The 42,266-nt window shown below is 72.2% G+C and carries 41 protein-coding genes; 34 read left to right on the forward strand and 7 right to left on the reverse strand.

Annotated features, from left to right (window positions below; translation table 11 throughout):
* Positions 1-130: 130 nt before the first annotated feature.
* Positions 131-820 carry a TIGR03089 family protein gene (locus MILUP08_RS06115; RefSeq protein WP_007455768.1) on the reverse strand — a complete coding sequence of 230 codons (690 nt, stop codon included), beginning with the start codon at positions 818-820 and terminating at the stop codon, positions 131-133.
* Positions 821-971: 151 nt separating this feature from the next.
* Here MILUP08_RS06115 and MILUP08_RS06120 point away from each other — a divergent pair, with 151 nt between their 5' ends.
* Positions 972-2,117 carry a glycosyltransferase family 4 protein gene (locus tag MILUP08_RS06120; RefSeq protein ID WP_007455770.1) on the forward strand — a complete coding sequence of 382 codons (1,146 nt, stop codon included), beginning with the start codon at positions 972-974 and terminating at the stop codon, positions 2,115-2,117.
* A gap of 64 nt (positions 2,118-2,181) precedes the next feature.
* The gene (locus MILUP08_RS06125) at positions 2,182-3,273 is read left to right on the forward strand and encodes a mannose-1-phosphate guanylyltransferase (protein WP_007455772.1); all 1,092 of its coding nucleotides are present in this window, start codon (positions 2,182-2,184) and stop codon (positions 3,271-3,273) included.
* On the opposite strand, the gene MILUP08_RS06130 is transcribed toward MILUP08_RS06125, so the two are convergent.
* Complete coding sequence (locus MILUP08_RS06130) at positions 3,242-3,796, reverse strand: NUDIX hydrolase (protein ID WP_051065888.1); 555 nt, start codon at positions 3,794-3,796, stop codon at positions 3,242-3,244. The two genes, MILUP08_RS06125 and MILUP08_RS06130, sit on opposite strands and share 32 nt — an antisense overlap.
* 102 nt (positions 3,797-3,898) lie before the next feature.
* Between MILUP08_RS06130 and MILUP08_RS06135 the strand changes: the two genes are divergently transcribed.
* Both MILUP08_RS06135 and MILUP08_RS06140 read left to right on the forward strand, forming a co-directional pair.
* A complete protein-coding gene (locus tag MILUP08_RS06135) occupies positions 3,899-4,945 on the forward strand; it encodes a hypothetical protein (protein ID WP_007455774.1) in 1,047 nt (348 codons plus the stop codon).
* 290 nt (positions 4,946-5,235) lie between these two features.
* A complete protein-coding gene (locus tag MILUP08_RS06140; RefSeq protein WP_007455775.1) occupies positions 5,236-6,234 on the forward strand; it encodes a winged helix-turn-helix domain-containing protein in 999 nt (332 codons plus the stop codon).
* A gap of 134 nt (positions 6,235-6,368) precedes the next feature.
* Here MILUP08_RS06140 and MILUP08_RS06145 read toward each other — a convergent pair whose 3' ends face one another.
* Positions 6,369-7,457 (reverse strand): coenzyme F420-0:L-glutamate ligase, encoded by a 1,089-nt coding sequence (locus MILUP08_RS06145; protein WP_007455776.1) that lies wholly within the window; start codon positions 7,455-7,457, stop codon positions 6,369-6,371.
* A complete protein-coding gene (gene cofD / locus MILUP08_RS06150) occupies positions 7,454-8,401 on the reverse strand; it encodes a 2-phospho-L-lactate transferase (RefSeq protein ID WP_007455777.1) in 948 nt (315 codons plus the stop codon). Before cofD ends, MILUP08_RS06145 begins: the two co-directional genes overlap by 4 nt.
* Positions 8,402-8,499: 98 nt before the next feature.
* Between cofD and MILUP08_RS06155 the strand changes: the two genes are divergently transcribed.
* From MILUP08_RS06155 to MILUP08_RS06180, 6 genes are all read left to right on the forward strand, one after another.
* Positions 8,500-9,525 carry a hypothetical protein gene (locus tag MILUP08_RS06155; RefSeq protein WP_007455778.1) on the forward strand — a complete coding sequence of 342 codons (1,026 nt, stop codon included), beginning with the start codon at positions 8,500-8,502 and terminating at the stop codon, positions 9,523-9,525.
* Between the two features lie 238 nt (positions 9,526-9,763).
* On the forward strand, positions 9,764-12,307 hold the full coding sequence (locus tag MILUP08_RS06160; protein WP_007455779.1) for a bifunctional FO biosynthesis protein CofGH: 2,544 nt from the start codon (positions 9,764-9,766) through the stop codon (positions 12,305-12,307).
* A gap of 163 nt (positions 12,308-12,470) precedes the next feature.
* Positions 12,471-12,749: a hypothetical protein gene (locus tag MILUP08_RS06165; protein WP_007455780.1), complete on the forward strand. Its 279-nt coding sequence runs from the start codon at positions 12,471-12,473 to the stop codon at positions 12,747-12,749.
* Between the two features lie 52 nt (positions 12,750-12,801).
* Positions 12,802-14,196, forward strand: a complete 1,395-nt coding sequence (locus MILUP08_RS06170) for a DUF4331 domain-containing protein (protein ID WP_007455781.1) — start codon at positions 12,802-12,804, stop codon at positions 14,194-14,196.
* A gap of 20 nt (positions 14,197-14,216) precedes the next feature.
* Positions 14,217-14,546, forward strand: coding sequence for a hypothetical protein (locus MILUP08_RS06175; protein ID WP_007455782.1), 330 nt, complete (start codon positions 14,217-14,219; stop codon positions 14,544-14,546).
* A 457-nt stretch (positions 14,547-15,003) separates the two neighbouring features.
* The gene (locus MILUP08_RS06180) at positions 15,004-15,261 is read left to right on the forward strand and encodes a WhiB family transcriptional regulator (protein WP_007455784.1); all 258 of its coding nucleotides are present in this window, start codon (positions 15,004-15,006) and stop codon (positions 15,259-15,261) included.
* A gap of 96 nt (positions 15,262-15,357) precedes the next feature.
* Here MILUP08_RS06180 and MILUP08_RS06185 read toward each other — a convergent pair whose 3' ends face one another.
* Complete coding sequence (locus tag MILUP08_RS06185; RefSeq protein ID WP_007455785.1) at positions 15,358-15,807, reverse strand: metallopeptidase family protein; 450 nt, start codon at positions 15,805-15,807, stop codon at positions 15,358-15,360.
* A 153-nt stretch (positions 15,808-15,960) separates the two neighbouring features.
* On the opposite strand from MILUP08_RS06185, the gene MILUP08_RS06190 reads away from it, so the two are divergent.
* From MILUP08_RS06190 to MILUP08_RS06230, 9 genes are all read left to right on the forward strand, one after another.
* On the forward strand, positions 15,961-16,329 hold the full coding sequence (locus MILUP08_RS06190; RefSeq protein WP_039905477.1) for a DUF3499 domain-containing protein: 369 nt from the start codon (positions 15,961-15,963) through the stop codon (positions 16,327-16,329).
* Positions 16,330-16,653: 324 nt separating this feature from the next.
* Positions 16,654-17,424: a helix-turn-helix domain-containing protein gene (locus tag MILUP08_RS06195; RefSeq protein WP_007455789.1), complete on the forward strand. Its 771-nt coding sequence runs from the start codon at positions 16,654-16,656 to the stop codon at positions 17,422-17,424.
* A complete protein-coding gene (locus tag MILUP08_RS06200) occupies positions 17,415-17,600 on the forward strand; it encodes a DUF397 domain-containing protein (protein WP_007455791.1) in 186 nt (61 codons plus the stop codon). Before MILUP08_RS06195 ends, MILUP08_RS06200 begins: the two co-directional genes overlap by 10 nt.
* A gap of 237 nt (positions 17,601-17,837) precedes the next feature.
* Positions 17,838-19,022, forward strand: a complete 1,185-nt coding sequence (locus MILUP08_RS06205; RefSeq protein WP_007455792.1) for a polyamine ABC transporter substrate-binding protein — start codon at positions 17,838-17,840, stop codon at positions 19,020-19,022.
* Between the two features lie 5 nt (positions 19,023-19,027).
* Complete coding sequence (locus MILUP08_RS06210) at positions 19,028-20,179, forward strand: ABC transporter ATP-binding protein (protein WP_039907366.1); 1,152 nt, start codon at positions 19,028-19,030, stop codon at positions 20,177-20,179.
* Positions 20,176-21,084 carry an ABC transporter permease gene (locus MILUP08_RS06215; protein ID WP_007455796.1) on the forward strand — a complete coding sequence of 303 codons (909 nt, stop codon included), beginning with the start codon at positions 20,176-20,178 and terminating at the stop codon, positions 21,082-21,084. The genes MILUP08_RS06210 and MILUP08_RS06215 overlap by 4 nt, the downstream gene beginning before the upstream one ends.
* Positions 21,085-21,921, forward strand: a complete 837-nt coding sequence (locus MILUP08_RS06220; protein ID WP_007455798.1) for an ABC transporter permease — start codon at positions 21,085-21,087, stop codon at positions 21,919-21,921.
* A 443-nt stretch (positions 21,922-22,364) separates the two neighbouring features.
* Positions 22,365-23,012, forward strand: a complete 648-nt coding sequence (locus MILUP08_RS06225) for a G5 domain-containing protein (RefSeq protein WP_237747035.1) — start codon at positions 22,365-22,367, stop codon at positions 23,010-23,012.
* A 108-nt stretch (positions 23,013-23,120) separates the two neighbouring features.
* Positions 23,121-23,789 (forward strand): RlpA-like double-psi beta-barrel domain-containing protein, encoded by a 669-nt coding sequence (locus MILUP08_RS06230; protein ID WP_007455802.1) that lies wholly within the window; start codon positions 23,121-23,123, stop codon positions 23,787-23,789.
* A gap of 61 nt (positions 23,790-23,850) precedes the next feature.
* On the opposite strand, the gene MILUP08_RS06235 is transcribed toward MILUP08_RS06230, so the two are convergent.
* Positions 23,851-25,092, reverse strand: coding sequence for an SUKH-3 domain-containing protein (locus MILUP08_RS06235; RefSeq protein WP_007455804.1), 1,242 nt, complete (start codon positions 25,090-25,092; stop codon positions 23,851-23,853).
* Positions 25,093-25,170: 78 nt separating this feature from the next.
* On the opposite strand from MILUP08_RS06235, the gene MILUP08_RS06240 reads away from it, so the two are divergent.
* From MILUP08_RS06240 to ahcY, 14 genes are all read left to right on the forward strand, one after another.
* The gene (locus MILUP08_RS06240; RefSeq protein WP_007455806.1) at positions 25,171-25,593 is read left to right on the forward strand and encodes a YbaB/EbfC family nucleoid-associated protein; all 423 of its coding nucleotides are present in this window, start codon (positions 25,171-25,173) and stop codon (positions 25,591-25,593) included.
* Positions 25,590-25,922, forward strand: a complete 333-nt coding sequence (locus MILUP08_RS06245; protein WP_007455808.1) for a hypothetical protein — start codon at positions 25,590-25,592, stop codon at positions 25,920-25,922. The genes MILUP08_RS06240 and MILUP08_RS06245 overlap by 4 nt, the downstream gene beginning before the upstream one ends.
* A gap of 15 nt (positions 25,923-25,937) precedes the next feature.
* Positions 25,938-30,347, forward strand: coding sequence for a toxin glutamine deamidase domain-containing protein (locus MILUP08_RS06250; RefSeq protein ID WP_007455809.1), 4,410 nt, complete (start codon positions 25,938-25,940; stop codon positions 30,345-30,347).
* On the forward strand, positions 30,347-30,793 hold the full coding sequence (locus tag MILUP08_RS06255) for a hypothetical protein (RefSeq protein WP_007455811.1): 447 nt from the start codon (positions 30,347-30,349) through the stop codon (positions 30,791-30,793). The genes MILUP08_RS06250 and MILUP08_RS06255 overlap by 1 nt, the downstream gene beginning before the upstream one ends.
* Before the next feature lie 114 nt (positions 30,794-30,907).
* The gene (locus MILUP08_RS06260) at positions 30,908-31,501 is read left to right on the forward strand and encodes a DinB family protein (protein WP_007455813.1); all 594 of its coding nucleotides are present in this window, start codon (positions 30,908-30,910) and stop codon (positions 31,499-31,501) included.
* On the forward strand, positions 31,501-32,157 hold the full coding sequence (locus MILUP08_RS06265; RefSeq protein ID WP_007455816.1) for a tetratricopeptide repeat protein: 657 nt from the start codon (positions 31,501-31,503) through the stop codon (positions 32,155-32,157). The genes MILUP08_RS06260 and MILUP08_RS06265 overlap by 1 nt, the downstream gene beginning before the upstream one ends.
* 101 nt (positions 32,158-32,258) lie before the next feature.
* Positions 32,259-32,966: a deoxyribonuclease V gene (nfi, locus tag MILUP08_RS06270; RefSeq protein WP_237747036.1), complete on the forward strand. Its 708-nt coding sequence runs from the start codon at positions 32,259-32,261 to the stop codon at positions 32,964-32,966.
* Between the two features lie 190 nt (positions 32,967-33,156).
* Positions 33,157-34,206, forward strand: a complete 1,050-nt coding sequence (locus MILUP08_RS06275) for a hypothetical protein (RefSeq protein ID WP_063827241.1) — start codon at positions 33,157-33,159, stop codon at positions 34,204-34,206.
* A 69-nt stretch (positions 34,207-34,275) separates the two neighbouring features.
* Positions 34,276-35,661: a phosphomannomutase/phosphoglucomutase gene (locus tag MILUP08_RS06280; protein ID WP_007455822.1), complete on the forward strand. Its 1,386-nt coding sequence runs from the start codon at positions 34,276-34,278 to the stop codon at positions 35,659-35,661.
* A 61-nt stretch (positions 35,662-35,722) separates the two neighbouring features.
* Positions 35,723-35,908 (forward strand): Trm112 family protein, encoded by a 186-nt coding sequence (locus tag MILUP08_RS06285; RefSeq protein ID WP_007455824.1) that lies wholly within the window; start codon positions 35,723-35,725, stop codon positions 35,906-35,908.
* Positions 35,905-37,104 (forward strand): SIS domain-containing protein, encoded by a 1,200-nt coding sequence (locus MILUP08_RS06290; RefSeq protein ID WP_007455825.1) that lies wholly within the window; start codon positions 35,905-35,907, stop codon positions 37,102-37,104. The genes MILUP08_RS06285 and MILUP08_RS06290 overlap by 4 nt, the downstream gene beginning before the upstream one ends.
* Before the next feature lie 58 nt (positions 37,105-37,162).
* Entirely contained in the window at positions 37,163-38,170 is a 1,008-nt protein-coding gene (locus MILUP08_RS06295; protein WP_007455827.1) for a cation diffusion facilitator family transporter, read from the forward strand.
* Positions 38,171-38,173: 3 nt separating this feature from the next.
* Positions 38,174-39,337: a mannose-6-phosphate isomerase, class I gene (gene manA / locus MILUP08_RS06300; protein WP_007455829.1), complete on the forward strand. Its 1,164-nt coding sequence runs from the start codon at positions 38,174-38,176 to the stop codon at positions 39,335-39,337.
* 264 nt (positions 39,338-39,601) lie between these two features.
* Entirely contained in the window at positions 39,602-41,101 is a 1,500-nt protein-coding gene (ahcY, locus tag MILUP08_RS06305; RefSeq protein WP_007455830.1) for an adenosylhomocysteinase, read from the forward strand.
* 80 nt (positions 41,102-41,181) lie between these two features.
* Here ahcY and MILUP08_RS35785 read toward each other — a convergent pair whose 3' ends face one another.
* Complete coding sequence (locus MILUP08_RS35785; RefSeq protein WP_007455833.1) at positions 41,182-41,340, reverse strand: hypothetical protein; 159 nt, start codon at positions 41,338-41,340, stop codon at positions 41,182-41,184.
* Between the two features lie 168 nt (positions 41,341-41,508).
* On the opposite strand from MILUP08_RS35785, the gene efeU reads away from it, so the two are divergent.
* A partial coding sequence (efeU, locus tag MILUP08_RS06310; protein WP_039905482.1) for an iron uptake transporter permease EfeU occupies positions 41,509-42,266 on the forward strand: 758 nt, incomplete at its 3' end.

The following is a 42,266-nucleotide window of genomic DNA, read 5'->3' on the forward strand; positions in this document are numbered from 1 at the left end:
GGCCCGCCGCCCTGGCCGGACGCCCCGGCCCGCCACCCGGCCCGGCGACGCGGCCGGACGCCGCTGCCGCGCCGGAGACCGTGGCGGCGTCGGGGTTGGAGTCGGTGGGTGCCCGGGTACTGCGGGCGGATCACGGGAGGGTGCGGGTGGCCTTCTCCGTGGCCTGGCGGCCTGCCAGGCGGGCCGGGTCGAGGTTGGCGCAGAGGACGATCGTGGCCGCCCGGGTGAGCGGCGCCAGCAACCAGTCGACCGGGTCGGGATAACGGTCGGCGTCGACCAGGACCCGGGCCCCCGGCTCGATGCCCAGCTCGGTGGCGCGGGCCTCGGCGCGGGCCAGCAGTTGCGCGTCGGCGGGGCCGGGACCGGACCGTGGGGTGAAGTGGTCGCCGTGCCCGCGCACCTCGACCACGTAGTCGGCGAAGCCGGGCGGAACCTGCCGCAGCGGGGCGGCGAGCGGGGCGAGGCCCAGGGCGTACCGCTCGTCGGCGGACCAGGACTGTGCCTCGTCGAGCCGGTCGGCGGCGGCGAAGAGGACGTCCACCGCGCCCGGTGTGTCGACGACAGTCACCTTGGCCGACCAGCAGCCCAGCAGCACGGCGGCGGTCTGCCAGTGCGGAGGGAGCAGCACGCCGGCCGGTGTGCCCGGCGCGAGGCCGACCTCGTCGACGAGGAGGTTGGCGGTCTTCGACACCCAGTTGGCGAGGGTGGCGCCGGAGAGTTCGGTGCGGTCGCCGGTGGAGTCGTCGTACCAGGTGAGCAGCGGTCGGGTCGGGTCGGACGCGATCGCGTCAGCGAACACCCGGGCAATGTTGTCGGCCATCGGCGCGAACGATACGCCTCCGCCGCCCGTACTCGATGACGATGACAAGTCGGCGTACCGTCGGGTCGCAGTCAGCGTCGGCCCCGTACTCCGGCGTAGGCTTTACCCCGGAGTGTTGTTCCCCACAGACCCACCTTCAAGGAGTCGCCCCGTGACCGCCGGTCGCCCGCCCCGCGTGCTCATCGACGCCACGAGTGTCCCCGCCGACCGTGGTGGCGTCGGTCGATACGTCGACGGTCTGCTCGGTGCCCTCGGCAAGGTGTGCGGGTCGGGGGTGGAATTGGCCGTGGTGAGTCTGCGCACCGACCTGGAGCGTTACACCCGGATGCTGCCCGGCGCGGAGATCATCCCCGCTCCGGCCGCCGTGGCGCACCGCCCGGCCCGGCTCGCCTGGGAGCAGACCGGCCTGCCGCTGCTCGCCCAGCAGGTCGGCGCGCACGTGCTGCATTCGCCCTTCTACACCTGCCCGCTGCGGGCCGGGTGCCCGGTCACGGTCACCGTGCACGACGCGACGTTCTTCACCGAGCCGGAGCACTACGACAAGTCCCGTCGCACGTTCTTCCGCAGCGCCATCAAGACTTCGATGCGTCGCGCCAACCGGGTGATCGTGCCCAGCAAGGCGACCCGTGACGAGCTGATCCGGCTGCTCGACGCCGACCCGACCCGCATCGACGTGGCCTACCACGGTGTCGACCACGACGCCTTCCACGCGCCCAGCGAGGAGGAGAAGGCCCGCGTGCGCGCCCGGCTGGGCCTGGGCAACAGCACGTACGTCGCCTTCCTCGGCGCCAAGGAGCCGCGCAAGAACGTACCCAACCTCATCCGCGGCTGGGCCCGTGCGGTGGCCGACCGGGCCGATCCGCCGGCCCTGGTGATCGCCGGCGGGCAGGGGCACGACGACGACATCGACCGGGCGGTGGCCGAGGTCCCGTCCCACCTGCGGCTGCTGCGCCCCGGCTACCTGCGCTACGGCGACCTGCCCGGCTTCCTCGGCGGCGCTCTGGTGGCCGCCTACCCCTCCTACGGCGAGGGTTTCGGGCTGCCGATCCTGGAGGCGATGGCGTGCGCCGCTCCGGTGCTGACCACCCCTCGGCTTTCGCTGCCGGAGGTGGGCGGCGACGCGGTGGCGTACACGTCGGAGGACGCGGAGCAGATCGGCACCGACCTGGCGGCCCTGCTCGACGACGAGCAGCGTCGGTTGTCGCTGGCGAAGGCCGGCTTCGACCGGGCCAAGGAGTTCACCTGGGAGTCCAGCGCCGAGGTGCACATCGCCGCGTGGAGTCGCGCCCGGTCGTGACCGTTCGTGCCCTCTCGTGGTGACCCGTGCCACTGCGCGGGGATGCGTCGGGCATGATGTGCGGATGCTTTATGCGGTCATCCCGGCAGGTGGCAGCGGCACAAGGTTGTGGCCGTTGTCCCGCGCCGGCCACCCCAAGTTCCTCCACCCGCTGACCGGCACCAGCGCCTCGCTGCTCCAGGCGACCGTGGAACGGCTCGCGCCGCTCACCACGCCGGATCGGACCCTTGTGGTCACCGGCGCCGCGCACGTCGCGGCGGTCGCCCGGCAGTTGACCGGGCTGCCGGAGGAGAACATCCTGGTCGAGCCGTCCCCTCGGGATTCCTGCGCGGCCATCGCGCTGGCCGCGGCGGTGATCGCACAGCGTGACCCGGACGCGGTCATGGGGAGCTTCGCGGCCGACCACCTGATCCGCGACCCCGACAGTTGGGTGCGCACGGTGCAGGAGGCGGTCCGGGGGGCCGAGCACGGCTTGCTGATGACGGTCGGCATCACCCCGACCCGTCCGGAGACCGGCTACGGCTACCTGGAGACCGGCGACGAGACCGAGGGCACGCCGTGGCGCACGGTGGCCGAGTTCAAGGAGAAGCCGGCCGCCGAGGTCGCCGAGGCGTACGTCCGTTCGGGCCGGCACCTGTGGAACGCGAGCATGTTCGTCTGGCGGGTGGACGTGTTCCTCGCCGAGTTGGCCCGCCAGCAGCCGGCGCTGCACGCGGGCGTCACCGCGATCGCCGCCGCCTGGGGCACTCCGGAGCAGGACGACGTGCTCGGCACGGTCTGGCCGACGCTGCCGAAGATCTCCGTGGACTACGCGGTGATGGAGGGCGCGGCCACCGCGGGTCGGGTCGCCACCGTGCCGGGCGACTTCGGCTGGAACGACGTCGGTGACTTCCACACCCTGGGTGACGTGCTGCCGGCCGACGACGCGGGCAACGTGGTGCTCGGCACGGACGCCAAGCCGGGCGTGCTCCTGCGGGACACCGCCAATCTGGTGGTGGTGCCGCAGTCAGGGCGGTTGGTGGCTGTCCTCGGTGTGCGCGACCTGATCGTGGTGGACACTCCGGACGCGGTGCTGGTCTGCCCACGTGACCGGGCTCAGGACGTCAAGGCCCTGGTCGACGAGCTCAAGGAGCGAGGCGAAGAGGGCTACGTCTGAGGGCCGCGAGGGCCGGCGTGACCAGTTGTGCGGTCCCGCCGGCCAGCGGCTCGGGCAGCCGGTCCGGTGGGAACCAGCCCAACTCCTCGGCCTCGTCGCTGATCTGCTCCACCGCGCCGCTCGGGGCGACCACGGCGAACCGGACGTCGTAGTGGCGCGACCCGCCCTGGCAGAGCACCTCGTGCACGTCGATGTCGATCGGCACGGGGTCGATGCGCAGGTCGGCGATGCCGGACTCCTCGGTGGCCTCCCGCAGGGCGGCCCCGACCAGGGTGTGGTCGACCGGCTCGCAGTGCCCGCCGAGCTGCACCCAGCGCGAGAACTTGGCGTGCAGGCAGAGCAGCACCCGGGAACCGGTCGGGTCCAGCACCAGCGCGCTGGCGGTGACGTGGCCGGGACGGTGCTGCCGGCTCATCGCGACCGGCCCGGCGGCGAGCAGCGCGAGGGTCCGGTCCCGCGCGTCGGCCGCCGCCGGGCTGGTCGGCTGCCAGCCCTCCAGCAGCGCGACCGCGTCGGCGTGCAGCGTCGCGTACGACGCGGGATCGGTGGGGTCGACGACGGGTCCGGTGAGCGCGGTGTCAGGCACCCCGTCACTGTACGAGCGCGCCCTCCGTACTCTGGCGCGGTGACCCTGCGACTCGTCGAATTCGTGGTGGCCGGCAACGAGGCCAGCGATCTGCTGCCGGTGCGGTCGTCGGCCCTGCTGCGGTCGTACGGTGCTCGGCGGGGTTTCTGGACGGTGCTGGACGAGGGCCCGGTGGAGCGCTGCCTCGCCCTGCTGCTGGAGTTGGACGACGGTACGTGGACGGCCCGGCACGTCACGGCGGACGCCGGGGTCGAGAACGGCCGGACCGAGGACGGTGAGGCGCTCGCCCACCACGACGGCTGGGTGTACGTCTTCGGCTCCCACTTCGGCTCGAAGGCGGGCCCGTTGCGCCCCCGTCGGGCGTTCGTGGCCCGGTTCCGGGAGGACGACGCGGCGGCCGGCCCGCTGCCGGTGCACGTGGTGCGCAACCGGTTCCGGCTGCACCGGGCGGTGAACGACGCCCTCGCCGCGTCGCCACTGACCCTGCTGCCGGCGGGGGAGCGGGTGCGCGACCGGTTCATCGTGGAGACCCTGGCCCGGGGGACCAGCCGGGCGAAGAGCTGGGTGAGTCGCCTCGCCCCCGACGACCTGCCGTTGAACGTGGAGGCCGCGGCCTTCACCCCGGCCGGCACGGTGCTGCTCGGGTTGCGGTTCCCGGTCACCGAGGCCGGCGAGCCGATCCTGGTGGAGGTGTCCGGCGTGCCGGGCATGTTCGCCGCGGACCCGGTGTGGCCCCGGGCGCTGGGGGCGTACGCGGTGACCGGGGTGACCCCGCCGGGCGAGCTGACCGGCTTCCGGGCGATGGTGCCGACGCCGGACGGCGGGTACGCGGCAGTGATCGGCTCGATCGACGCGCTGGGCAAGGGGTCGGTGCTGCTCGACGACCATCCGGACGGGGGTGCGGTCACGTCCCGGCACGTGCGGTTCCGGCTGCCGGTGGGGCGGACGGACGACTCGTGCCGACTGGTCGGTGAGCTGGCGGCCGACCTGGCGCCGTTCCACCACGTCGAGGGCCTGGCCGAGCTGGACGGGCGGCCGTTCTACGTCACGGACGAGGACCACCGGGTCGCGCTCTGGGTCGGCTGAGCGGGTAGGCGCACCACGGCGATGGGATGACCGGACGGCACCTCTGCGGAGCAAGGGCCGCAGACCCTCGTGGTGCCGCCCGATCACCGGTCCCTCCCCGGTCCCCGGTGCCCCGGCACCGGACGCGTCCATGACGTGTCGGGTGCCGTGCTCGGGCACTGGAAGCATGCCTAACCGGCCCCGAAGGCGTCGAGGTTTTTCAACCCAGGCTTAAAGATGGAGATAACTGCCGCCCGGGTAGAGTCGAACGGTCGCCCGGCATCCCTCTGCCGGCGACACGGGAGCGCTCCATGCTGAAGATCCACTTTTCCGGCGAGGACATCCTTCGGACCCGGGTGGCGCCGGCGGCCGACCCGGTCTGGGAGCTGGTCCTCAGCCTGCACGTGTTGCAGGGCCGCAACCGCGACCCGCTGACCTCGACCTGGCGGCGCACCGTGACCCGCGGACTGCGCCAGGACGCGTCCTCCGAGCAGCTCCGGCTGCTCTTCGCCCTGAATCCGCCGCGCGGCTACTTCCCCGACTTCCTCACCCCGTACGCAAGCGTCGAGGGTTTCGAGGCGGGGCTGGAGGCGGTCCGCAGCACGCCGATCGAGCTGCTCCAGCGGGACCTGACCCTGGTGGCGGCCGACAACCAACTGCCGGCCTCGGCCTCCGCGCTGGCCCGGGGTGACGTGGCGACGCTGCGCCACCTCGCGGATTCGATGGAGCAGTACCGGTCGCTGGCGATCGGCCCGTACTGGAGCCGGATCCAGTCGGCGGTGGCGGCGGACCGCACCCGCCGCGCGCGGGCTCTGCTCGACGGTGGCGTCGAGGGGCTGTTGGCCAGCCTCCGCCCACGGATGCGGTGGGACAGCGGGGTGCTGGAGGTGCGCGACTACCCGCACAGCCGGGAGCTGCACCTGGACGGCCGAGGGCTGCTCCTGGTGCCGTCGTTCTTCTGCGCGGGCACCCCGGTCGCCCTGCTCGACCCGGCGCTGCCGCCGGTACTGGTCTACCCGGTGGACCGGCTGGGCGGGCTCGCCACGACCGACGGCGACGCGCTCGCCGCGTCGAGCGCCGGCCGCGACTCGCTGGCCGCGCTGCTCGGCCGGACCAGGGCGGCGGTGCTGGAGGTCAGCGACGACGGCTGCACCACAGGCGAGGTGGCCCGCCGGCTCAACATCTCACCGGCGGCGGCCAGCCAGCACGCCACCGTGCTGCGCAACGCGGGCCTGCTCGTCAGTCACCGCGACCGCAACACCGTGCTGCACACGCTGACCCCACTGGGCCGGGCCGTGCTGGACGCGTGACCCCTCTCTCCGCTCGTCTCTTCGCGCGTCGATCATGAAGTTGTCGCCCTGACACGCCGAGGTGACGGGCAACAACTTCATGATCGATGCGGAGGGCGGCGACGCTGGGAGAGGCCCGGCGGGTTGGGGTCTGGTTACAGGGCGAGGGCGGCGCTGGCCGGGCTGCCGGCCGGCGGGGGCAGCAGCGTCGACCGGACACCCTCGGCGGCCAGGGCGACGCGCAGCCGGTGCAGGTCGGCGCCGAAGCGGACCAGGTCCATCGGGTCGAGCGGCGCCGGGGCGGTGCCGAGCACCAGCGCGCTGGCGTCGGCCGGCCAGCCCGGCACCTCGGCGACCAGGCCGGCGCGTACCTCCGCCTCGTCGACAAGGGTGAAGACGGTGCCGGGGGTGACCACCTCGGCCACCGCGTCGAGCGCCCGTCGCACCGCGGCCGGGTCGGCCGGCTCGGGGCCGACCGCCTCGGCGAGGGTCGCGGCCTCGGCCAGCCCGGCCGCGCGGGCCTCGGCGGTGCCCAGCGAGAACAGGTCCTGCGCGGCATCGCGGATCAGCGTCCGCGCGCCGTCGGAGTCGTCCGTGCGGGTGGCCGCGAGGTAGCCGCGCACCACGGCCACCGGCACCTGGTCACACTTGCCCTTGATCAACTCGCCGGCGCCGGCCAGCTCGTCCACCACTGCCATCTGGGTCAGTTGCAGCTCGTTGCCGTACGGGTCCACCTCGCCCCGATGGTCGCGGATGGCCGGCATCCCGGCCACCCCGAGCGCGACGTCGGTCAGCCCGTTGCGCCAGGGTCGGCCCATGGTGTCGCTGATGATCACCGCGACGTCCAGGTCGTACCGGTCCCGCAGCGCGGCGCGCAGCTCCCGGGCCGACGCGTCCGGGTCCACAGGCAACAGCACCAGCCGGGTCTTGTCGACGTTCGACGCGTCGATCCCGGCGGAGGCCATCACGAAGCCGTGGTGGGTCTGCACGATCCGGGTCGGCCCCCGGCTGGCCACCACCCGGGCGGTCTCGCCGGCCAGCACCTCCTCGCGGGCGACCAGCCGCTCCGGCCCGTCCGCCGGGACGTCGACCAGCCGTCCCTCCGCCTTGGAGACGATCTTGCTGGTCACCACCAGCACGTCGCCGTCGCGCAGCCAGGGCGCGGCGGTGGCGATCACCGCCGCCAGGTCGTCACCCTCGGTAACATGGCCGATGCCCAGCACCGGCAGGATCTCCAGCCTCACGTCAACTCCACCGCGGCGCGGACCATCGCCGCCGTCGCCGCCTCGTCGGTCATCCGCAACGGCATCGCGCGGACCGTCACCTCCGGCACCAGCGTGCCGGCGTCCTCCTCGGCCACCAGCCAGCCGTCCAGCAGCCCACCGGCCGCCCGACCGCCGTACAGGCGGCCCACCCCGGCCGCGCTGCACTCGACCCCGAGCACGGCGAGACAGCGGTCGGCCATTCCCCGGACCGGGGCGCCGCCGATGATCGGCGAGACACCCACCACCGGCGCCGGGCCGTCGGTCACCGCCTCCCGCATCCCCGGTACGGCAAGCACCGGCGCGATGCTCACCACCGGGTTGCTCGGCGCGATCAGCACCAGGTCGGCCGAGGCGATGGCCTCTTGCACCCCGGGTGCCGGCTTCGCCGTGTCCGCGCCGACGAAGACGAAGCGGTGGGTGGGGATGTCGGCCCGATAGCGCACCCACCACTCCTGGAAGTGGATCGCCCGTTGGCCCTGGTCGTCCTCGACCACGGCGTGGGTCTCCAGCCGGTCGTCGGTCGCCGGCAGCAGGCGTACGCCGGGCTGCCATCGGGTCGACAGCGCCTCGGTGACCGCGCTCAGCGGGTAGCCGCCGTTGAGCATGGTGCTGCGCACCAGGTGGGTGGCGATGTCCTTGTCGCCGAGGCCGAACCAGGTCGGCTCGGCCCCGTACGCGGCCAGCTCCTCCTTGACCGTCCAACTCTCGCCGACCCGGCCCCAACCCCGCTCGGGGTCGGCGCCGCCGCCGAGCGTGTACATGACGCTGTCCAGATCGGGACAGATCTTCAACCCGTGCAGCCACAGGTCGTCGCCGACGTTGACCACGGCGGTCACCTCGGCGCCGACCTCCCGGGCGTACTCCCGGACGCCGAGCAGGAACCGGGCGCCGCCGATGCCGCCGGCCAGAACCACGATGCGCATGTCGACCATCCTCGCGTACGTGACGCCTCCGGTCCGTCGGTGGCCGTAGAGACTAGGCTCACGTGCGCCCTGTCCGTCCATGCCCCGAGGGGGAGCTCGTGACCAGCCCCGCCGAGCCCGCGTCCGCCGACGCGACGCAGGCCCGCCAGCTGACCAAGCCACTGCGCGAACTGGGTGCGCTCGCCCTGCTCGGCGCCAACGCCGTGTTCCTCTTCGTGGGGCTGCTCCGGCTGCTCACCCCGAACGACTACCGCGGTTTCACCGACCGAGCGGGCGACCAGTTCTTCTCGTTCATCGGGGTGGAGGCGGTGGCGCTGCCGCTGCTGGCCGTCCTGCTGGCCACCCACGTCGCGCCGGTCGTGCCGAAGGCGAAGCTGATCACGCAGGTGGCGCTCGGCGAGTACGCATTCAGCGCCGTGCTCGGCACCCTCACCATGCTCGTCTGGACGGTGGGCCGGCTCGCCCAGGCCGAGATCCTCGACGCGTTGCTCGGCATCCTCACCCGCTTTGCCTGGCTGGTGATCTTCGCGGTGGCCGCCTGGGTGGTCTTCACGATCTGGCGGGCGTTCTACTACGTGCCCAAGCCGAAGCCGCAGCCGGGCGTCTACGGCCAGCCGCAGCCGGGCTGGCCGCAGCAGCAGGGTGGTTGGCCGGCCCCGGGCCAGCCCGGCGGTCAGCCGCAGGGCGGATGGCCCGCTCCCGGCCAGCCGGGCGGCTACCCGCAGGCAGGACAGCCGGGCGGTTACCCGCCGGCGCAGTTCCCCGGTCAGTACGGCCAGCCGTCGCCGCCGTTCCAGGCCCCGCAGTCGGCGCCGCCGCACCCGCAGTCCGCGCCGCCGTTCCAGGCCGCCCCGCAGTCCGCGCCGCCGTTCCAGGCCGCTCCGCAGTCGGCGCCGCCGTTCCCGCAGTCCGCGCCGCCGGCCAACCCCGCTCCGCAGTCGGCGCCGCCCGCGGCGCCGTTCGGGCAGCCGCCGTCGGCCGACCCGACCCAGGCGATCCCGCGTCAGTCCGTCGACCCGGGTGCCGCCGACCCCACCCAGGCGATCCCGCGCCCGTCCGCCGACGCCGACGCCGACCGCACCCAGCACATCAATTCCGCCACGCACCCGGAGCAGCCCCGCTGAGTAGTCCAGCGCCTCCGGGCTGGTGATGCTCGGGTCGTCCTTTGCTCTGCTTCAACCGAGGCAACACCTGGTGTCCGGATATCGGACGCGCGGTGGTGCGTGGGTTGAAGCAGAGCAAAGGAGCCGAAGGTGGGGTGCCGGCCCCTGCACCGACGGATCAAGTGATCATGGCGTGCCGTTTCCCACGCTGCGGGCCGGGACTGGTGGGACGGGCTCGCGCTGCGCATAGGCTGAGCGGATGGTTGATCGCACCCACTCCGGTCCGAGCGAGGCGAGCGTGCGGCGGGCACTGGGCCGGGCCGCGACCGGGCGCGCGCTTGACGTCGACGAGGCGACCGCGCTGCTCGCCGCCCGCGGTGCCGCCCTCGACGAGCTGCTCCGGATCGCGGGTGGAGTCCGCGACGCCGGGCTGCGCGACGCCGGGCGGCCGGGAGTGGTCACGTACTCGAAGAAGGTCTTCATTCCGCTGACCCGGCTCTGCCGGGACCGCTGCCACTACTGCACGTTCGCCACCGTGCCGCACCGGCTTCCGGCGCCGTTCCTGGACCGCGACGAGGTGCTCGCCATCGCGCGGGCAGGTGCCGCCCAGGGCTGCAAGGAGGCCCTGTTCACCCTGGGTGACCGGCCGGAGGAGCGCTGGCCGGCGGCCCGGAGCTGGCTCGACGAGCGCGGCTACGACTCCACACTGGACTATCTGCGGGCCTGCGCGGTGGCCGTGCTGGAGGAGACGGGCCTGCTGCCGCACCTCAACCCGGGCGTGCTGTCCTGGTCGGAGCTGCAACGGCTCAAGCCGGTCGCCCCGAGCATGGGAATGATGCTGGAGACCACCGCGACCCGCCTGTGGTCCGAGCCGGGTGGCCCGCACTACGGCTCGCCGGACAAGGAGCCGGCGGTCCGGTTGCGGGTGCTCGACGACGCCGGCCGGGTCGGGGTGCCGTTCACCACAGGCATCCTCATCGGCATCGGGGAGACCCCGGCCGAGCGGGTGGACGCGCTGTTCGCGATCCGCCGCGCCCACCGGGAGTACGGGCACCTCCAGGAGGTGATCGTGCAGAACTTCCGCGCCAAGCCGGACACGGCGATGCGCGGCATGCCCGACGCCGAGCTGCACGACCTGGCCGCCACGGTGGCGGTGGCCCGCCTGCTGCTCGGCCCGAAGGCCCGCATCCAGGCCCCGCCGAACCTCATCGCCGGCGAGTACGACCTGCTGCTGCGCGCCGGCATCGACGACTGGGGCGGCGTCTCCCCGCTCACCCCCGACCACGTCAACCCGGAGCGCCCGTGGCCGCAGATCGAGGAGCTGGCCCGGCACTCCGAGCTGGCCGGGTTCACGCTGCGGGAGCGGCTGACGATCTACCCGGAGTACGTGCGCGCCGGTGACCCGTGGCTCGACCCGCGGCTGCTGCCGCACGTGAGCGCGCTGGCCGATCCGGCGACGGGCATGGCTGTCGAGTCGGCCGTGCCGCAGGGCCACCCGTGGCAGGAGCCGGAGGAGACGTTCGGCGGGCGTACCGACCTGCACGCCACCATCGACACCACCGGCCGCACCGATGACCGGCGGGGTGACTTCGACAGCGTCTACGGGGACTGGGCCGAGGTCGCCGGCAAGGTCACCCCGGAGGCGGCGGCGCGGCGTGCGGGCGTACCCCAGGCGTCGGCCGGGAGCGGCGCGGACCGTGACCTGGCGGCCGGGCTGCGGTTGGCAGCCGACGACCCGGCGGCGCTGCTCGACCCCCGGCACGCCGACGCGGCGCTGGCGCTGTTCGGCGCGGACGGGCCGGCGCTCGACGAGGTGTGCCGCCTCGCCGACGACGTGCGCCGCGACACCGTCGGCGACGACGTCACCTACGTGGTCAACCGCAACATCAACTTCAGCAACGTCTGCTACGTGGGCTGTCGGTTCTGCGCCTTCGCCCAGCGTGAGCGGGACGCCGACGCGTACCGGCTCTCCGTCGACCAGGTCGCCGACCGGGCCGAACAGGCGTGGGCGGCCGGCGCCAGCGAGGTGTGCCTCCAGGGCGGCATCGACCCGAAGATGCCGGTCACCGGGTACGCCGACATCGTGCGCGCCATCAAGGCCCGGGTGCCGGACATGCACGTGCACGCGTTCTCCCCGATGGAGATCGTCACCGCCGCGGCGAAGGCGGGCGTGCCGGTCCGCGAGTGGCTGACGCAACTGCGCGAGGCCGGGCTGGACACCATCCCGGGCACCGCCGCCGAGATCCTCGACGACGACGTGCGCTGGGTGCTCACCAAGGGCAAACTGCCGGCCGCCGCCTGGGTCGACGTGGTCAGCACGGCCCACGAGCTGGGCATCCGGTCCAGCTCCACGATGATGTACGGCCACGTCGACCACCCGGGGCAGTGGCTGGCGCACTTCCGGGTGCTGGCCGGTGTGCAGGACCGTACCGGCGGGTTCACCGAGTTCGTGGCGCTGCCGTTCGTGCACACCAACGCCCCGATCTACCTGGCCGGCATCGCCCGCCCGGGGCCGACGTGGCGGGAGAACCGGGTGGTGCACGCCATGTCCCGGCTGCTGCTGCACGGCCGGATCGACAACATCCAGTGCTCCTGGGTGAAGCTCGGTGACGAGGGCACAGTCGCGATGCTCCAGGGTGGCTGCAACGACCTGGGCGGCACGCTGATGGAGGAGACCATCTCCCGGATGGCCGGCTCGGACAACGGGTCGGCGCGTACCGAGGAGCAGTTGCGGGCCATCGCGACCTCCGCCGGGCGTCCGGCGCGTAAGCGTTCCACTGCGTACGGTCACGCCCCGCGCTGAGGTCGAACCTTTTCCCGCCGCCGGCCGTACCACGCGGTGCCGGCGGCGGTCGCGGCGAGGACCGCCGCCGGTGTCCCCTCAGGGGCCCGGCGGCGTCGGTCGACGGCACCGGACCCGTCCGTCACCGCGGGCGCGTACCGCGCCGCCGCCGGAAAGGTTGCCCATGACCAGTGATCAGCGGAAGCGGCAGTGGCCGCGACTGAGCCGCAGGCAGACGTTGACCGCCGCGGCCAGCGCCACCCTCGGCGTCGCGGCGCTCACCGTGCCGGGTCTGTCGGCCGCGCAGAACGCGCCGGGCGCGGCCGGTCGGGACGACGAACCGATAGTCGTGCACCTGCGCGACGCCGCCTCCGGAACGATGGACGTCTTCGTCGGTGAATCCCGGATCGAGGTACGCGACCGCGGCCTGGCGGACCGGCTGCGGCGCGCCGCCCGGCGCTGACCCCGCACGCTCCGCCCCGCCATCAGTCCCCGCCCAGTGAGGTTGGTCCGCCATGTCTTCCCACCGCGAGGCTCCGGAGATAGCCAAGGATCCGGTCGCCGACAGCTCCGACCTGTACGCGTTCGTCAGCCCCGACAAGCCCGACACGGTCACGTTGATCGCCAACTACGTGCCGTTGCAGCTCCCGTCCGGTGGGCCGAACTTCTTCGAGTTCGGCGACGACGTGCGCTACGAGATCCACATCGACAACGACGGTGACGGCCACCCCGACGTCACCTACCGGTTCGAGTTCACCACCGAGATCACCAACCCGAACAGCTTCCTCTACAACACCGGGCCCATCGACTCGCTCGACAGCAAGAACTGGAACCGCCGGCAGTTCTACAGCCTGACCCGGGTGACCGACGGCCGGGAGCACCGGCTCGCGCACAAGCTGCCCTGCCCGCCGTGCAACGTCGGTCCGCTGTCGACGCCGAAGTACGCCGACCTCGTCCGGCAGGCCACCTACACGCTGTCGACGGGGGAGCGGGTCTTCGCCGGGCAGCGCGCGGACGGCTTCTTCGTCGACCTCGGGGCGATCTTCGACCTCGGCACGTTGCGGCCGTTCCAGCAACTGCACGTGGCCGGCAAGAAGATCTTCAAGGCCGAGGGGGAGCCGGTCAACGCCACCGACCGGATGAACGTGCACAGCCTCGCCGTGCAGGTGCCGCTGAAGCAGGTGCGCCGCCGGGCCAGCCGGTACGGCCCGGCCGACGCGGCGTCGGTGCTCGGGGTGTGGACGTCGGCGTCGCGCCGGCAGGTCCGGGTGCTCGGCGACCGGGTCGCGCAGGACACCTCCACCGGCCCGTTCACCCAGGTCTCCCGGTTGGGCAATCCGCTGTTCAACGAGGTCATCGTGCCGATGTCCAAGAAGGACCTGTGGAACTCGTTGCCACCGTCGGAGGACAAGCGGTTCGCGCAGTTCGTCGAGCGCCCCGAGTTGGCCGCGCTGCTGCCGGCGCTCTACCCGGACGTCTTTCCCAACCTGGACAAGCTCAACAAGTCGAAGAAGGCCCGGGCCGACCTGGTGGCGATCCTGCTCACCGGCGTACCGGCCGGGCTGATCGACGGCTTCACCAACGCCACAGGTGACGTGCAGGCCGACATGCTGCGGCTGAACACGGCGATCCCGCCCACCAGACGGCCGGACCGGTTCGGGGTGCTCGGCGGCGACCTGGCCGGCTTCCCCAACGGCCGGCGGGTCGCCGACGACGTGGTGAGCATCGCGCTGCGGGCGATCGCCGGGGTGACCGTCCCGCTTGTGGACAAGACGTTCCGCCCGGACGCGGCGGCCGGCGCGGTCACCCCCGGGTTGAGCGCCGCCGACGTGACAGCCCCGTTCCTCGCGAACTTCCCCTACCTCGGTACGCCGTACGACGGGTTCAACAACCCGCCGGCGTCGTCCTGACCGTCGGCGGGGAGCAGCGGATGCACGAGCACACGTACGGGCCGTCGGAGACGGGGAGCGTCGTCCTCGAACTGGGTGGCGACACCGGCGCCCTGATCGTCTACACCGGTCGGGATCTGCACGGCCGGGAGATCGAGATCAGCCGCGGCGATGATCGGCGGGTCCACTCGGCGGTACGGGAGCGGCGGGTGCGGGACGGGTCGTTCCACAGTGCGGTCTATCCCGATCTGCCCGCCGGGATCTATACCGTCTGGTGGGACGAGAACACGTCCGCCGGCACGGTTTCTGTCCACGGTGGAGGAATAGCCGAGTTCGCATGGCCCAGCAGCGGTTTCGGGGCCGCCGGCTGACCCCGACGCGCCATTTTGCACTCGCACCCCGTCCACATCGTGGGCGGGGTGCGAGTGCTGTCCATGACTCGGCGGGCGGTCTGCGCCGAGCCGCGTTAACCTGTCCCCCACCAAGATCAGCTTTGCGGAAGGGGGCCGGTGCTTCCCGGGCGGTGGCCCGTCGAGGGGAGCGCCACGGCAGAAAAGTCGGGCAACTCGCCGGAGAGGGCGTTACTCGGCCGGGGTCTGAATCGATAGGGCAGGTTGCGAGGCTGGGACGGTCCTGGTGGCCGACCAGGGGTGTCGGGAGGGCGACTCCATTATCAAGTTTGGCTTGACGGCGCACGCATTACACGCGTGTAATTTGAATGGGGTTGTTCGCACGGAACGCAACAAAAAGGGACCGGACGGACAAGCACGCCTTTCGCGTGGGGGGTTGCAGCGGCGATGACGCCGGTGCGCGACAAGGAGGCATTTGATGGACGGCCAGCTTGAGGTGGCCGACCTGCTCGGAAACGCGCCGGAGTGGCAGGAGCGGGCCTTGTGCTCGCAGACCGACCCCGAGGCGTTCTTTCCCGAGAAGGGCGGCTCGACCCGCGAGGCGAAGCGAATCTGCTCGCGCTGCGAGGTCAAGACCGAATGCCTCGAATACGCTCTCGGCCACGACGAGCGGTTCGGCATCTGGGGTGGGCTCTCCGAGCGGGAGCGGCGCAAGTTGAAGCGGCGGGCCGCCTGAGCGGTGCAGGGTCGGGGCGGTGGGGGCCGCCCGACTCAGCCGTCGTACGGGCGCGGTCGGCGCGATGCTCACGCCAACGCGGTCAGCGCGTGCTGCTCACGCCAACTCGTCGGGGTCGACCCCGAGCAGGTTCGCCACCTGTTCGATGATCACGTCGTGGACCAGGTCGGCGAGGTCCTCGCGGTCCATGGCGCGGAACTCCAGCGGTCGCCGGTACAACACGATGCGCGGCGGCACCTCCTGGCGGCCGGGGCGGCCGGGCAGCAGCCGGGCCAGCGGCACCTCGCCGTCCTCCAGCACGTCGGAGTCGTAGACGTTCAGATCCGGTGGGACGTCCTCGACGGCGAACTCGACACCGGCCAGCTCCTTGGCGAACCGTCGCTCCAGCGTCTCGACGGTGTCCAGCACCAGGTCGTCGAAGACCTCGGCCTTGGTCCGCGCCAACGGCACGGTCGCCGGCACCAGACGCCCGCGCAGGCCACGCCCGTGCCGGTCGCGGTGCGCACGCCGGCCGGGGCCGGGGCGGCGGTGTTCCGGGCTCGTCATGAGGCAAAGGGTAGCCCCCGTGCCGGGCCGGCCAGCGGCACCGGCGCTCCCGTGGCGCGGCGCGACCGGAACCGCGAATTGTGATCACCGCGACGGGCGTGTCGCAACGCGAAGCGATGCGCCGGACCCGGTAATGGAGATACCCTGCCGCACGTGAGGTCACCACGGCGCTGCTCCCGTAACGGCTGCCCCCGGCAAGCGGTCGCCACATTGACCTATGTCTACAACGAGTCGACAGCCGTGGTGGGCCCGTTGGCGGCGTTCGCCGAGCCGCACACGTACGACCTGTGTGAGCAGCACGCCCGCAGCCTCACCGCGCCGCGCGGCTGGGACGTAGTGCGGCACGAGGGCGAGTTCGAGCCGCCCCCGCCCACCACCGACGACCTGGTGGCGCTTGCCGAGGCGGTTCGCGAGGCCGCCCGCCCGGCCCCCCGCCCGCCGGAGCCCGACCAGGGCCACCACGAGAACCCCCACCAGACGGGTCGCCGAGGCCACCTCCGGGTGATCCCCCCGAACCACTGAGTCCGACGTCCGTCCGGCGTTGATCCACTCGGGTTCACGGAAACCGGGGCGTCGGGGCGCGCTTGATACCGCGACTTCAGTGAAGTCGAGTGGATCAAGCACGGATGGGTCCGGCGACGCTGCTGGGACACCTTGGGGGCGGTCAGGGGACCTCCCGGTCTGTTGCCAACACGTCCCACCGCAACACGCCGCCAGTCAGCAGACACGGACACGCAGCGTCGCTAACGTGCGCCGCAGTGTGCATAGAGCGCCGTCGTGGTTCTCCTGGTGGGTGGGGCTCCCGCTCGGCTGCGACGCGATATCCGTGAGCGGCGGGAGGATCCGATGGGTAACGAGGCACTGCGGGTGGCGATGGCCGAGGCGGGCGAGACGGTCGAGTCGCTGGCCGAGAAGGTTCGCGTCGACCCGAAAACGGCGGCACGGTGGCTCGCCTCCGGGCGCATCCCGCATCCGCGTACCCGGATCGCGGTGGCCGAGGTCCTGCGTCGGGACGCCGCCGATCTGTGGCCGGAACCGTTCCGTCGCCGCGATCTGCCGTGGTTCCGACCATGGGCCGAGCTGGAGCAGGACGCCGCGTCGCTTCGGTCCTACCAGCCGCTGCTCGTGCCGGGTCTGCTGCAGACGGAGGGGTACGCTCGCGCGATCCTGGGCACCGGTGGACTGGTGGCACCTGCCGAGGTGGACGAGATCGTGGCGAGCCGCATCGATCGGCAGGCGGTCCTGTGCCGCGACGACCCGCCGCAGCTCGTGGCGGTGATCGACGAGGTGGTGCTGCGCCGGCCGGTCGGCGACCACGCCGTGATGGCCGGCCAACTTGCCCACCTCGCAAGCGTGGCCGAGTGGGAGCACGTGCACGTCCGGGTCATCCCCGCCGAGAGTCCGTGGCACACCGGCCTGGCCGGGCCTTTCGTGCTGGGCCGGCTGCCCGACGGGACGGAATTGGCGTATCTCGACAACCAGCTCCGCGGTCAGGTGGTGACCGATCCCCTCGACGTCGCTAACCTGGGGCGCAGGTGGGAGAGCGTCACCGGTGAGGCGTTACCCCGACGCCGGTCGATCGAGTTGATCAGGGAAGTGGCCACGACATGGACATGACCGACGCCCGTTGGCGCACCGCGACCCGCAGCAGCAACAACGGCGGCGACTGCGTCGAGGTTGCCGACAACCTGCCCGGCCGGGTGCTGGTGCGCGACAGCAAGGACCGCGACGGCGGCACCCTGACCTTCGCGCCGACCGCCTGGGCCTCCTTCGTCGGCGCCGTCCGTCGCTGATCCACTCGGGTTCACGGAAACCGGGGCATCGGGGCGACCCGGACACCCCCATTTCCAGGAAGCCGAGTCGATCAAGCGAGGGTCAGGCCACAGAGCCGACCTCGGCCGGCCGGTTCCTCGTCGTGCGCTCGCCAATGTCAAGATCAGTCGTCCCTGTCACCTGATCCTCCCGACATTCCCGCCGGCGCGCGTCCAGAGCGTCTCGCCCGCCGACGATGACCCCCTCTAGGAGTCGTCATGCGTACTCCCCTCCGGCCTCTCTCCCGGCGTGGACTGCTCACCGGCACTCTCGGATCGGCCGCCCTGCTCGCCGCAGGCGGCGGCCTCGCCGGCTGCGGCACGAAGGGCGCCCAGCAGACCGAGGCCGGCTGCGTCAGCGAAGACCTGTCCGGCGCCGAGAAGAAGCTCGCCTTCTCCAACTGGCCGCAGTACATGGACGTCGACGAGAAGGACGAGTCCAAGCGCCCGAGCCTGGACGAGTTCGTCGCGAGGAGCGGCATCCAGGTCACCTACACCGAGGACATCAACGACAACAACGAGTTCTTCGGCAAGGTGCAGAACCAGTTGGCCGGTTGCCGGAGCATCGACCGGGACATCATCGTGCTGAGCGACTGGATGGCCGCGCGGATGATCCGGCTCGGCTGGGTCCAGGAGCTGGATGCGGCGAAGATCCCGAACGTCCGGGCGAACCTGTTGCCGTCGCTGCTCAACCGCTCCTTCGACGCCGAGAACCGCATCTCGATCCCGTGGCAGTCCGGCCTGGCCGGGTTGGCGTACAACGGCAGCGTCACCGGGGAGCTGCGGACCGTCGACGAACTGCTGACCCGCCCCGACCTCAAGGGCAGGGTGACGGCGCTCAGCGAGATGCGCGACACCATGGGTCTGCTGCTCGGCGCGAACGGGCACGACCCGTCGAACTTCACCGCCGCCCAGTTCGACGACGCGCTCCACAAGCTCAAGAGGGCCGTCGACTCCGGGCAGATCCGCAGGTTCACCGGCAACGACTACGCGCCCGAGCTGGCCAGGGGCGACATCGCCGCGTGCATCGGCTGGTCCGGGGACGTCATCCAGCTCTCCGCTGCGAACGACAAGGTGCGCTTCGTCGCACCGGAATCCGGCGTGATGCTCTACAGCGACGACATGGTGGTCCCGAACAAGGCCACCCACCGGGGCAACGCCGAGGCGCTGATCAACTACTACTACGAGCCGGCGGTCGCCGCGAAACTCGCCGCGTACGTCAACTACATCTGCCCGGTCCAGGGCGCCCAGGCCGAGATGGAGAAGATCGACCCGGAGCTGGCCACCAACCCGCTGATCTTCCCCGACGACGCGCTGCTGGCGAAGTCCACGGTGTTCATGGCCCTGGACGAGAAGCAGGAGAAGGAGTACGAGGGTAAGTTCCAGCAGGTCATCGGGGCGTGACGGGGATGGCGCGCGACACACCCGCAGGCGATCTGCGCCTGGCCGACCTCACCAAGCGGTTCGGCAGCTTCACGGCCGTCGACGACCTCAGCCTGACCATCGGCCAGGGCTCGTTCTTCGCGCTGCTCGGCGCGTCCGGCTGCGGCAAGACCACCACCCTGCGGATGATCGCCGGGCTGGAGGAGCCGACCAGCGGCCAGGTGCTGCTCGGCGACACCGACATCACCCGGCTGCGACCGTACCGGCGACCGGTCAACACCGTCTTCCAGAGCTACGCGCTCTTTCCGCACCTCACCATCTTCGAGAACGTGGCCTTCGGGCTGCGGCGGCGCGGTATCCGCTCGGTCGACGACCAGGTCCGGCGGATGCTGTCGCTGGTGCAGCTCGACGGTCTCGGCCCCCGCCGCCCGGCCCAGCTCTCCGGAGGCCAGCAGCAGCGGGTGGCGCTGGCCCGCGCGCTGATCAACAAGCCGCAGGTGCTGCTGCTCGACGAGCCGCTCGGCGCGCTGGACCTCAAGCTGCGCCGGCAGATGCAGATCGAGCTGAAGCGCATCCAGACCGAGGTCGGCATCACCTTCGTACACGTCACGCACGACCAGGAAGAGGCCATGGCCATGGCCGACACCGTCGCAGTGATGAACGCGGGCCGCATCGAGCAGCAGGGCGCCCCGGCCGACCTCTACGAGTTCCCGGCCACCGCGTTCGTGGCGAACTTCCTCGGCCAGTCCAACCTCCTCGCCGGCGAGGCCGCCGGCGCCAGCGGCGGCGACGTCGCGGTGACGGCACACGGCGCGCGCTTCTCGGTGCCCGCCGGCCGGTCGCGGGCCGACCGGGGTCCGGTCCACCTGGGGGTACGCCCGGAGAAGCTGCATCTGGTCGGCTCCGCCGCCCAGGTCCCCCACGGACACCAACACGTCACAGGTGTCGTCACCGACGCCTCCTACGTGGGGGTCAGCACCCAGTACCTGCTGCGCACCGGCTGGGGCACCGAGCTGTCGGTCTTCGCCGCCAACAGCGGGGCGTCGACGCCTGTGCAGGTCGGCAGCGAGGCGGTGGCGTACTGGGATCCGCGGCACGCGTTCCTGCTGCCCCGCGACGCCGCCGACACCGACTGGACCGCCCCGGTGCTGGACGAGCCGGTGGGTGTGTCGTCGTGACCCTCCCGGCGCCCACGGGGGCGGGGCAGTCGCCGCCCGCGCCACCGGCAGCCCGCTCCGGGCGGTACCGGCTGCTGCCGTACCTCCTGTTGCTGCCCGGCGTGGCCTGGCTGCTGGTGTTCTTCGGTGTGCCGCTGCTGCAACTCGCCGCCGCGAGCCTCTACGACCCGAGCGGCTCGTTCTCCACCGGGTACGCGATGACCTGGGCGGTCGGCAACTATCCGGACGTCGTGCAGGCGTACTGGCCGCAGCTCCTGCGCTCGTTCGGCTACGCCGGGCTGGCCCTGGTGCTGGCGCTGCTGCTGGGCTACCCACTGGCGTACGCCATCGCGCAGAAGGCCGGCCGGTGGAAGAACCTGCTGCTGGTGTGCGTGGTCGCGCCGATGTTCACCAGCTTCCTGGTGCGCACGCTGGCCTGGAAGACCATCCTGTCCGACAACGGCGCGCTCGTCGGCCTGCTGCGCGACGTGCACCTGCTCGCCCCGGACGGTCGGCTGCTGGCCACCCCGTTCGCTGTCGTGCTCGGGCTGACGTACAACTTCCTGCCGTTTCTGGTGCTGCCGCTGTACGCGAGCCTGGAGCGGCTGGACCCCCGGCTGTTGGAGGCGGCAAGCGACCTGTACGCCGGCGGAGCCCAGGCGTTCCGCCTGGTGACCCTGCCGCTGTCCATGCCCGGTCTGGTCGCCGGCACGCTGCTGTTCTTCATCCCGGCCAGCGGCGACTACGTCAACGCCGAACTGCTCGGTACCCCGAACGAATACATGATCGGCAACGTCATCGACTCGGCGTTCCTGGTCCGGCTGGACTACCCGCAGGGCGCCGCGTTGTCGTTCCTGCTGATGGCGGCGATCCTCGCGGTGGTCGTCGGCTACCTGCGCAGGGCCGGCACGGAGGAGGTTCTCTAGATGAGAGTGTCCCGCTGGCTGGTCGACCGCTGGGTGATGATCGTGGCGCTGCTGGTGCTCGGGTACCTGGCACTGCCGATCCTGGTGGTCGCCGGGCTGTCGTTCAACCGCCCGTCGAGCCGCCTGTCGTACGACTTCAACGAGTTCACACTGGACAACTGGCGGCAGCCCTGCGCCACCTCCGACATGTGCGACGCCGTCGTGCGCAGCGTGCAGATCGGCTTCCTCGCCACGGTGGTCGCCACAGTGCTCGGCACCCTGATGGCGTTCGCCCTGGTCCGACACCGCTTCCGTGGCCGGTCCGGCATCAACGTGCTGATCTTCCTGCCGATGGCCACCCCGGAGCTGGTGCTGGGCACGTCGCTGCTGGCCCTGTTCGTCTCGGCCGGGGTGCCGCAGGGCTTCTGGACCATCGTCATCGCGCACGTGATGTTCTGCGTGTCGTTCGTGGTGGTCACCGTCAAGGCGCGGCTCGCCGGGATGGACCGGCGGTTGGAGGAGGCAGCCATGGACCTCTACGCCAACGAGTGGCAGACCTTCCGGCGGATCACCCTGCCGCTGGTGCTGCCCGGCATCGTGGCCGCCGCGCTGCTGGCGTTCTCGTTGAGCTTCGACGACTTCATCGTCACGAACTTCAACGCCGGCACGACAGTCACGTTCCCGATGTACGTCTGGGGCGCCGCCCAGCGGGGCATCCCGCCGCAGGTGAACGTTCTCGGCACCGCGATGTTCGCCATCGCGCTGCTGCTGGTCGGCCTCAGCTCGCTGCGCGGACGACGTGCTCGCCGCACCGCGCTGCTGGCCGGCCCGGCGCGGCAGGCGCGTCGGTCGCCATGACCACCCGGGAGCGCTGAACGGCGTCTGTTGACGGCATCCCGACATCTCCACGCGTAATGCGGCTCGTTGTCGGGCGATCCTCCGGGTCCCGGCGCGATATTGGTCTTATGCGGCGGCTTGTCCCCATGGGAGGCCGCACGATCGGCCCTGACCGTCCCGCCCGAGAAGTCATCCGATCTGCCGGCTCGTCACGCTCCACGCCCGGTCGGCGGTGCTGATCGCGCCTCCTCGATCATCCCCTGCGGAGCGAACGGCGCAGGTGACCGACGTGACGGTGGATATTGCCGCCGGTGTTTGCGACGACACTCATCGCCGTGACGATGCAACCACCGCCCGGGCCTGCGCATCCACCGCCGTACGGCCCCGGACCTCAGCCAGCCGCCGCCCCGAACTGGTTCCGCCGCGCCAGCCCAGGCCGCCGCGTCGCCGTGATCCTCGGCTCGGTGGCGCTCTCCGTGTTGCTGCTCTGCTGTGCCGGCACCGCCATCGTCGGCGCGCTGACCGGCGAGCCGGAACCCAAGCGCACGGGCACCGCGGCCGAACAGCCGCAGCAACCCATCGTGGCGGCGCCCGCCGAGCCGACGCAGGAGGCGCCTGCTCAGGCGCAGTCGCCGGAGGCCTCGCCCTCCGCCACCTCGGCACCCACCTCCTCGGCGCCGACCCCCGCCACTGCCGCGCCTTCGCCCGTGGTACGGGTGACGACGGTGACGGAGCGCGCCGCGATCCGGCACGGCGAGCGCACCGTCAAGGACGCGTCCCTGGCCGAGGGCAAGCGGGTGGTCCGCACCAAGGGTGTCGACGGCGTGCGGACGCTCACCTACCAGGTGACCACCACCGACGGCGTACAGACCGGCAAGAGGCTGGTCAAGTCCACGGTGACGAAGCAGCCGGTGACCGAGGTGGTGGCCGTCGGCACCAAGAAGAAGTCGAACTGCGACCCGAACTACAGTCCCTGCGTCCCGATCGCCAGCGACGTGGACTGCGCGGGCGGGTCCGGCAACGGCCCGGCCTACGTCAGCGGAGTGGTCACGGTCATCGGCGACGACATCTACGACCTGGACCGCGACAACGACGGCTACGGCTGCGACTGAACCCGCGCGGTGCTTCTCGGTCGATCGGTGCCCGTGCTGGCTGAACGGTCGGGCGCTGCCATCCGTACCAGGCGGTGAAGGACACCACCGAGGACGGGAGTGACGGCGATGAGGGTGCAGCGCAGGCACGTGCTGGCGGCGACCGTGGCGGTGCTCGCCGCGGCGGGCGTGGCGGTGGGGACCGGGTTCGGGTTCGCCGACACCGCCCCGGCACGGCAGTCGGTCTGCTCCGGCTCGGTCACGTTCTCGGCCGAGGGCGGGGCGCCGGCGGCGACAAGCGACAGGTTCCCGGTGGGTACGCGGCTGCGGGTGACGAACCTGGACAACAACCGGGTGGCCACGGTGACGGTGACCGGCCCGTCGGGCAGTTGCGTGCTGCTCAACTCCGCCGCCATGGAGTTGGTCCGCGAGCCGGGCAAGAACGTGATCCGCCGCAACGTGGTGGAACGGCTGGACGGCGGCGCCGCGCAGCCCGTCGACCCAGGCATGGTCCGTCCCGGTGCCGCGTCGCCGGGTGCCCCCGGCCCGGCGCCCCGCTCGGCCTGCTCCGGCGCGATCACCTTCTTCGAGGAGGCGGCCGGGCCGGCGGCGACCAGCGGGCAGTTCCCGGTCGGCACGCGGCTACGGGTGACGAACCTGGACAACAACCGGGCCACCACGGTGACGGTGACCGGTCCGTCGGGCAGTTGCGTGCTGCTCAACACCGCGGCGATGGACCAGATCCGCGAGCCGGGCAAGAACCTCGTCCGCCGCAACGTCGTCGAGGTGCTGCGCTGACAGTCGGAGGCCGGGCGGTGGTGGTGGTCGAACACCACCGCCGCCGGCCTTTGCCGTCGCGCTAGTCGGCCTGCCAGGTGCCGTCGTCGCGCACCCGGGCGGGGGCGCGGCCGAGCAGCAATGTGGTGAGCGCGGCGTCGATGGTGTCGCCGAGGAACCACTCGCCGGCCTGGTCGAGGGCGAAGACCCGACCGCGCTCGTCGACGGCGAGGATGCTGTCCTGCTGCTCGGTGCCGATCGGGAAGAGTCGCACGCCGAGCACCGCGCCGAAGTCGGCAAGTGTGTCGGCGGTGTGCGCGATGGTGTGCGGGCGGATGTCGAACCGGGAGATCCACACCTGGGCGCCCGGGCCCCGCCGCGCGCCGACCAGGCTGGGAAACGCGGTAAGCGCCTCCACGGCGGCCGGAAAGGCCTCGTGCCGGTGGGCCCGCCCCGGCACGGCGGTGACATCCCGCACGCCGGCGGCGGCCATGATCTGATCACCGATGTGCGGTCGCCAGCCGGCCGCCACCAGCGCGTTGGCCACCTCGGGCGGGAAACGGCCCGGGTCCGGGTCGGGCTCCGCCGGTGCCAGCCACGTCTCGGTGTACGCCCGCGCAGCTTCCGGCAGAACGCTGGCGCGCACCAGGAAGTCGATGCACGAGTCGCAGGGCCGGTCCGCGACGCCACCGGCCGGGTCACCCGGCTCGCGGATCCGGAAGACCTCGAAGCGTGCCGCCTCCAACAGCGCCCCCGCCTCGGCCCGCCCCATCGGCTCGATGCCCTCGGCGGCCCGGCGGTGGTCGTACTCGTGCAGCACGTCGGAGACCACGATCAACTCGGCGTGACACTCGACGCCGCGGACCAGCTCGCCCGGAGGCCGCTCGTCCAGGTAGCTGCGCACGAGCGGGTGGTGGTTCAGCGCGACGGCGCCCTTCGTGCCCTGGGCCGTCCAGATGCGACCGTCGAGGGTCAGGTGCGCCACCGTGTTCGGCGTCGGCGCCCGACGGATCTCCCGGATCAGCAGGCTCGACGCGTCGACGGTGCGGGGCGCGGTCGGCCCGCTGGGCTGACTGCGCCGGTACAGGTCCGCCACCACCTCGCTCGGCACGCGGGGCCAGGTGGTGACCTTTCCGGTCCGCCTGTCGATGACTGTCGTCGGCAGATCGCCGGGGATCGCCCGCACCCCGCTCGACACGATCGAGGTGACGACGAAGCCGAGGTCGAACTCGTCGACCACCGGGGTGCACTCGTGGCCGAGCCGCTGCGAGTCGCGCCGCGCCCAGGCGGACGCGAGCTGCTCGGCCTGCTGACGGTCGATCACGCATCGAAACTACCGGACTACACGGATCGATGGCGGCCGGTATGGTCTTCCCTACCGACGGTGACGGGAGGAGCGACGGTGAGCGAACGCGCGGACCGGGACGCCAATCGCGAGCTACGGGCCCGATTCGACGACGTGTACGGCCAGTACCAGCAGCTCAGGTCCGGTTTGGACACTCTGCAGGCGCGGCTCGCCCAACTGCGGGTGACCCGACGCTCGCCGGACGGCCACGTCACGGCGACCGTCGGCGCGCAGGGCCAGCTGATCGCGGTCGACCTGGCCCCGACGATCTACCGGGACCGCGACGCCGAGGCGCTGAGTCGGAAGATCACCGAAACCGTCCAGGCCGCCGTGGCGGCTGCCAGCCGGGCCACCCAGGATCTGGTCGCCGAGGCCATGCCGGCCGGGTCCGGTTCGGCGGAGTTCCTGCGTACCGGCGATTTCGGGTCTCTGCTCGGCCGCGCCGACGCCGTGCTCGGCCGCGGCGAGGGGTCGGCATGACCGACGGGCAGCTCTGGCTCGACGCCTCCCGGGCCCGGCGCGGTGGCGCCGACCTGGCCCTGTCCGGCGAGGCGGTGACGGCCCGCCGGGCGGCGGAGGGCGGCGAGATCGAGGCCGCCAGCGGCGCCCGCCCGTGGGGGCGCGACGACATCGGCGCCGCGTTCGAGCGGAGCTACCGCGGCATCGAGCAGACCGTGCTGCGCGCCTGGGCGGGCGTCGGGCAGCGGCTCACCGAGCTGGGCGCCGACGTGGTCAGCGCGGTCGACGCGAGCGTGCAGACCGACCAGAGCAGCGCCGCCCGGCTCGACCGGGCCGCCGACCAGCGCTGACGGCGGCCGATCCGGATGAGCGTGCTGCCCAGCCCGATCCCGCACCCACTTGACTACGCGCCCTGGGACGTCCCCGGGTGGATCTACGAGGCCCTCGACTGGGCGATCGGCGTGCAGTGGCCCGAGGGGAACGAACGGGCCGTCTGGGACGTCGCCGACAGGTGGTACGCGGTCGCCGCCGTCCTTGCCGGCCCACACGCCGACGCCGCCGCGGCCGCCACCGAGGTCCGCAGCGGATACGGCGGCGTCGGAGCCGTCGACGCTGCGTTCGAGGCGGCCTGGCGGGGGATCGCCGAGGGCGACGACGCGCCCCTGCCGGTGCTCCTCGCCGTCACCGCCGACCTGGGTCGCCTGGTCGAGGAGTGCGGCTGCGACATCGAGGGCGCCAAGCTCGAAGTCTGGATCGAGCTGGGCATCCTGGTCGTCGAGCTGCTCTCGGTGGCGGTGGCGGCGGTGCTCACCGCCGGTGCGGCCTCCCCGGCGGCCGGCGCGGCGATCACCGCCACCCGGCTGGTGATCCAACAGATCTTCAAACGCCTGATGGGGCAACTGGCCACCAAGGCTCTCCGGCGCGGCCTCAAGGAGGCCGGCGAACGCGCCGCCAAGGAGATCGCCAAGGGTGGCGTGCGCGGCCTCGCCAAGCGTGCCACCAGGGAAGGGCTGGAGGAGGCCGCCGAGGAGTCCGGGGTCAGCCTGGCCACCCAGGCGTACCAGAACTCGACGGGCCGGGCGCACGGCGTGGACCTGACCGACCTGGGCGCGTCGGCGGTCGGCGGGCTCGCCGGGGGAGCGGTCGCGCCGCTGGCCGGTCTCGGCCGCCACGCGACCGGCCGCGCCGCGCGCATCGGCGAGCACCTCGGTCGGGAGATGACCGGCGAGATGTTCGCCGAGAGCGCCGCCAGCATCGCCACCGGGCAGGGCCTGACGTCGGTGGAGGACGCGGTACGCGCCGCCGCGTCCGGGGCCACCGGATCGGCGACCGGGCAGACCGACCACGCCCTGCAGGCCCGGCTGCACGCGCAGGCCAACGCCCTCGCCGGAGCGTCGTTCAGCGGCCCGTCGCTGCCGAACCCCATCGCGCCTCCGACGGATGCCCCGACCTCGGAGATCGCGTCGGCGTCGTCGGCCGCGTCCCCGTTTGCGGCGTCTTCAGCCTCTCCGTCTCCGTCTGCGGCGTCGGCGATCGCGGGGCCCGCGGTGGCGGATGGTGCCCACCAGGCGGGGGCGGACCCTGTCGGCTCACCGGTGTCGGCAGCACCCGACTCGACGTCGTCGGGCATTGGGCACGGCACGGGTCCGACGGTCGGCGGGGATCCCACGCTCTCGGCCGCCGCCGCTCAGCTCCTCGCTGTCGCGGCGGATCCCACGCTCGCGACCACGGCCCCGGCTGTCGCGGCGGATCCCACGCTCTCGGCGGTCACCACGCCCGTGGCCGGCGCTGTTGACCCGAACGCCGGGCCGGTGGCGGGTGCCGGGCCGGCGGTCGGCGCGTCGCAGGGGGTCGCCCCGGGTGCGCTCGGTCCGGGCACCAACGGCGGGGTCGCCACGCCCCCGTCGACCGGGTCAGCCCCGGCCTTCTCGTCAGCAGCCGCTTTGTCCCCGTCGACCGGCCCGTCGTCGGCTTCGGCGCCCCTGTCGCCAGGTTCGTTGGCGGGGGCGGTTTCCCCGTCGGTGGCGGCGAGCGCCGTGGGGTTGGCGCCGCCGGCCGCGTCCGCCGGTCCCGCCTCGACCGTCGCCCCCGGACCGGCGTCGCCGTTCACACCTTCCGGGCCGGTGCCCAGCACGCCGTCCGAAGCCGCCGGCAGGCCCGGTGGGGTCGTGACCGACACGGGCGGTGGCGCGGTCACCGGCGCGCCGATGGGGCGGCACTCCGCGCCCGAGCGGCACTCCACGGGGGAGGCGCTCGCGCCGGCTCGCGTACCCCGTCAACGGGCCCGTGGCCGGGCCTCGGTCTCTCTCGACGTGGTGGCGTTCGGCGATCCGTCGGCGTTCGCCACCGAGAACGACAGGTACGCCGCCCGGTGGGTGGCCGAGGCGGAGGCCGCCGAGCGGCGGCGCTACCAGGGCCACTACGAGTCGCAACGGGCCGGGTTCGAGACCAATCGCCGGCAGGCCGAGGCCGCTCGCCTGCGGGCCCGCGCCGCTGAGCACGACCGCAGGGCTGTCGAGTACGCCGACTACGCCCGACAGTTGCACCAGACGGGGCACCGGCAGTGGGCCGACGGCTGGCAGCGGGCGGCGAACGACGAGACCCGCGCGTACGCCCAGTGGCGTGACCTGGCCGACGACGTGCTGGCGGGTATCACGGCGCCGGCGGTCGTGGACCTCGCCGACGGCGCGTTCGCGCACGCCAACAGCGACGTGGGCGCGCTCGCGCTCGGCGCGGTGGAGACCACCGGCCCGTCCCGGCTCACCGGCGACGACGTGCCCCCGCCGATCGACGACTCCCGGCCGTACGGGCAGCCGGGCGGGCTCCGTCCACCGCTCGCCCTGCATCAGGTCGACGTCGAACGGCAGATGCCCCGCGACCTCGACGGCGGTGTTGTGCGTACCGCCGATCCCCGCCGGGGCGGCTGGTTCCGGCTGCTGAACGACGGCGGCCCCCAGGCCGACGCCACCCGGGGCATCAACTGCCTGGACTGCACGCTGTCGCTGTTCGAGACCTGGGTGCACGGCCGGCCACGGGTGTCCGCGCCGCGCACCTTCGACGGCTACCTGGACGGCGACACCCGACGCCCGATCCGGGGCGAGGCGGGTGGTCCGGGCCGGGTGGAGGACGTGACCGGCGGCCGCTTCCAGCGCGTCCTCGCCCCGACACCCGGCCAACTGTCACACCCGGCGCAGGCGCGGCAGGCCGCCGACCGGGGGTACGCCAACCTGCACGACCAACTGCTGCTCGGCGGCCACGGCAGCTACGCGTTCCTGATCACCGAATGGGCGGGCGGCGGCTCGCACGCCTGGGTGGCGCTCAACCAGAACGGCACCGTGCTCTACGTCGACCCGCAGACCGGCCTTGTCCGGGACCGGCCGCTCTACCCCGACGTGGTGGGCATCGACGCGCTCGTGCTGAGCGGGGACGGCCGGCCCATGCCGCTCGGCGGGCTGCCCCGAGGGCGGTTCAGCGAACGTCCCGACCTGGCCTACCACCCTCCGGCGCACGACGACGGCGGTCACGGCGACCCGTACATCAACCGCATGTACCTGCTGCTCGACGGCCCGGGCGCGTCGGACGGTCCCGGCGGGCGTCCATCCGGTCCGGTTGGTGACGAATCGACGGGACACCGCGACCCGGCCCGGGTGCTCGCGCTGGCCGACGGCCTGGACGAGGTCTTCTCGGCAGGGGTGAGCCCGGGCGAGTTCGCGAGAGCCGCGGACCCACCGACCCTCCGGCGGCTGGTTCCCAGCCTCGACGACGGGGCCGCGCGGGACGTGTCGCGACTCTTCGCCGACGCCCGTGTCCGCGACATGCTGGACACTGCCCTGCGAGAGCCGCCTCCGAGCGAGCCGAATCTGGCCGTGCACCTGGCCCAGCAATTGGCACAGGCGCCGGATCTGGCGCGGATCATCCTGGGCACCCCCGAACTGGCGGCGTCACTGACGGCCCGCCCGCTGACGCTGCATCACCTGGCGAGCCGCCAACAGGCGATCGACGCGCTCGCCGATGTGCTCGAGGACATCACCCAGCAGGAGACCGCAGGGCCAGAGGCGACCGATCGGCGGGCGCCTCAGCCACAGCCGACGCCCCTGACCGACGAGCAGCGCCGGATCAGCGCGAGCATCCAGTTACCGGACGATCCGCCGAGCCAGCCAGGGTTCGACAATCAGCAACGCGGCAATGCGTCTTACCGCAAGCGCTACCTTGACGACCTCTACTCCGCGGCTGCTGTCGCTCAGCTGGAGCTGAATCAGCTGGCGACGTCCCTTGCTCAGGTTGGTGACCGTCGTGTCGGTGAGCCTGGCTGGCGCCCTCAGCCCAAGGATCGCCGCCGAGCCGAGGACAAGGTCAACAAGTACGGCGGTGACGCCTCCCGACTGATCGACTTGGCTGCCGCCAAGATCGAATTTCGACGCCTCGACGACCTCTACGACGCGCTCCAGCGGATGCGTGACCGTCCCGATGTCATGATCATCCGTTGTCAGGATCGGTTCATGTCTCCCGAGGACAGCGGCTACCGGGACGTACAACTCGTACTGCGGACCGAGAACGGGCATCTCGCCGAGTTTCGCCTGCACCTGGCGGCGCTCGACACCGTGGCGGTCTGGGAGCATGCGCTGTATGAGGTGCGGCGTGATGTGGATGCCCTGGCCCGAGCCGAGGGCCGAGCAATGAACAATCGCGAGAGCGCGATTACCGACGGCATTCTCCGGCGTGAGCAACAGTTGTTCTGGGAGGCGCTGCAGTCGACCTACGAGGGGAACGCCTGATGGTGCAGATGCCCGGTCTGGTGCTCCCGTCTTACTACCTCTATTACTCATCCCCGGTGAAGATCGTGGAGACGTCCGACGGCGGCGCCAGAGTCTGGCGGGTTTCCATCGATACCGGCGGGTGGCAGGAGGAGAACGACCTCTTCACCGAGATCGTCTTCGACATCGGAGGTGAGGTCTTCCGACAAAGTCCCGAGGACTTCGTGCAGGAGGTTGAGCGTTTCCGCGCTCACTACCTGCAAGGCGAAGGCCCCGTCTTCGCCCTCTACGAGACCGTGCAGGCGCTCAGGGACGCGGCAGAAGCTCAGGGGCGATCCTTGTCTCCGAAGGAGCAGGCTCTCATCCGGGGGATCCGCAAGCGGACCTTCGTCATGTTCGAGGAACAGTTGCGGGCGGCCGGTGATCCGGGCGCCGATCCCGAGGTGGCGGCGGGCGACGCGGCGTGACCCAGGCACGGGCGCCGAGGCGCGAGCCGGACTGTCGGACCTCTCGCGACTTTCCGTGTCAGGCCGGCGCGCGTCCGGTTGCCGAGGTGGGTGGGCATCGACGAGAGTCGTCGCATGGCTGACGTACCTGCCGCGCCGACGACCTCCGACAGTGAGCCCACGCGGGCCTTCGGATGGTCGGACCTGTTCGTGCATCCGGACGACGATCCGCGCTCGGACGGCAACTTCGCCGAGGAGCGGAGCGTGCTCGTCGAGTACCTGCGCGACCAGCGCCTCACGTTCGAGCTCAAGTGTGACGGCCTGAACGCCGAGCAGTTGGCCCGCCGGGCGGTGCCGCCGTCGACGATGTCGCTGCTCGGGCTGATCCGACATCTTGCCGAAGTGGAGCGTGGCTGGTTCCGCAGGACGATGGCCGGCCAGGTGGCGCCCAAGCTGTACTGCTCGGACGACGATCCGGACGGCGACTTCGACGGCGCGGTGGCCGATCCGGCGGTGGTGGACGAGGCGTACCGGGCCTGGCGTACGGAGGTGGCGTTCTCCGAGCGGTTCGTCTCCGAGGCGGCGGATCTGGGAGTGCAGGGGCGGCAGCGGGACGGCAACGTCATCGTGCTGCGCAGGCTGCTGGTGCACATGATCGAGGAGTACGCGCGGCACAATGGCCACGCCGATCTCCTACGTGAGCGCATCGACGGAAGGGTGGGTCAGTGATGGCCGAAGGGTTCGACGTCCGGTTGACGCGGGCGCAGGAGCGCTACGAGCAGGCGGTGTTCGGCGGCGACGCGAAGTCGTTGGACGAGGCGGAGCGGGATCTTCTGGCGTTGGAGGCCGACACGGCTCTGGCCCGGGGCCGGCTCCTGCACGCCCGCTTCCTGGAGTCCGGTGCGGAGGACCCGGCCGAGCTGCGGCTCTTCGAGCGGGCGGCGCAGCTCTACCGCGAGCTGGGTGACGCCCGTGGCGAGGGGGAGTCGCTGTTCTGGGTGGGCACGGTCCACCAGGTGATCCGCCAGGACCAGGCGGCGGCCGACCCGGCCTTCGCGCGGGCGCGTGAGCTGGCGACCAAGGCGGGGGACGACCTGACCCTGTCGTACGTGCTGCGGCACCTCTGCTTCGGTGAGCAGGCCGCCGGTCGTGTCGACACGGCGCGGGAGTTGCTTGCGGAGTCGACCCGGCTGCGCCGGGAGCTGTCCTTCACGCCCGGCGTCGCGGCGAACCTGATCGGCCTGGCGGACCTCGCGGCGACCGACGGGAACCGGGACGCGGCCCGCGACCTGCTCGACGAGGCGGCCGAGCTGGCGGCCGGCAGCGGCGCGCACGGCGTGGGCCGGTGGGTCCAGGAGGCCCGCGCCGAGCTGAACCTCGCCTGACCATCGTGATCGGCTCGGGTTCGGCGATGTCGGGGAATCCGGTGCCGTGGGACACCGCGACACCGCCGACACCGGGTGGATCACCATCTGACCCGGGGTACGTGCCGCGCAGCGTGGCGGAGGCGGTGGCCGTACAGGAGGAGTTGCGGCCGCTCGTCGACCTGGTCGGGCCGGGTCCGACCGCGCCCGCGACGGTGGCCGGCCTGGACGTCGCGTACGCCGAGAGTGGTGACCTTCTCGCGGCGGCCGTGACCGTGCTGGACGCGCGGACGCTGGCCGTGGTCGATTCCGCCGTCAGCGTGGGCCGGCCCGCGTTCGGCTACGTGCCGGGGCTGTTCGCGTTCCGTGAGCTACCTGCCCTGCTCGCCGCCCTGGACACGCTGACGACCATCCCGGACCTGCTGGTCTGTGACGGGCACGGGCTGGCCCACCCGCGTCGGTTCGGGCTCGCCTGTCACCTGGGGGTGGTCACCGGACTGCCCACGATCGGGGTGGGCAAGACACCGCTGGTCGGCGCGTGGGCGCCGCCGCCGGTCGACCGGGGCGCCTGGTCGGCGCTGCGGGACGGGGACGAGGTCGTGGGGCGGGTGTTGCGCACCCAGGCCGGGGTGAAGCCGGTCTTCGTGAGCGTCGGGCACCGGATGAGCCTGGAGAACGCGACCGCGCAGGTGCTGGCGCTGACGCCGCGCTACCGCCTTCCCGAGACGACCCGGACGGCCGACCGGCTCTGCCGGGACGCCCTCACCCGGGCGGCACCGTCCGACCGGGACGGATCGGACGAGGCACCCGGCGGACCTCGTCGCGCGTGATCGACTCGACGTCGGCGAAATCGGGGTGTCCGGGGCCGCCGGACACCCCGACATCGCCGAAGTCGAGTGGATCAAGGGCCCGCAAACCGTAACGCGGCACACATGCGGGCCGCTCTATGACCGGTGGTGGGGGTGGCCCGGTAGTAGCCTGGCCCGCGGACCCCACCCGGGGAGGAACGGTGAGGTGATCATGACGGTGCGTCGACGCGCGGCACGGCTCGCGACGGTCTGCGGTCTGCTGGTCGGCCTGGTGCTGCTCGGTGCGTCACCAGCGCTGGCCGACGACGACTCGGTCCGTGTCGGGTCGGCCAGCAGCTTCGCCGCCGGGGGCTCGGCCCAGGGGGTGAACGTCGCGGTGCGCAAGCGCTCCGGCGGGTGCGTCCTGCTGCGTACCGCCCTGGGTCTGCACCTTGCGGGTCTCCAGCCGAGTCAGGTGACGGTCCAGGTCAACGCGGGCGGGCGCTGGTTCCCGGTGGCCGTCGGCGGCGGTGGCGGCACCGTGCAGACTCAGCAGACCTCGCCGGCGAAACCGACCCTGTGCAAGGGCAAGGGCATCACCGTGCGGTACCGGGTGGCGTTCGCCGCCGACGCGCCGGGCGGCCAGCTCTCCGTGACCGGTGTGGCTCTCACCGCGACCGGCCAGCAGCTGGGGCACGGCGCCGACACGGCGAAGGTCACCGCGCGGCTCTCGCCGTCGCCCACCCCGACACCGTCGAAGAAGCCCACCCCGACCCCCAGCCCGACCGAGGTCGCGGCCGCCAGCGAGGTGGTGAACCCGGCCGCGGCAGACCCGACGTCCGCCGCGCCCAGCGCGACCGCGGTGGCCGCCGAGTCCGGCGGTGGTGGGCCGATCATGTTCTTCGGCATCGCGATGGTGGCGGTCGGCCTGCTGCTCATCGTGCTGCTGGTGCGCCGCTCCCGGCAGGACCGCACGCCGGCCGATGCGCCCGGTCCGCTGCCGGGCAACCCCGGTGGCACCACCTACCGCTCCGGGGGTGGGTCGCCGGTCGTGCCCGGTCAACCCGGCCCGGTGTACGGCCAGCAGCCGCCGACCGCCGGCCAGGTGCCTCCGCCCCGTCCCGCCGGCGGCGGCGTCTACGGGGCGCGACCCGTGACGCCGAGCCCGGACGCCACGCAGCCGATGCCGGGTGCTCCGGGTGCCCGACCGCTGCCCGGTGACCCGCCCCAGCCGCCCGACGGCGGCGATCACACCGTGTTCATGCCCCGGCTCCCCGGCTGAGCGGGGCCGGGCCGGGACGCTCCGATACGCTCAGGTTTGTTGGAAACCTGCGGCCAAGGAGCGGAACTAGTGTCTGATCTGTCCCAGATCGTCAAGGCGTACGACGTCCGAGGGACGGTGCCGGACCAGTGGGACGAGCGGGTCGCCGAGGCGCTCGGGGCCGCATTCACCCAGCTGCTCAACACCACTGACGAGCCCGGCGACGCGGTAGTCGTCGGGTACGACATGCGGGCCACCTCACCCGGCCTGGCCGCCGCCTTCGCCGCCGGGGTGCGGGCCGAGGGTCGCTCGGTGATCGAGATCGGGCTCGCCTCCACCGACCTGCTCTACTTCGCCTCCGGTTCGCTCGACCTGCCCGGCGCGATGTTCACGGCGAGTCACAATCCGGCGCAGTACAACGGCATCAAGATGTGCCGCTCCGGGGCTCGGCCGATCGGCCAGGACAGCGGGCTGGCGGAGATCCGGGAGCGCGCGCAGGCCCTGCTGGACTCGGGGGCGTCGCGCCCGGCGGGTGAGCCGACGAAGCTGGCCGAGCGGCGGGACCTCCTTCCCGACTACGCCGCGTACCTGCGCAAGCTTGTCGACCTCTCCGGCATCCGGCCGTTGAAGGTGGTGGTCGACGCCGGCAACGGGATGGGTGGCTTCACCGTCCCCACCGTGCTCGGCGACGCCGCCCTGTCGGCGCTGCCGCTGGAGATCGTGCCGCTCTACTTCGAGCTGGACGGCACCTTCCCCAACCACGAGGCGAACCCGCTGGACCCGGCGAACCTGGTCGACCTCCAGCGTGCCGTGGTCGAGCACGGGGCAGACATCGGGTTGGCCTTCGACGGCGACGCCGACAGGTGCTTCGTGGTGGACGAGCGTGGCGAGCCGGTCTCGCCGTCGGCGATCACCGCGCTTGTCGCGGCGCGTGAGCTGGCCAAGCACCCGGGCTCCACGGTGATCCACGGTCTGATCACCTCCAGCGCGGTCGCGGAGATCATCCGTGAGCACGGTGGGGAGCCGGTGGTCGCCCGGGTCGGGCACTCCTTCATCAAGGCCGAGATGGCCCGTACCAACGCCGTCTTCGGTGGTGAGCACTCCGCGCACTACTACTTCCGGGACTTCTGGTTCGCCGACACCGGAATGCTCGCCGCGATGCACACCCTCGCCGCCCTGGGCGAGCAGTCGCTGCCGTTGTCCGTGCTGGCCGGCGAGTACGAGCGCTACATCGCCTCCGGCGAGATCAACTCGACGGTCGCGGACCAGGCCGCCGCGGTGGCCGAGGTGCGTGCCGCGTACCCGGACGCGACGGTCGACGAGATGGACGGGCTCACGCTGCGTTTCTCCGACGGCGCCTGGTTCAACCTGCGCGCCTCCAACACCGAGCCGCTGCTGCGGCTCAACGTCGAGGCGCCCACCCGCGAGCGGATGGTCTCGCTGCGGGACGAGGTGCTCGACCGCGTTCGCCGATAAGATCGCCTGCGCCGGTCGGCACCGCCGCCGGTGACCCCGCACTCGTGGAAGGAGCCGCGCCATGGCCCTGGATCCGCAGTTGCTCGAGATCCTTGCCTGCCCGGACACGCACCACGCCCCGCTCACCTACGACGCGGAGGCGCAGACGTTGACCTGCACGGAGTGCGGTCGGATCTTCGAGGTCCGCGACGACGTGCCGGTGCTGCTGCTCGACGAGGCGCGTGGCGGCCCCGGGCAGCAGTCATGATCGACGGTACGGCCGGGGTCAGTGGTCGTCGCGACGCCGACGAGGCCCTGCTCGACAACCCGGACGCGCTGGCCGAGCACGACCCGGGCGGCATGTTGCGGCACACCGCCTCGGGTGGCGCCCAGGTGCGCGAGAGCGCGGCGTTGGCCGCCGAGGCGAACCTGGCGGTGCTCGCCGACGACGGGCGTCCCCGGGCCGTGGTGATCGCCGGCATCGGCACCGCCGGGCGTACCGGTGACGTGCTGGCCACGGTTGCCGGGCCCCGCTGCCCGGTCCCGATCATCGGTCACCGCAGCGCGGGCGTGCCCGGTTGGGTGGGCGCCGCCGACGTGGTGATCGCGGTGAGCGCGTCCGGTCGGAGCCCGGAGGCGTTGGGCGCCGCCGAGGCCGCGCACCGTCGCGGTGCCCGGCTGGTCGCGGTGGGCGCCCCGGACTCGCAGTTGCAGTCGGTCGCCGAGCGGGCCCGCGCGCCGTTCATCCCGGTGCCGCGACGCGCGCCGGCCCGGGCCAGCCTGTGGGCGCTCACCGTGCCGGTCCTGCTCGCCGCGCGCTCGCTCGGGCTGGTGAAGGTCAACGAGGCGGATCTGGCGGAGACGGCGGCCCGACTCGACGCGGACGCCGACCGCTGCCGCTCCGCCGCCGAGTCGTTCGTCAACCCGGCCAAGTCGCTGGCGCTGGGCCTGGCCGGCTCGATCCCGATCGTGTGGGGCTCGTCCCCGCTGGCCACCGTGGCGGCTCGCCGCTTCGGCGACACCCTGTCCGCCAACGCCCGCTATCCGGTGGTCACCGGGGCGCTGGGCGAGGCGGGGCGGGGCCGCGTCGGGCTGCTGGACGGCGTCTTCGGCGGCCTGGCCGAGGGGGAGCGGGACATCTTCGCCGACCCGGCGGAGGAGGACGACGGCGAGGGCACCCGGCTGCGGCTGGTCCTGCTGCGCGACGGCGGGCTCAACGCCGAGGACGACACGGACGAGCCGCTCGCGGTCGAGGAGCGCCGCGCGGACGCGGTGCAGACCCTCGCCGAGCGCCGTGGTGTGCGCTGCGACGTGGTGACGGCCGAGGGCGGATCGGCTCTGGAGCGGCTGGCCTCACTCATCGCCGTACCGGATTTCGCCTCGATCTATCTTGCTCTGGCACACGGATTGGACCCGATGGCCGTCCCGGCCATCACCGAGATGAAGGAGCTGTCGAACCAGTGAACGAAAGCAGGGCGCGGCGCGTCACGGACGTCACCACGACGCGAAGCGGAGTGGCAGCGTGAGCGCGAACGGCGGGACGAAGGCGATCGTCGCCGCCCTGCTGGCCAACATCGGCATCGCCGTCACCAAGTTCATCGCGTTCCTGCTCTCCGGGTCCTCGTCGATGCTGGCCGAGGCGGTCCACTCGGTCGCCGACTCCGGCAACCAGGGTCTGCTGCTGTTGGGCGGGAAACGGGCGAAGCGCGCGGCCACGCCGGAACACCCGTTCGGGTACGGCCGGGAGCGCTACATCTACGCGTTCATCGTGTCGATCGTGCTGTTCAGCATCGGCGGGCTGTTCGCCCTCTACGAGGCGTACCACAAGTGGTCGCACGCGGAGGGCATCACCGAGTGGCAGTGGCTTCCGGTGGCGGTGCTGGTGGCGGCGATCGCCATGGAGTCGTTCTCCTTCCGGACGGCGATCAAGGAGTCCAACCACATCCGGGGCAAGCAGTCCTGGGTGCGTTTCATCCGGCGGGCCAAGGCGCCGGAGCTGCCGGTGGTGCTCCTGGAGGACTTCGGCGCGCTCGTCGGCCTGGTCTTCGCGCTGTTCGGTGTCGGCATGACGCTGATCACCGGCAACGGCCGGTGGGACGCGGCCGGCACCGCGATGATCGGCGTCCTGCTGGTGGTCATCGCCATCGTGCTGGCCATCGAGACCAAGAGCCTGCTGCTCGGTGAGGGTGCCGAGCAGCAGGACCTGGACGCCATCGAGCGGGCCATCACCGAGGGCCCCGAGGTGGAGCGGATCATCCACATGAAGACGCTCTACCTGGGTCCGGAAGAGCTGATGGTGGCCGCGAAGATCGGTGTGCCGGCCTGCGAGAGCGCCCACGAGCTGGCCCGTGGCATCAACGCCGTGGAGGCGCGGATCCGCACCGCCGTGCCGATCGCCCGGGTGATCTACCTGGAGCCGGACATCTACAGCGCCGCCGCCGCGGCGGCCGGCACCGGCGCCGCCGCCGACACCGCCGTACCGCAGCCCGAGGACGCGTCGGGCGAGGCGGTCGGGCGGCCCAGGGGCTGACGGGTGGAACCGCTGTACGGACCGATCCGGGACTACGCGTGGGGGTCCCGCTCGGCCATCGCCGTCTTGCAGGGTCGACCGGTGCCGAGCACCGGTCCGGAGGCGGAGCTGTGGCTGGGCGCCCACCCGGGCGCCCCGGCCAGCGTGGAGCGCGCCGGCCTGCGGGTGAGCCTCTGTGACCTGGTGCGCGACGAGCCGGGGCAGTGGCTGGGCCAGCGGGTGGCCGACCGGTTCGGCACCCGGCTACCGTTCCTGCTCAAGGTCCTCGCCGCCGACGCGCCGCTGAGCCTGCAGGCGCATCCGGACGCCGAGCAGGCCCGGGCGGGTTTCGCGGCGGAGGCGGGCCGTCCCGTGGGGGAGCGCAACTACTCCGACCCGCACCACAAGCCGGAGTTGCTCGTCGCGCTCACCCCGTTCGAGGCGCTGTGTGGCTTCCGGGACCCGGTGGAGTCGGCCGAGGCGCTCGCCGCGTTCGGCGTACCGGCGTTGGCGCCGGTGGTCGACGCGTTGCGGACCGGGCCGGCGGGGTTGGCCACGGCGGTGCGGACGCTGCTCGGCTGGCCGGTCGCCCAGCGCGACGGGCTGCTGGGCGCCGTCCTCGCGTCGGCGGCCGACGGCCCGGACGCGGACCTGGCCCGCCGGTTGGCGGCGTTCTATCCGGGAGACCCGGGTGTGCTGGTGGCGCTGCTGCTGCACCACCTGCGGCTGGCGCCGGGCGAGGCGATCTGGATGCCCGCGGGCAACCTGCACGCCTACCTGAGCGGCTGCGGGGTGGAGATCATGGCGGCCAGCGACAACGTGCTGCGCGGGGGTCTGACCCCGAAGCGGGTGGACGTGGACGAGCTGCTGCGGGTGCTGCGTTTCGAGGTGCTCGACGATCCGGTTCGTGCCGCCCAGCCGGTCGGCCCCGGGGTGGACTGCTGGCCGGTGCCGGTGGACGACTTCGCGTTGCACCGGGTGCGGGTCGGCGCCGCCGTGCCGGAGGTCACCCTGCCGCTGCCCGGTCCCCGGGTGGTGCTCTGCGGGGCGGGCTCGGTCACCGTCGACGACGGGGCGGGCGCGCTGACGCTGGCGTCCGGCCAGGCGGCGATCGGCACGGCGGCCGGGGAGCCGTTGCGGGTCGGCGGCGACGGTGAGGCGTACGTGGCGACGTCGGGGCTGCGCTGACCTCGCCACAAGTCCGACTTTCCCGAAATAGCTTGACGCGATCCTGGCCGAATGTGACTCTATGAGTACGCAGCGTTATCGCGACGACGGTCCGGCAACGTGCGGGGAACCAAACCGGGGGGATGCACGGGGCGGGCGGAAGTGGGCAGCGGGTCTGTCCACCACCGACCGCCCCGTGCGCTGTCCGTGGCCCGTCCCCCGCCGCCCGTCGCCAGCGCGCGTAAGGTGGAGGATCGGCGCAGACATCGTTCGACAGGAGCTTTCATGACCAGCACCCTCCCGGCGGCCGCCAGCGGCACGCCGTCCGAGGCCCGGCCGAGCACGCTCGCCGAAGGCGACTTCAAGGTGGCGGATCTGTCGCTCGCCGAGTTCGGGCGCAAGGAGATCCAGCTCGCCGAGCACGAGATGCCCGGCCTGATGGCGATCCGGCGGGAGTTCGCCGCATCGCAGCCGCTCGCCGGCGCGCGGATCACCGGCTCGCTGCACATGACCATCCAGACCGCCGTCCTGATCGAGACGCTGGTGGCCCTCGGCGCGCAGGTCCGCTGGGCGTCCTGCAACATCTTCTCCACCCAGGACCACGCCGCCGCCGCGATCGTGGTCGGCCCGGACGGCACCCCCGACGCCCCCGCCGGCGTCCCGGTGTACGCCTGGAAGGGCGAGACGCTGCCGGAGTACTGGTGGTGCACCGAGCAGGTGCTCGCCTGGCCGGACGGGCAGGGCCCGAACATGATCCTCGACGACGGCGGCGACGCCACCCTGCTGGTCCACAAGGGCGCCGAGTTCGAGAAGGCCGGCGTCGTTCCGCCGGTCGAGTCCGCCGACTCCGAGGAGTACGGGGTCATCCTCGAGCTGCTGCACCGCTCGCTCGCCGAGGACGGCCAGCGCTGGACCCGGATCTCCGCAGGCATCAAGGGCGTCACCGAGGAGACCACCACCGGCGTGCACCGTCTCTACGAGATGCACCGCGCCGGCACGCTGCTCTTCCCGGCCATCAACGTCAACGACTCGGTGACGAAGAGCAAGTTCGACAACAAGTACGGCTGCCGCCACTCCCTGATCGACGGCATCAACCGGGCCACCGACGTGCTGATCGGCGGCAAGATGGCCGTCGTGATGGGCTACGGCGACGTGGGCAAGGGCTGCGCCGAGTCGCTGCGCGGCCAGGGCGCCCGGGTCGTGGTGACCGAGGTCGACCCGATCTGCGCGTTGCAGGCCGCGATGGACGGCTACCAGGTCGCGACCCTGGACGACGTCGTCGAGCAGGCGGACATCTTCATCACCGCCACCGGCTGCTTCGACGTCATCACCAACGAGCACATGGCCCGGATGAAGCACCAGGCCATCGTGGGCAACATCGGCCACTTCGACAACGAGATCGACATGGCCGGCCTGGCCAAGCGCTCGGACGTCGAGCGGATCAACATCAAGCCGCAGGTCGACCTGTGGCGCTTCGCCGACGGGCACGCCATCATCGTGCTGTCCGAGGGCCGCCTGCTGAACCTGGGCAACGCGACCGGGCACCCGAGCTTCGTGATGTCGAACTCGTTCGCCAACCAGACGATCGCCCAGATCGAGCTGTTCACCAAGACCGAGGAGTACCCGGTCGGCGTCTACGTGCTGCCCAAGCACCTGGACGAGAAGGTGGCCCGCCTGCACCTGGGCGCGCTCGGCGCCAAGCTGAGCACGCTCACCAAGGAGCAGGCTTCCTACCTGGGCGTCTCCCCGGAGGGGCCGTTCAAGCCGGACCACTACCGCTACTGATCGACGTCGCTTTCGAACCGGGTCGGCTGTTCGCAGCCGGCCCGGTTCGTCGTTCCCGCCGAGGCGGGACGGGGGTCGGGTCAGCCGGAGCGGGAGTCGCGGCGGCTGGGGCGGAACCACGTCCACGCACACCAGGCCAGCCAGGCCAGGGACACGACGGTGGCCAGTGCCCGCAGGCGCAGCGCGCTGAGCAGCATCACCACGGCGAGCACCGCAAGCCACGGCAGGAAAGCCTTCACGGCAGGGATCCTCCCACGCTCGGACGGTGACCGGCTCGTGGCGACCGTCGAAGGCCAGGTCACAGCGAGAGTGAGCTTGTCATGAACAACTTGACGAGGTCGGAGAACTGGAGGAAGGTATGGCTGCCCTAAGTTAGCTGAGGCGTGCCTAATGAACACGGAGCCCTGATGTTCGCCACCTACCTGATCGGCCTGCGGGAGGGCCTGGAAGCGACCCTGGTGGTCAGCATCCTTGTCGCCTTCCTGGTGAAGTCGCAGCGTCGGGACCGGTTGCCGCAGGTGTGGGCGGGCGTCGGCCTGGCCGTGGCGCTCTCCGTGCTCTTCGGCTGGCTCATCGAGTACACCTCGACCTCGCTGCTGTCCCGCTCCGAGGACCGCGAGCTGTTCGAGGCCGTCACCTCCGTCGCGGCAGTGGTGTTCGTCACCTGGATGATCTTCTGGATGCGCAAGGCGGCCCGCACCATCGCGGGCGAGCTGCGCGGCAGGCTCACCGATGCACTGGCCGTCGGGTCGCTCGCCGTGGCCGGGATGGCATTCCTCGCGGTGGTTCGGGAGGGCCTCGAAACCGCTCTGATCTTCTACTCCGCCGCCCAGGGCGCGGCAGGCGACAGTGGGCCGCTGCTCGCGCTTGTCGGCGGCATCGTGACCGCCGTGGTGCTCGGCGTGCTGCTGTACGCCAGCGCCCTGCGGATCAACCTCAGCAAGTTCTTCACCTGGACCGGCGCCCTGCTGATCCTGGTCGCCGCCGGCATCCTCAAGTACGGCGTGCACGACTTCCAGGAGTCCGGTGTCCTGCCCGGCCTCAACGACCTGGCCTTCGACATCACCGGCACGCTCGACCCGACCACCTGGTACGCGGCGCTGCTGGCCGGCATGTTCAACGTGACCCCCGCGCCCACCGTGCTCGAGACGATCGCCTGGATCGG

Origin of the sequence: Micromonospora lupini str. Lupac 08 (genome assembly GCF_000297395.2) — a bacterium.
Classification (GTDB): Bacteria; Actinomycetota; Actinomycetes; order Mycobacteriales; family Micromonosporaceae; genus Micromonospora; species Micromonospora lupini.

What these genes read in the sequence shown, in the direction of transcription:
- MILUP08_RS06115 (WP_007455768.1), bottom strand. Translation starts at nt 820, where the DNA reads ATGGCCGACAACATTGCCCGGGTGTTCGCTGACGCGATCGCGTCCGAC.
- MILUP08_RS06125 (WP_007455772.1), top strand. Translation starts at nt 2,182, where the DNA reads ATGCTTTATGCGGTCATCCCGGCAGGTGGCAGCGGCACAAGGTTGTGG.
- MILUP08_RS06140 (WP_007455775.1), top strand. Translation starts at nt 5,236, where the DNA reads ATGCTGAAGATCCACTTTTCCGGCGAGGACATCCTTCGGACCCGGGTG.
- cofD (WP_007455777.1), bottom strand. Translation starts at nt 8,401, where the DNA reads ATGCGCATCGTGGTTCTGGCCGGCGGCATCGGCGGCGCCCGGTTCCTG.
- MILUP08_RS06160 (WP_007455779.1), top strand. Translation starts at nt 9,764, where the DNA reads ATGGTTGATCGCACCCACTCCGGTCCGAGCGAGGCGAGCGTGCGGCGG.
- MILUP08_RS06165 (WP_007455780.1), top strand. Translation starts at nt 12,471, where the DNA reads ATGACCAGTGATCAGCGGAAGCGGCAGTGGCCGCGACTGAGCCGCAGG.
- MILUP08_RS06170 (WP_007455781.1), top strand. Translation starts at nt 12,802, where the DNA reads ATGTCTTCCCACCGCGAGGCTCCGGAGATAGCCAAGGATCCGGTCGCC.
- MILUP08_RS06175 (WP_007455782.1), top strand. Translation starts at nt 14,217, where the DNA reads ATGCACGAGCACACGTACGGGCCGTCGGAGACGGGGAGCGTCGTCCTC.
- MILUP08_RS06180 (WP_007455784.1), top strand. Translation starts at nt 15,004, where the DNA reads ATGGACGGCCAGCTTGAGGTGGCCGACCTGCTCGGAAACGCGCCGGAG.
- MILUP08_RS06185 (WP_007455785.1), bottom strand. Translation starts at nt 15,807, where the DNA reads ATGACGAGCCCGGAACACCGCCGCCCCGGCCCCGGCCGGCGTGCGCAC.
- MILUP08_RS06195 (WP_007455789.1), top strand. Translation starts at nt 16,654, where the DNA reads ATGGGTAACGAGGCACTGCGGGTGGCGATGGCCGAGGCGGGCGAGACG.
- MILUP08_RS06200 (WP_007455791.1), top strand. Translation starts at nt 17,415, where the DNA reads ATGGACATGACCGACGCCCGTTGGCGCACCGCGACCCGCAGCAGCAAC.
- MILUP08_RS06205 (WP_007455792.1), top strand. Translation starts at nt 17,838, where the DNA reads ATGCGTACTCCCCTCCGGCCTCTCTCCCGGCGTGGACTGCTCACCGGC.
- MILUP08_RS06210 (WP_039907366.1), top strand. Translation starts at nt 19,028, where the DNA reads ATGGCGCGCGACACACCCGCAGGCGATCTGCGCCTGGCCGACCTCACC.
- MILUP08_RS06220 (WP_007455798.1), top strand. Translation starts at nt 21,085, where the DNA reads ATGAGAGTGTCCCGCTGGCTGGTCGACCGCTGGGTGATGATCGTGGCG.
- MILUP08_RS06230 (WP_007455802.1), top strand. Translation starts at nt 23,121, where the DNA reads ATGAGGGTGCAGCGCAGGCACGTGCTGGCGGCGACCGTGGCGGTGCTC.
- MILUP08_RS06245 (WP_007455808.1), top strand. Translation starts at nt 25,590, where the DNA reads ATGACCGACGGGCAGCTCTGGCTCGACGCCTCCCGGGCCCGGCGCGGT.
- MILUP08_RS06250 (WP_007455809.1), top strand. Translation starts at nt 25,938, where the DNA reads ATGAGCGTGCTGCCCAGCCCGATCCCGCACCCACTTGACTACGCGCCC.
- MILUP08_RS06255 (WP_007455811.1), top strand. Translation starts at nt 30,347, where the DNA reads ATGGTGCAGATGCCCGGTCTGGTGCTCCCGTCTTACTACCTCTATTAC.
- MILUP08_RS06260 (WP_007455813.1), top strand. Translation starts at nt 30,908, where the DNA reads ATGGCTGACGTACCTGCCGCGCCGACGACCTCCGACAGTGAGCCCACG.
- MILUP08_RS06265 (WP_007455816.1), top strand. Translation starts at nt 31,501, where the DNA reads ATGGCCGAAGGGTTCGACGTCCGGTTGACGCGGGCGCAGGAGCGCTAC.
- MILUP08_RS06275 (WP_063827241.1), top strand. Translation starts at nt 33,157, where the DNA reads ATGACGGTGCGTCGACGCGCGGCACGGCTCGCGACGGTCTGCGGTCTG.
- MILUP08_RS06285 (WP_007455824.1), top strand. Translation starts at nt 35,723, where the DNA reads ATGGCCCTGGATCCGCAGTTGCTCGAGATCCTTGCCTGCCCGGACACG.
- MILUP08_RS06290 (WP_007455825.1), top strand. Translation starts at nt 35,905, where the DNA reads ATGATCGACGGTACGGCCGGGGTCAGTGGTCGTCGCGACGCCGACGAG.
- ahcY (WP_007455830.1), top strand. Translation starts at nt 39,602, where the DNA reads ATGACCAGCACCCTCCCGGCGGCCGCCAGCGGCACGCCGTCCGAGGCC.